The organism is Agrobacterium sp. NPDC090273, assembly GCF_044772305.1.
In the GTDB taxonomy this organism is placed as follows: Bacteria; Pseudomonadota; Alphaproteobacteria; order Rhizobiales; family Rhizobiaceae; genus Agrobacterium.
Map to the genome: position 1 here is coordinate 167363 of NZ_JBIVYN010000004.1, position 56033 is coordinate 223395.

The following is a 56033-nucleotide window of genomic DNA, read 5'->3' on the forward strand; positions in this document are numbered from 1 at the left end:
GCCCCCTTGCCGCCCAGTATCGCAGTGTCACCTGCTCCGCCCTCGGCAGCACCGTTGCCGAAGGTGTAAACCCATTTTTTCATTGCACGCTCTCCACCCAGAAGCGTTGTCATTTTTCTATCATGTACAGCATTGGCAGCGCATTGGAAACGTTGCGATTCCGAGTTTACATCGCAGTGCAGCATAATTGCGGCAAAGCCGGTTCAAGAATTGCCGCAAAACGGATTTATCAGGACGATCAGGCTTGGAGAATCGGTCAATCGTGTTCTTTGAAAAATGATGGCGATTTATCGAGCCAAAGCTGTAACGCACTCGTGTAGTGCGCAGAAACGGAGTGTTCCCTAAGCAGATTCCATTACCAAAAAGAGATTTTCCATGCTGCTGACAAGACGCCATACGTTGAAACTCGCCGGAATTTCCTGCGCCGCATCGGCTCTGGCCAATGCCGCGCACGCTGAAGGGGGGGCTGTTCCTCCGCCTGCAACAAATGCCCTTCCCTTCGCCCTGACCACTCCAATGCATGTCGGCGAGGCGGCATTAAAGGTCCGCGATATCGATGCGATGCAGGCCTTTTACCAGTCTGTACTCGGCCTCAGGGAAATAGAGCAGACCGCCCGCGGACTGACGCTCGGTGTCAACGGCACGCCCTTGCTGCATCTGGTGCATAAACCGGCGGCTGATTTTGAAAGCCCGACCTCGGCTGGTCTCTTCCATATCGCGTATCTGATGCCGACCCGAAAAGATCTCGCCCGCTGGCTTGTGCATGCTGCCACCACGCAGGTTCCACTCACCGGCTTTGCCGACCATAATGTCAGTGAAGCGATCTATCTCAACGATCCCGAAGGAAACGGCATTGAGGTCTATAGCGACCGGCCGCGCGATCAATGGATCTGGACCGACGATGTGGTGAAGATGGGCACAGAACAGCTTGATATCGACGACCTCGTGTCTCTGACCAATATCAGGAAAGACGACTATGAGATTGCGCCGGAGGCCTTGCGGATCGGCCATATTCATCTGAAAGTCGGAGAGATCGCAGCGGCGCGGGCATTTTATGAAGAAGCCGTGGGCTTGCAATCGACACGTGCGGAGCGCAGTGACGCATCTTTCCTGTCATCGGGACGCTATCATCATCACCTCGCCGTCAACATCTGGAACAGCAGAGGCGCGAAAGAACGCAATAATGCGGAAACGGGCCTAGATTGGTTTTCCTTGAGCGTGCGTAACTCTGCCGATCTGGAGGCGCAGAAGGAGCGGCTTCGCAAAGCGGGTTATGTTCTGGTTGAGATGGAGAGTGGCGCTGTTGAAGCGATAGATCCCTGGGGAACGCGGCTGCGGCTGATACCGGCCTGATCTTCACGCAAAAGAAAGCCTTGCGAGACCACAGCGCTGGCCTCGCAAGGCATACCATCCGGTACAGGAACCCGGATGGGGGGTCGGCAAGCGGGCGGTTGGGAGACCCATGCCTTCATTGCAAGATATCAAAACGACAGCCCATGTCGCTCACCCGAATGGGTGATATGGTTACGTCAAACAACGTAGGTGCAGCTTCGATGCTCCGACGAGAGTGCGGGAAATCTTACACGGCTTCGCGCAATTGCTCGGCGGTCTGCAAATCCACGGATACGAGCTGTGAAACACCCTGCTCTGCCATGGTAACGCCGAACAGGCGGTTCATGCGCGCCATGGTGATCGGATTGTGGGTAATGATGACGAAACGTGTTTCCGTCGACGCCACCATCTCATCCATCAGATTGCAATATCGCTCGACATTGTGATCATCCAGCGGTGCGTCCACCTCGTCCAGCACGCAGATCGGTGCGGGGTTGGTCAGGAAGACGGCAAAGATCAATGCCATGGCTGTCAGTGCTTGCTCGCCACCTGACAAAAGCGTCATGGTTTGCGGCTTCTTGCCTGGCGGGCGGGCAAGAATTTCCAGTCCGGCTTCCAGCGGGTCATCGGACTCGATCAGTTGCAGTTCTGCCGTACCGCCGCCGAACAGGTGGGTGAAAAGCCGCTGAAACTGGGTGTTTACCACATCGAAGGCGGCAATCAGGCGTTCACGTCCCTCGCGGTTGAGGTTCTGAATGCCCGCACGCAGCTTGCGCACCGCATCAATGATGTCGTCGCGTTCCTTGATAAGCGTCGCAAGCTTCTGCGACAGCTCCGCCTGCTCCTCTTCAGCACGCAGGTTGACCGCCCCAAGTCTCTCGCGTTCGATCTTTAATCGGTCGAGATCGCGTTCAACCTCACGAACGTCCGGCAACGGAGCGTCCGGTGCAAGGCCGGTCAATCGCAGCGCCATATGCGGTTCGGAGTTCAAAGCCTCGCGAATACGGTGTTCGGTTTCCTGGCGTTTTTCCCGTGCTGAAACCAGCCGCTCTTCTGCGCGGCCACGCTTTTCGCGCGCTTCCGCCAATTCAGACAAAGCGGTGGCGGCAATTCTGTCGGCATCACGTTGCAGGTTTTCGGCTTCCACCAACCGATCCGCAGCAGCGCGGCGCCCCTCTTCGGCCTTCTGCAACTCGTTCAGAAGTGTTCGCCGCTTCTCATCGAACTCCTCCGGCGCGATATCGAGTTCGGCGATTTCTTCCCGGGCTTCTTCCTCGCGCTCGCGCAGCGTTGAAATGTGATCCGCCGCACTGGCAACCCGCGCCTGCCACGTGGAGCGTTCCTGCGCGATCGCCTGAAGACGACGCTGGCGGCTCTCCGCCTCGCGGTTCAAGCCTTCGTGCCTGGCACGCGCTTCGGCCACCAGGCTGCGGTCGGTCGCGACATCAAGCTGGCTTTCGCGCAACCGAAGATCAAGCGACGAAAGATCAGGCGCATCGTCCATCTCGATGCGGGCATTTTCCTCCTGAAAAGCAACCTCTTCGACCTGCGCAGCAATCTGGTTCAGCGCCTCGGAGACGACATCGCGACGGCGCAGGAGATCACCGGAGGCGCGCTCTGCCGCAGAAAGCGCGTCGCGCGCTTCGGAAAGCTGCCGGGCGGCAAGGCGATTTCGGTCGCGCGCTTCGGAAAGCCTGAGCTCAGAGATGCGGATTTCCTCGCTGGCGGCCGCCAATTGCTCCTCGGCCTCAGCCAAAACATCACGAGCTTCATCCAGCTCAGCTTCGATTTCGGCAAGGCGATTTTTCTGCGACAGGCGCAGCGCGGCAGCCCCCGGTGCGTCGGCACTGGTGACGTGGCCGTCCCAACGGAAAAGCGCGCCTTCGCGGGTGACAAGCCGCTGGCCCGCCTTGAGCGAGGGCATCAATGACTGCGCGTGCGCGATATCAGAGACGACACCGATCTGGGCAAGCGCCCGCGCAAGCGCCGATGGCGCGCTGGCATAATCGAGAAGCGGCTTCACACCCGGCGGCAATGCCGGATCTTCCATGCCAACGCCGTTCACCTGCCAATAGGCCGGTGCGGACCGATCGAGCGAGCTCTCCAGATCATCTCCCAAGGCTGCGCCAAGCGCTGCCTCGAAACCGCGCTCAACCGTCAGCTCTTCTGCGACCGGCGTAAAACCACCTGTGGCAGCGCCGCTAGCGAGAATTTTGGCGATGGTCCTCGCCTCGGTTTCCAGCCCATTCAACCTGTTTCGCGCCGCCTCCAGCGGACCACGAGCGAGCGCTTCGGTTGAACGTGCCTGCGCAACCAACGCTTCAGCTTCCTCTACAACGATCGCAGCATCCTCGACCGCCATTTCTGCTGCCTCGACAGCTTCGCGCCGTTCAGCCGGATCAGGCAGAATGGAGAGCTTTTCATCGATGGCATCGATTTCAGCCGACGCGTCCTGCGATTGTTTCTCAAGCCTGAGACGACGATCGGAGAGATCGCGGATAGCACGTTCAAGCTGCTGTCGAGATGCCGATGCGGCCGCACGTTCGGCGGTCAAGGCCGCAAAAACAGCTTCGCTTTCAATGAGCTTTGCCGCCGCTGTCTCAAAGGCTTCCTTTGTTTCTTCAGCGTAACGGCCGGAATCGGAAAGGATTTCCAGAAGCTCTGCTTCTTCCTCATCCAGACGGGACAGGATCAGCGCATTATCGGAAACCAGCCGCTCCTCACGAACAATATCCTCGCCAAGCTGGGCCAAACGCCGCGCCAGTTCATCGCGGCGGCGAAGCAGACGGTTCGCCTCGTCGTCGAGCTGGCTGCGGGCAATCTGCAAACGCTGAAGCGTGGCAGCGATCTTCGCCTCATTCTCGCGCAGTTCGGGCAATTTCAGGCTGGCAATACCCTGCTGCTTTGCTGCTTCCATCTGCGCCTGCGCCTTCTCGGCGACAATGACGGTTGCCTGATTGAGTGCGCTTTCGGACTCGCCCTCCAGCTGCTTCGCTTCGACCCAGCGGATATGCAGCAGCGTCGCCTCACGGGCACGAATATCTGCAGACAGCATCTTGAAGCGATTGGCCTGACGCGCCTGACGCTTCAGGCTTTCGATCTGGCTTTCTAGCTGAGCAGTGACATCTTCAAGCCGTTCGAGATTGGTCTCGGCAGCACGCAGGCGTAGTTCCGCTTCGTGGCGGCGCGAATGCAGACCGGAAATGCCGGCCGCCTCTTCCAGAAGCTGTCGCCGTGCCTGTGGCTTGGCATTGATGAGCTCGCCAATACGGCCCTGCCCCACCATGGAGGGCGAGCGCGCGCCGGTTGACGCATCCGCAAAGAGAAGCTGCACATCCTTGGCACGGGCCTCCTTGCCATTGATGCGATAAACTGAGCCGTTTTCGCGCTCGATGCGGCGCGTCACCTGAATTTCGTCGGCATCGTTGAAAGCAGCAGGCGCAGTGCGATCCGAATTGTCGAGAAAAAGGCCGACTTCAGCGGTATTTCTGGCCGGGCGATTGCCGGACCCCGAAAAAATGACGTCATCCATGCCGGATGCGCGCATGTTCTTGTAGGAATTTTCGCCCATGACCCAACGGAGGGCTTCGACGAGGTTGGATTTGCCGCAACCGTTTGGGCCGACGACACCCGTCAACCCCGGCTCGATAATGAATTCGGAAGGTTCGACAAAGGATTTGAAGCCGAGGAGGCGAAGCTTGTTGAACTTCATGCCAAAGCGCCTTCAAGAAGAAAAGGGCAATAAAAAACGGGCGCACGGAAATATCCGCCGCCCGTTTTCATCAAAAAAAGCGGATCAGATAGCCTTGTCGATGACAGCCGACATGGTTTCAACCGACATGTCTCCCGCGTATTTCTTGCCGTTGATGATGAACGTCGGCGTGGAATTGACGCCAAACTCCGTCGCACCGCGTTGCATCGTTGCGTTCACATCATCCAGAAGCTTCTGGTTCGTCAAGCAGGCCTCGAAGGACTCCTGTGAAAAACCGGCCATTTTCGACATTTGCAGCAGTGCGGCGCGTGCATCCTGAGCAACGGCCCAGGTCTGCTGCTGCTTGAAGAGCATGGAAACGAACGGGAAGTACTGACCCTGCGGTGCGCAACGCGCCAGCATGAAGGCGGCGGCAGCACGCGGATCGAACGGGAATTCGCGAATGACGAAGTAGACCTTGCCGGTATCGATATACTTCTTCTTGATTTCTTCGAAGGTCGTGTTGTGGAAATGCGCGCAGTGCGGGCAGGTCATCGACATGTATTCGACGATCTTGACCGGTGCGTTCGCATCACCCAGCGCTGCCTCTGGCAACGGACCCGGCTTCAGGACTTCTGCCATGTCCACATCGCCGGTGGATTCCGGCAGTTCCTGCGCCTGCACGATGCCGGGCAACGACACAGCGACGGATGCGAATGCAACACCGCCAAGCAGGCTGCGGCGGGAAACGGTCAATTCGGAAAAATGCATGAAAGCACCCTGTTTTATTAGACTCTATTGTCTGCGAATCCGATATAGCGGCCATCTGTTCATCACAAGCGGCCTTTGACATTCTTCTTGTCAAAGAATTGTGACCAGTCAAGGACAGACCTGCGACAGATCGGCTGCTGCTTCAAAATGCCCCTTTGCGGACAGGCTTGCGCTGGAGGACTGCCGTGCCCAGCCTGGTGACGGCCTTACGCAGCGCCTCGCTCTCGATGCCGTCCATCATATCTTCAAGACGTCTCGCCGCATCGCCACGCAGGGGCTGCGGTTTTCTCTTGCGAGACATCGTCTGGGAAACGGGTTTCTGCACGATCCTGATCTGGCGGATGGCGGGAAATCCGAAGAAGCCGTTGATGCGGGCGATCAACTCACCCTGCGCATGGGTGAGAAACAGTGCCCGGGCGCCCTCGCAGGCGATAGTCAGCACGCCAGACTGATAGCCACCGCGATCCGGTCCTTCATCGCGCCGTGGCCAGGTGATTTTTTCAGGCCGCGTGCAGTCGGCGAAGTCCTCGCCGGCGATCTCATCCCACGAACCAAGCAGCGCGGTATTGATTCCCGCACGCTTGGACAGGACGGGGTCCATGATTCCGTTGGCGATTTCGGCGATCTGAATGACGCCCTTCTGGGGATATCGCATGGTTTACCAGGGTTTTCGGACTGCAAGCAGCCTGCATCTTCTTGATCGGCTTCGGTGAATGAACCAAGTATAGGCCAAATCCAAGTGAAACGGCAAACCATGCTTCAAAAAACCGCCTCAACGTCCCATGCGATCGCCTTGCTTCGATGGTACGACCGGCACCATCGCGAGTTACCCTGGCGCACCTCGCCTGCCATGGCCGAAAAGGGCAAACGCGCCGACCCCTATCATGTATGGCTTTCGGAAGTGATGCTGCAGCAGACCACGGTGCAGGCGGTCAAACCCTATTTCGCCAAGTTTCTGGGCTTGTGGCCAACCGTTCGCGATCTGGCCTCGGCACCATCCGAGGATGTCATGGCCGCCTGGGCAGGCCTTGGTTATTACGCGCGTGCCCGCAATTTAAAAAAATGCGCAGAAACAGTCGCTAGCGCTCATGGCGGCATTTTTCCTGATACCGAAGACGGGCTGCGGCAGCTTCCCGGCATCGGTGATTACACGGCGGCGGCAGTCGCAGCCATCGCCTTTAATCGGCAGGCAGCTGTGATGGACGGCAATGTCGAGCGTGTCATCTCGCGGCTATTTGCCATCGATGCTCCCCTTCCCGGCTCGAAACCTGCCATGAAAACAAGGGTGGCGGAGATAACGCCGAGCGACCGACCCGGCGATTTCGCGCAGGCCATGATGGATCTCGGCGCGACGATCTGTACACCGAAACGGCCTGCCTGCGCACTCTGTCCTTTCAACAGCGACTGTCTGGCGCTGGCGAACGACGATCCGGAACGTTTTCCGGTCAAGGCTGCCAAAAAGCAAAAGCCTGTGCGGCTGGGTGCCGCCTTCATTGCCGTGAACAGCAGAGGAGAAATTCTGCTGAGACGCCGGGAGGAAAGCGGCCTGCTGGGTGGCATGACCGAAGTGCCGACAACAGCCTGGACCGCGAGGATCGACGGTGGCACGGACGAAAGCTACGCGCCTTTTGCCGCCAACTGGCAACCCGCGGGGGCGATTGTGCATGTCTTCACCCATTTCGAATTGAGACTTTCGGTTTTCCGCGCGCAGGTGGCGGAAGGTCTGCAAACCGGCCGCAATGACGGATGGTGGGAGCCCGTGACAAATCTTGATGCACAGGCGCTGCCAACCGTAATGAAAAAAGCCATCTCGCAGGCTATCCCGATGGCCTTCGAGAAAAACAGGAAAGTTTTATGACCAAGATCGAGCATATCGTATTCGACATCGGCAAGGTGCTGATCCACTACGATCCCCATATTCCCTATAGCCGACTCATTCCGGATGCTGACGAGCGCAAGTGGTTCTTCGAGAACGTCTGCACGCACGACTGGAATCTGGAGCAGGATCGTGGGCGTCGCTGGGAGGATGCCGAAGCTCTTCTGGTTGAAAAATTTCCTGATCGCGAAGAGCACATTCGCGCATTTCGCAAGTACTGGCATGAGATGGTCTCGCATTCCTACGACGAATCCGTCGCCGTCATGCTTGGCCTGATCGATCAGGGGCGCGATGTGACGATGCTGACCAATTTTGCATCCGACACCTTCCGCGAAGCCCAGAAGATGTTCCCGTTTCTGACGAAGACGCGCGGCGTGACCGTCTCAGGCGACGTCGGGCTGATCAAGCCGGATGTGGCAATCTACGAACTGCACGCGAAAAATTTCAACCTTGATCCGGCCTCAAGCCTGTTCATCGACGATACGGCAATCAATGTTGACGGGGCAAAAGAAGCCGGCTGGCAGGCGGTTCGCTTTACTGATGCGGCGACGCTGAAAAAAGATCTTGCGCACTACGGCGTGACACTCTGAAAACTTCTGACGCAGGCGGAAATGGCGGTCTCCTGCCTGCGTCAGCCTGGCCGAAACCGGCCGGGATTTTCAAATCATTTTCCGGGGAAGCGCTGCGGCTTGTTTCTCCGCTAAATCATCCCGCTGACATGAAACTATGGGGTCACACTTGCGTGAACCTTACAGCGAACTTGATGATCGTCAAAAAATTGCAACATTAAAGCGAATTTAAAACACCAACGCCCAGAACCGTGAAGTGCTGGGCGTTGGTCGTTCCCCATCCGGGACTGAAGGTACTAAAACCGGATGGAGACGTGTCACTGACAAGGGCGGGCGGTGGATCGTTCGCCTTCAGCCTTGCGGCCTCAAGATTATTCTGCCTTTGCCAGTTGGCTGCGGATGACTGCTCTCAGATCATCGATCGGCTTCAGCTCGTCGCCATCCTCGTAGTGCCAGAATGTCCAGCCATTGCATGCATCGAAGCCCTGCACTTTCGCGCCAAGGCGGTGAATGGAACCGGCAGCGCCGCCGGATGCGATCGTACCATCCGCACGAATAATAGCGCTATAGCGGCGTTTGGCGTCGGTTAGAACCTGACCAGGGCGGACAAGCCCGCTTTCCACCAGCGTGTTGAAAGCGACGCGCGGCTCTGCCTTCTTGCCCGTCATAACCGTCAATTCGGCCTTGCCGAGCGGCTCGACAGCCGCGATACGCGCGGATGCCGCATCGATGTAATCCTGCTCGCGCTCAATGCCGACAAAGTGGCGACCGAGGCGCTTTGCAACGGCACCAGTCGTGCCAGAGCCAAAGAAAGGATCGAGAACGACATCGCCAGGCTTGGTGGACGCCATGATGATACGGGCCAGCAGAGCTTCCGGCTTCTGAGTCGGATGAACCTTCTTGCCGTCTTCGCCCTTCAGACGCTCATGACCGCTGCAAATCGGGAACAACCAGTCGGAGCGCATCTGCACGTCGTCGTTCGAGGCTTTCAACGCCTCGTAGTTGAACGTATAACCCTTGGCTTTTGGATCGCGGCTCGCCCAGATCATCGTTTCATGGGCGTTCTGGAACCGGCGCCCCTTGAAGTTGGGCATAGGGTTGGTCTTGCGCCAGACGATATCGTTGAGGAGCCAGAAATCGAGATTCTGGAGCATCGCCCCGACGCGGAAAATGTTGTGGTAGGAGCCGATCACCCAGATCGTGCCGTTCGGCTTCAGGACACGGCGGCAGGCCAGAAGCCATGCCCGTGTAAACGCATCATATGCCTCGAAGGACGCGAACTGATCCCACTCATCATCCACCGCATCGACCAGAGACTGGTCCGGGCGGTGAAGCGCACCACCAAGCTGGAGATTGTAGGGCGGATCGGCAAAAATCGCATCTACCGACTGGCTGGGAAGGGCATCCAAGGCAGCGACGCAATCACCCTTGATGATGCTGTCTTTCCAGGCGTCGCTCTCGCCCGCACGATCAAAACCGGCACGCCGAAAATCGGCCAGCGGAAAAACTGCTGCCATTGGTACTCGCTCCATACGCTTACTCTCTACTGATGCTTATGGTTACCGAAGATGGTTATCAAAGACTGAACAAGTCACGGAAATTTCGAAATAAACACGCAAGCGACCGTCTGTGCGTCCATGTTCTCGATCCGGGATGGAACCGGTGGGCGCGTATAAACGTTGCGCACAACAGGTCATTCGTACCGACGCCTCGGCGTCGCAAAAAGACCGGAAACGCGGGGGTAAATTTGCAGATGCGTATCATGGAAAAAACGGTCCCGTTCGCGGCAGGCGCCGTATCCTCCGCCGTCGTCCTGATGGCTCTCGCTACACCCTCATGGTCACAGGTACCGAAAGCTGCTTTCAACGTTGTCACGGATGCGGTGCTTTACGATGGTGGTCCATCACTTGGCGACAGCGCGACAGTGCGATGGGACTTCTACAAAGCGGATGCATCCGGGCAACGCTCCGACGTCAATGCCGGTGGCTCCTATGACGCCACCTTCGAGGCCAAACTGCCTGTCGGCAAGTATGTGGCCGTTGCTGCTCTTGGTAACATCGTTCGCGAAATCCCATTCGAAGTTAGGGATGGGGCGACGGCGAGACCCAAAGCCAATTTCGACGCCGCCGAATTGACTGTGATACCAAGACGCAGTCCCGGCGGAGACGTAGAAGCGCAGGCGCGAACAGAAGTCACGCAAGGACCGTTTAAGGAAAGCATTTACGGAGAAAACCACGCCTTCGTGCCGGCAGGAACTGTCAAGCTTATCGGCAGCATTGGCCCGGCGCGTGCAGAGGAAACCCTTGCCGTGAAAGCTGGTGAAACCTTTCGTCACGACCTGATCATTCCAAGCGGCGTTGTCATTGCAAAGGCCGTTTATGCGCAGGATGGAAAAGCAGTTGAGACGGGCGATATCCGCTTCGAGGCGCTTTCGGCAAAAGAGACACTGGACGGCACACGCCAGTCCATCAACGGCGTTTATGGCGTTGGCAAGGTTATGGAGATGCCTGCGGGCGACTTCATGATGAGCGCGCGCCTCGGTAAAGTGACCCTGCAGCAACCCTTTACGGTAACGGCTGGAAAACGGACCGAAATAACCGTCAATCTCGACGCCGGCATCTTGGTCGTCAAAGCGGCCGGGGCCGAGAGAATCGACATCATGGCAATCACCAGGGATCTGCAGGGCAAACCGGAGGAGATTTCCGGCCGCTATGGCACAGAGCATCAGGAGACATTGCACCCCGGCGACTACTCCGTAAAAGTGACCTACGAGAAGAAAGCGAACCGCGACCCGAAAGAGATCAAAGCCACGGTCAAGGCCGCCGAGCGAACCGAAATCAACGTCACGGAGTGATCTCGACCGCGGTGATCGGCTCCCCGATCCTGACACCACAAAATCCCGATGTGGCCACCCGATCACATAACTTTTGCCACTGGCACCCCTGACAGGCCCGCCTCAGTTCGCCAGCGGCGAAGGCAAGGCGCAGTTTCAACAGGAATTCTGGTGAAAGCTGAAAGCGTTTGCCGGGAGTGAACGTCTCGTTCATCAAGGCAGACACCAAATGCCGAGCGGTCTCGTCTCTGCGGCGTACGCTGTCATTGAAGCAATGCGCGTCTTTCTCGCAGAGAAGACCCTGGCAAATTTCGTCAGGGCCTTCAACGAGTTCGATCTCCTCGTCGTCATTCATACGCCTGGCAACACGGTCATAATTGACCGTGAAGCCTGGTGTGTACCCGTTCCCCACATAGGTGAGTATGCAGAGAAGATGATGGGCGCGAAGGCGTATCGTCACGCGGCGTTTTTCCGGCGCAGCGACGCAGCTTTCAAGACAGATGCTGCGAGTGCCGACTTCAACACCGCACCCAGGATGAAGGGTGCCACGCCCGCAATCCAAGCCTTTTCAGCGCCGATAACACCTGCCAGCCAAACCCAGCCGAGCGCAAGGCAAAGGGTGTTCGCAAGCAGGTGAAGAAGGAAACCCGCAACCGGGCGTTCGCCCGTTACACTGCGTTCGGTGACAAAACCGACAAGTGCCGCCATCACCGGAAAGGCGACGAGGTAGCCGGCGGTCGGGCCGATAAACGGCGCGATGCCGGATTTGAGACCCGCAAGCACCGGCAAACCGATCATGGCTTCACCAAGCCAGGCCAAGACCGTCAACGTGCCAAGACGCCAGCCGTAAAGCGCACCGATCATCGTCACCGCAAATGTCTGCATGGTGATCGGCACAGGCACCATCGGCACCGAAATCTGCGACGCAAGTGCGAGGACCAAAGTTCCGGCAACAATGAATATCGCCTGCTGCACATAGGATCGCGCGGGAATGTCAAAAAATGCAATCGTGGAATTGCGTATCTCGGTCGCCATCTATCTCTCCTTTTAAAAATTATAGATAATTTCTACGAGCGACCTATTGGTACGCGAGAATCTTACAAAAACGCAACAGAAGAAGGAGCAAGAAGCATCAATCGAGAACGACGATTGTGGACGGCATCGAATATAACGACGCATAATCAATAATTTATACCGATATAAAATTATCTATAATTTATCCAACGATCGCGAATGCGTCATGGACGGAACCGGATGATGTCCGGATTGCAGTGCGCCCAATCCACTGTACGTGGCCATCAAGGATGCGAACAGCCTCCTCCGCACGTCCACCGCGCAAGGCGTCTATGATGGCACGGTGATCCGTATCGGTGCGCCGCTCCCACCCTGCCCGCCACGCGGAAAACAGGAACCGTGCACTGGCTGCGTGAAGCCCGTCGATCGCCTCCATCAGGCGCGGCATATTGCACGGTTCGGTGATCAGTCGATGGAAGCGACGGTTTGCGTCTTCCCAATGCTGGACATTGAGAGCCCGATCTCCCTCAAGCGTTGCCGCTTCCGCAGCATCGAGAATGTTTGGCGTCATGTTCGGAATGGCGTGACGCAGCGCCAGCACCTCGAGCGCGGCCCGCATTTCCGCCACCTCGCGCACGTCGGAAAGACCGAAATCGGCGACACGCACGCCGCGCCGTGGAATGCTGGCGGCAAGCCCCTGCGCCTCAAGCCTGCGAAAAGCTTCACGTACCGGTACGTGCGAGGCACCGAATTCAGCGGCGATATGGTCTTGACGCAGCCGCTCGCCCGGCGCCAATTCACCACGCACGATGCGATCCGCCAGAGCACGGCTTATTCGGGCGGCAATCGTATCTTCAGGTCTGGTTTTGGCGGTTTTGGGCATGACCTCACATAGCGCATGTCGCGCAAAACTGTGTAGCAGTTTTTACGGCGACGACATTCACGGCGAGCCATGTCGTGTGCGAAAATACCCCTTGCAAACGGGCTGGTTGAGATTGATGCCCACATGGTCTAAAAGCCCGGCATCGCTTTTCCTCCATAACAGATCCGATACAGGGAGTGCCCATGAGCGGCTTCGACCTCATTATTTTCGACTGCGACGGCGTTCTCGTCGATTCCGAAATCATTGCAGCGCAGGTGGAATCCCGCCTGCTGACAGAGGCGGGTTACCCAATCTCGGTCGAGGAGATGGGCGAGCGCTTCGCCGGCATGACCTGGAAGAACATTCTTCTTCAGGTCGAAAGCGAAGCCAGCATTCCATTTTCGGCCTCGTTGCTTGAAAAGTCGGAAAAACTGCTCGACGCACGACTGGAACGGGATGTTAAAATTATCGAAGGCGTGAAATTTGCACTGTCGCGCCTGACGACACCTCGCTGCATCTGCTCCAATTCATCCAGCCACCGTCTCGATATGATGCTGACGAAGGTCGGTCTGAAGCCATATTTCGCGCCGCATATCTATTCGGCAAAGGATCTTGGGGCTGATCGCGTCAAACCGAAGCCGGACATTTTCCTGCACGGCGCGGCGCAGTTCGGTGTTTCTCCCGATCGCGTGGTCGTGGTCGAGGATTCCGTTCATGGCATCCATGGTGCACGGGCTGCAGGCATGCGCGTTGTCGGCTTTACCGGCGCGTCTCACACCTACCCAAGCCATGCCGACCGCTTGACGGACGCCGGTGCTGAGACTGTGATTTCCCGAATGCAGGATTTGCCTGCCGTCATTGCCGCCATGGCTGAATGGCAGGGCGCGTTCTAAGCCCTATCACAATCAAAGAAAAAGCCGGGGCCGCACCTGCTGCCCCGGCTTTTTTCATTCTTGGCCGAGTTTAACGGCGCGATGTCTTGGCTCGTGCGCCCTTGGCAGCCTGATCGGCAAAGCCGATGAAGACGTTTGCCGTCTTCGGCGCACCGCCTGGAGCGTTCGGAATGGCAACGTGATCGTTGCTGAAAATGAACTGCGTCCCTGCGGAACCCGCCGGCACGTCAACAGCAAAATTCGCCGTCTCACCAAAGATCTCACCGTCGCCATCCTTCACCGTCACGCGGATCGGCACCGTAACGCGGCCGGGCTTCGCCATCGGACCAGGCACCAGACGTCCCTGGGCCAGCACGTTCACGGTCAACGTCGACTCGTTCATGCTGCAAGAACGCGTCGTATCAGACAGAGAGACCTGATAGGCGAGCTTGGTCGGGTCATCCTTGGCGCCACCGGCATATACGCGATGGACGGCGTTGGTATCGAGAATGGTAACCGTCGGGCAATTGGCCTGAACGACTGGAGCGACCGGATTGGCCGCATTCGCAGGAGGATTGACCGCCAGGGACTCCGACGGATTGGATGAGTTGCAGCCCGCAACGACAACCAGAAGCGACATCGCGGCGGACAAACGCAAGAAATTCCCTGACACTCTGCTAATTCCTCATCCCTTGCCCCGGAACCGAACCGGAGACGCTGTTTATTGGCCTTTCACGCCGGGTGGCGATGGTCTATAGCAGCGACGCCAGAAAAAATCGATTGGCTGATGTTCGGTTTTGCTTGAATTTTGCAGAAAGCCCTTCATTACCTCGCCAATCGCCGCTTTCGAGGCGGAAAGCCGGTAGACGTGCAGGTCAAGGACAAGGGAACATCTCGTGAAATATGTATCGACCAGGGGTACCGCCCCATCGCTTGGGTTTTGCGACGCGCTTCTGGCGGGTCTGGCGCGCGATGGCGGGCTTTATGTGCCGCGCGAATGGCCTTCCATGTCCAAAAAGGAAATCCGCAATCTTCGCGGCAAGACCTATCAGGAAGTCGCCTTCGAGGTTCTCTACCGCTTTACCGGCGGCGAAATTCCGGCCGACACTTTCCGCTCCATGATCGACGACGCCTACGCGACATTCCGTCATCCGGCTGTTGTTCCATTGGTTCAGACCGGCCCCAACAGCTTTGTTTTGGAACTGTTTCACGGCACCACGCTGGCGTTCAAGGACGTGGCGATGCAGCTCCTCGCCCGTCTGATGGACTACACGCTGACCCAGCGCGGCGAACGCGCCACGATCGTTGGCGCCACCTCCGGTGATACCGGCGGCGCAGCCATCGACGCCTTTGCAGGCCGTGAACGCACCGACATCTTCATTCTCTTCCCGAACGGCAAGGTTTCACCGGTGCAGCAGCGCCAGATGACGACCTCGACCGCTTCGAACGTTCACGCGCTGGCGATCAACGGCAATTTCGACGACTGCCAGAACCTCGTCAAAGAGATGTTCAATGATGGCAAGTTCCGCGATGGCGTGAAGCTCTCGGGCGTCAACTCCATCAACTGGGCGCGCATCATGGCGCAGGTTGTGTACTACTTCACCGCCTCGCTTGCACTCGGTGGTCCGGACCGCAAGATTTCCTTCACTGTGCCGACCGGCAACTTCGGTGACATCTTCGCCGGTTACGTCGCCAAGAAAATGGGTCTGCCGATCGACAAGCTGGTGGTCGCAACCAACGACAACGACATCCTCGCACGCACGCTGAAAACCGGCCGCTACGAAATGCGCGGCGTCAAAGCCACCACTTCGCCGTCGATGGACATTCAGATTTCGTCCAACTTCGAGCGTCTGCTGTTCGAAGCATATGACCGCGACGCCAGCGCTGTGAAAGCATCGATGGACGGCCTGAAACAGTCAGGCGCTTTCGAAATTCCGGCTAAGGCCATGAAATTCATCAAGCGCGACTTCCGTGCCGGACGCGCCACGGAAAAGCAGGTTGCAGCAACCATTCGCGACACCCTGGAAAAGACCGGCTATCTGATCGACCCGCATACGGCGACCGGTGTTTTTGTGGCTGAGAAGTATGAAAAGCCGACAAGCCCGATGGTCGTTCTGTCGACGGCCCACCCGGCTAAATTCCCGGCCGCTGTAAAATCCGCTTGCGCAATCGATCCGGCGCTTCCAGTATGGCTCTCCGATCTGATGAACCGGGAGGAGCGTTTCGACGTTCTGGACGCAGAGCTTAAAGCCGTGGAAACATTTATCGGCAAACATGCGCGCGCCAGCAAATAGAGACGCGGAAAGACGCTGATATGAAAGTAAATTTGACCCGGCTTTCGTCCGGGTTAACAGTTGTGACGGAAAGAATGCCACATCTCGAAAGCGTCGCTCTCGGGGTGTGGATCAAGTCAGGCTCCCGCAACGAAACGAATGCCGAACACGGCATTGCCCACCTTCTCGAACATATGGCCTTCAAGGGCACGTCGCGGCGCACAGCCCGACAGATCGCCGAAGAGATCGAGAATGTCGGCGGAGAGGTCAATGCGGCGACATCGACGGAAACCACGTCCTATTACGCCCGTGTCCTCAAAGACCACGTCCCCCTCGCCGTCGATATTCTTGCTGACATCCTGACGGAGTCGCTGTTCGACGAAGACGAACTGGAGCGTGAAAAGAACGTCATTCTCCAGGAGATCGGTGCTGCAACCGATACGCCTGACGACGTGATCTTCGACAATTTTTCCGGTGTCGCCTATCGCGACCAGACCATTGGTCGTCCGATCCTCGGCACACCCGAGACGGTGCAGTCCTTCACCACCGGCCAGATCCGTAATTACCTCTCCCGCAACTACACGACAGACAGGATTTTCGTCGTTGCGGCCGGCGCTGTCGATCATGACAGTTTCGTCAAGCAGGTGGAAGCGCGCTTCGCTTCGCTGCCGCTGGTTCCCAGCGCACCGCCTGTCTTCGAAAAAGCGATTTATACCGGCGGCGAAATCCGCGAAACGCGCGACCTGATGGACGCACAGGTTCTGCTCGGTTTTGAAGGCAAGGCGTATCACGCCCGTGACTTCTATTGCTCGCAGATCCTCGCCAATATCCTCGGCGGCGGCATGTCATCCAGACTTTTCCAGGAAGTTCGTGAACATCGCGGCCTTTGCTATTCCGTCTATGCTTTCCATTGGGGTTTTTCCGATACCGGCGTTTTCGGCGTTCACGCGGCAACCGGCAGCGCCGATCTAGCGGAACTGGTGCCTGTCATCGTCCACGAACTGGCAAAATCCTCAGAAACGATCAATCAGCAGGAAATCGACCGCGCCCGCGCCCAGATCAGGGCACAATTGCTGATGGGCCAGGAAAGCCCTGCGGCTCGCGCCGGTCAGATCGCCCGCCAGATGATGCTTTATGGTCGCCCCATTCCGAACGAGGAAATGATGCAGCGCCTTGGCGACATCACCGTCGAGCGCCTGACCGATCTTGCAGGACGGCTGTTTTTCGATAGAGTTCCTACATTGTCCGCAATCGGCCCGCTTGAAAATCTGGCACCGCTCTCGGACATCACTGCGGCGCTTTCTGCGCAGCAGCCTGCAAAGATCATCGCAAACGGCTGAGAGCGGAGGCGTTCCGCACAGGGACTTGAATGCTGCGTTTTCTTTCCCGACACCATGACACGCCAGAATTGCGCAGCGACAACCACCTTTTGAGATTGCCGCGTTATGGCGATTTCAAACAATGGCACACATTGCGATCGGAGAGCCGGCAGTTTCTTCAACCGTGGGAACCGGCCTGGCGCTCCGATGAGCTGACGGAAAGCTCGTTTCGCATGCGCGTCGTGCGCAACGGCCAGGAGTTTTCCTCCGGCACTGCCGTATCATTTCTGCTTTTCGAAAAAGAGGCGACGCTGCTCGGCGGGCTTACCGTTGGCTATATTCGCCGCGGCGCGGCGCAAAGCTGCATGATCGGCTACTGGATTGGAGAGCGATACGCCGCTCAAGGCCATATGTCTGCCGCATTAAAATTGGTAATTCCCTACATCTTTAACGGACTTCAGTTGCACCGCATCGAGGCAGCCTGTATTCCGGAAAACTTCAAAAGCATCCGGCTTCTTGAAAATGCCGGTTTCCAGCGGGAAGGTCTCTTGCGGGAATATCTGAAAATCAACGGCGAATGGCGGGATCATGTGATGTTTTCCCTTCTTGCCGACAAGCAAAGCTCCGGCGGAACGAAGTACGATATATGACCAACGATCACTTTGCGCTCCGCACTGCTCGACGTATGGCGGCGTTGTCGCTGGCCGCACCGATCTTCTTGCTGCTGTTGTTCTTTGCCTCTGCATCGCAAGCCTTCGAACCCGTCAAGATTTCCCGTGACGACACCGCGCTTGACCTGACCGCGACCACCGACATCTACGCCAACCAAGGTGAAGCCTTCCAGGTATCGACCGCGCCGGGACCAGATGGCATCCGCCGGCGTATCGAGGTGCGCGCCAGCTCGCCAGACCACCAGGGCGACTGGGCTGTCTTTGCGCTTGCCAACGTCTCGGAAGAGCAGCTCGAGCGCGTCATCGTCGCGCCGCATTTCCGTCTGGTCAATTCCAAGCTGTTCTGGCCTGATCTTGGTTCGCAACGCATCATCGCCATCACGCCTTCGGAAGGCTTTGCGCTTGACCGGCAACCGAGCCCCGATGCTGACGTGTTCCGCATTACGCTGAACCCCGGCTCCGTCATTACCTTCGTTGCCGAGCTTTCGACACCGCAATTGCCGCAGATCTATCTTTGGGAGCCGGAAGCCTACAAGGATACCATCAACGCCTTCACCCTCTATCGTGGCATCGTGCTCGGCATTGCCGGCCTACTGGCCGTGCTGTTGACGATCCTGTTCGTCGTGAAGGGTACCTCGGTTCTACCGGCGTCGGCCGCTCTTGCCTGGGCCGTGCTTGCCTATATCTGCGTTGACTTCGGCTTTCTTGAAAAGCTCATAACCGTCACATCCAGCGATCAACGAATATGGAGGGCGGGCGCCGAAGTGGCGCTCGCCTCCAGCTTCGTGGTCTTCCTGTTTACCTATCTCAACCTCAACCGATGGCACGCGCATCTTGGTTATGCGACCTTTGCCTGGGTGGTGGGTTTGGCTGTACTCTTCGGTGTGGCGATCTACGACCCCTCGGTTGCGTCTGGTATCGCGCGCGTTTCCTTCGCACTGACCGCGACGGCGGGTATCGCGCTGATCATCTATCTCGGCTTTAACCGCTACGACCGGGCTATCCTGCTCGTGCCGTCATGGGCCCTCATTCTTGTCTGGCTGTTCGGAAGCTGGCTGACAGTGACGGGGCAACTGGACAACGACATCGTGCAGCCGGCGCTTGGCGGCGGGCTGGTTCTGATCGTGCTTCTGATCGGCTTCACCGTGATCCAGCATGCCTTTGCCGGCAGTGCGTACCAGCAGGGCCTGTTCTCCGATCTGGAGCGCCAGTCTCTGGCATTGACAGGGTCTGGCGATACGGTGTGGGACTGGGACGTGACCCGTGACCGCATCGTCACCACCCCGGATATTTCCAACCGGCTTGGCCTGGAACCTGGCACGATGCATGGCGCAGCCCGCAACTGGCTGCCGCGCCTGCATCCAGACGACCGCGACCGCTTCAAGGCGACGCTGGATGTGCTGCTGGATCATCGCAAGGGACGTCTCAACCACGAGTTCCGCATCCGCGCCGAAGACGGCCATTTCCACTGGCTGCAGATCCGCGCCCGTCCGGTTCTTGGCTCGAACGGTGAAATCATTCGCTGCGTTGGCACCATCACCGATATCACCGAACAGAAAAACTCGGTCGAGCGGCTGCTGCAGGATGCGATGAATGACAACCTGACCGGCCTTCCGAACCGGCAGGTGTTCCTTGACCGCCTGCAGTCAATCCTCAACCTGTCCTCCGATGGCGAAAGCGTGCGCCCGACCGTGATGGCGATCGATATTGATCGCTACAAGCTGGTCAACGACACGCTGGGCATTGCTGCTGGCGACAACATTCTGATTGCGCTGACACGACGTCTGCGTCGCCTTCTGAAGCCGCAGGATACGCTTGCCCGTCTTGGCGGTGATGAATTCGGTCTGATCCTCACGTCGGAGCGCGATCCGCAACGTGTTGCAGATTTCGCCGATGCGGTGAACAAGGCGATCATGGTGCCAATCAATTTCGCCAATCGCGAAATCATCCTGACAGCCTCGATCGGCCTTGTCTCTTGGATCGACCAGCAGGAAAGTGCTGCCGGTCTGCTCAGCGACGCCGAACTGGCGATGTACCGGGCCAAGCGCGCCGGCGGCAACCGCGTTGAACCGTTCCGCCCGGCCTTCCGCACCTCCGGTACGGATCGTCTGCAGATGGAGAGTGATCTGCGCCGCGCCATCGAGCGCAAGGAACTCTCGCTTGCCTATCAGCCAATCATCAAACTCGATGACGGAGGGCTCGCCGGATTCGAAGCGCTGATGCGATGGGAACACCCGAAGCGCGGCAATATTCCGCCGAGCGAGTTCATCCCCGTCGCGGAAGCATCCGGATTGATCGAACCGCTTGGCATGTTCGCCCTTGAGCGTGCTGCGACCGACCTGATGGACTGGCAGCATGCCATCGACAAGATGCCGATCTTCATTTCGGTCAATATTTCCAGCGCGCAATTGCTGAACAACGAGTTGTACAACGATGTGCGCAGCATGCTGACGCGCACGCGCTGCAATCCGCAGCAGTTGAAGCTGGAACTGACGGAATCGGTGGTGATGGAAAACCCCGAACAGGCTCGCTTGGTTCTGTCCAAACTCAAGGAAACCGGCCTCAGCCTTGCGATGGACGATTTCGGCACGGGTTATTCGTCGCTGGCCTATCTGACCCGTTTCCCCTTCGACACGATAAAGCTCGACAAGGCGCTGGTTGCCAATACAAGCGACAAGCGCAATGTTTTGTTGCGTTCCGTCATTGCCATGGCGCGTGCACTGGACATGCAGGTGGTGGCGGAAGGTATCGAAACACCTGAGGATGCGGCGGAACTTGCCCGCATGAACTGCCATTACGGACAGAGCTTCCTGTTTGGCACCCCGGGCACCGCCGAAACGGCACTGAAGCTGCTTCGTGAGCAGTTCCAGCAGACCAAAAGAGCTTCGTAAAAAATGCAGGCATCCTCGGGTCATGCCGAGGATGCCGCAGATATAGCGCGCCTTACTGAACCATTGCCGTCTGCTGCACGTCTTGCTGCGTTTCGCTTACGCCAACGATTTTTCCGTGCAGCAATGCACGAATAAACTCCAGTTTCGAAACCACCGGCGGTGTCAGCACGAAGGGATATAGGTCCGCCTCCCCCATGCTGCGCTGGATGGAATTGATGGCAACGCTGAGAGGAATCCACGCCTTGACGATTTGCTCGGCACTACGGGCATTGTAGGGATCAAACGTGACTTCCGCAGCCATTTCCTCGTGCCCATCGGGATCAACAGCAACACCAAAGGCCCGCGCCGTTTCCAGCGTGTCGACGATGTGCAGATAATGGGCGAAACACTCCGCGAAATCCTCCCAGGGATGTACGGAGGCATAAGAGCTGATGAAACTATCCTGCCAGTCGGGTCTGGGACCCTGCTCATAGTTCCGTTGCAGCGCCGCTCCGTAATCCTCGCGTTCGTCACCGAACGCAGCACGGAATGGCTCGAACAGGTTTTTGTCGCGGACCAGCTTGTTCCAGATGAAATGCCCCACCTCATGACGGAAATGCCCCAACATGGTTCGATAGGGCTCGTTCATGTTGGCGCGCACCTGTTCGCGCGTCACATCATCGGCTTCCGCCGCCCTGATGGCAATCAGCCCTTCGTCATGCCCCGTCATAGCCGGGATGACCGACCCATCAGGCGCAACCTCATCGACAAGGAAATCAAAGACGAGCCCACCAGCAGGATCGACATCCCTGTTGGGGTGAGGAAGCTTGAGACGCAACAGCGAATAAAAGAGGTGACGCTGGGCCTGGCTGATCCGCCGCCACTGCCCGATCCCTTGCTCCGTCGCGATATCCGGCACTAGGCGGTTATGGCTGCATGCCGGACAAAAGGCACTTTCGCTTTGCGCCGGGACAGACCAGTTACAGATATCGTTGACTTCATTGGCGCAAAAACGCACCTGCTTCTCAGGTTCAGCCACAAGCTGCCAGTTTGGTTCACCAACCGGCGCCAGGGCTTCCATGGAAAGTCGCTCCGGCACGAAGGCCAGCCGATGACCGCAGGACACACAAAAGCGATTGTCAAAATGGACGGGTTGTCCGCAGGAGGCGCAGGAGAAGAGCTTCATGAGTGACCTGTGTGCTGAGCAGAAGGGAAAAACGCCAAAACAGGCGCTTCTACGAGAAGAGCGCATGTATCGAAAGACACATGCGCTCGAAGTTTCAGGCCGCGGAAGGTTCGCGGTCAGATCCCTTGTTACATCCGGTCGACCGCGCCCTTTACGGCGTCTTTCGCCTTGCCGACGCTGGTCTGCACCTTGCCCTTTGCTTCCTGGGCGGCACCCTTGGCGCGCAACTCATTGTTGCCGGTCGCTTCGCCGACGTTTTTCTTCACCTTGCCTGCGACTTCGTTTGCTTTGCCGGCGATCTTATCGGATGTGCTACCCATGGTATTTCTCCCTTGTTGAACCGAACTAGTCGTCCGGTTTTCGGGGGAGTAACGTTAGGGATCGGAATTTGGTTCCGACAACAAAACGCACTTCAATGAGGGTTCAGGCGTGCCCGGCCTCAGCCGACAGCATGCGCGGATCAACGCCCATCAGTGCCAGAGCGCGTTCGTACTTGTTATCCAAAAGCCTGTCGAAGATCAGATCATCGGATGCGGGGCAATTGAGCCAGCCATTGTTGGCGATTTCGTTTTCAAGCTGGCCTGGCCCCCACCCCGCGTAGCCGAGCAGCATTGTCGCCCGCTTCGGACCATGGCCGTTGGAAATGGCTCTGACGATATCAAGCGTCGCCGTCAGTGAAATCTCATCGCTTACGGGAATACTCGACTCGCTCCCATAGTCGTCTGAGTGAAGCACGAAACCACGGCCAGTTTCGACCGGGCCACCGGACTGTATTGGGAAATCGCGGGTGCGGTTGGGCAGCATGATGGCATCATTGCTATCCACCAGTTTGAGATGCAGAAGAATGTCCGTGAACGTTATCTGCTGTGGCCGATTGATGATAAATCCCATGGCACCTGCGTCCGAATGGGCGCAGATGTAAACGACCGAACGGGCGAAGTTTCCATCGTCCAATCCTGGCATGGCGATCAGAAACTGACCGTCGAGAAAGCCACGTTCGCGTTTTTCCATCAGGGTTGAAAAACTCACAGGCGCCTCCAGAAGGCCGTCATCCGCGCGTCAGCGGAATGCGGCGCTCGCATTTCGACAGTCAATAGGATGAGGCATAGTGCGTTATCAATCAACCGAAAATGATGAACGGCACAAATTCGTAACTGGCCCACCCGACAATGTTGCGTTAGACGGGAAGTATGAGCATCAGGACATTCTTGCAGTTTTCACGTTCTTGTATTGCAATCGCCATCATCGCGGGCAGTGCGCACGCAGCGCAGGCGGAAATCACCGACTGGGCCGGCAGCGAGGGCGGGCGGATGCGGGTCGTTGCCCTTTCGGGCGACGAAAACGGTAGTATCCGTGGTGTCCTGCAAATCGAGCCCAACCCTGGCTGGATTACCTATTGGCGCGAACCGGGCGAAGCCGGGATACCACCACAGATCAACCTCGATCCGGCCAGTGGCGTGACGTTGTCTTCGATGTCTTATCCCGTTCCCAAACTGATCGAGAATGGCGATCTCAACGACATCGGATACGATCAGGCTGTCGGGCTCCCCTTCGAGCTCAAGACCCTCGGCAATGCCACCAATGAGAAAGTCCGGATGACTGCCTTCATCGGGGTCTGCCAGAATATCTGCATTCCCTTCGAGGCGACGTTCGAGATCGGCCGTGGTAAACCTGAAGACACCAATGACGAGGAGCGCAAGTTGCTGAATGAAGCACGCGCGACCTTGCCGGAGGCCGCCTCCGACGATTTCAAGGTCACCGATTTTCACATTACCCCGGACAAAACCATGCTCGGCGTACAACTGCTGATGCCGGAAAACGCACCGAAAGAAACGGAAATATTTGTCGCCGGACCATCTGGTTTTGCCTATTTCGAGCCACAAAACCTGGTGCGCGACAAACGCAAGTTATCGTTCTACATGAACATCAAGGGACTTCCCAAAACCTATCAGGTGCCGGGCCAAAGCTGGCCTATTCTGGTCAAGAGCGGCAATCGGGCGATGGAGACGAACCTTAATTTTCCAAAGCCTTGACGGGTTTGGCGTCGCATGCGGAAGAGTGCAAAACGGCACTCGATTTTCAATATTGATGCTCTATAGTCCGGTGGACTGCATTGCCACAGGAGCAAAGACATGACCATCAAGATCGGCGACAAGCTGCCTTCCGCGACATTCAAGGAAAAGACCGCTGACGGCCCGGTGGAAACCAGCACCGATGACCTCTTCAACGGCAAGACGGTGGTGCTGTTTGCCGTGCCGGGCGCTTTCACGCCAACATGCACGCTGAACCATCTGCCTGGTTACCTGGAAAACCGAGACACCATTCTTGGCAAGGGCGTTGACGACATTGCCGTGATCGCTGTCAACGACTGGCACGTCATGGGCGCCTGGGCACAGGCTTCCGGCGGACAGGGCAAAATCCACTTCCTCGCCGATTGGGACGCCTCCTTTACGAAGGCGCTCGGCCTTGATGCCGATCTCTCCGGCGGCGGCCTTGGCGTCCGCTCCAAGCGTTATTCCATGCTGGTCGAGAACGGCGTGGTAAAATCGCTCAACATCGAAGAAAACCCCGGTCAGGCGACCGTCTCGTCGGCTGCGACGATGATCGAACAGCTTTGATCCTGACGATCACGGAAAAAAGAAAAGGGCGGTAAAACCGCCCTTTTTCATGTGTTCATATCGAAAACCAGAAGTCCCGCCAGGCCGCCATCCGTCAGCGAAACAAGACGTTCGCCAACTTCGATGTGCTTGGGATGAGCGAGATAGTCGTCGCGCGCCTCAGGGCTTTCCAAAGTCACGATAAAACCGTCGACAAAGCCACCGTTCAAGCCTTCCGGCGAGACATTCTGGCCGTATTTGACATCCACGATACCAGGAATATCGTCTTTCAGGGCTGCAATGGCCTCGAAGACTGCCTGTTTTTCAGAAGACGCCGTTGCTGCCTTAAAACGCAAAAATACACAATGCAGGATCATGAGATGCCTCTTCGTCTGCGTTTCCGTTCCCGCCGATGACAGACGCAGTTGGCATCGAGGCGGATGATTGCCGACAAGATAAGTCGGGTTTCAGTTTTCTCAACCCCATATTCTCGTCCTGCATCGAGCGCGATGCGGAATAGAACAGGCTTTCATTACCGCCGTTTGAAAGGCTCCATGCCTTTGCGTGCCAATTCGTCGGCACGTTCGTTTTCAGGATGCCCAGCGTGTCCCTTGACCCAGTGCAGCGTCACCTTGTGGCGCTCGCGGGCCGTCTCAAGTGCTTGCCAAAGCTCCACATTCTTGACCGGTTTGTTGTCAGCGGTTTTCCAGCCCTTTTTCTTCCAGCCGAAAATCCACTTGGTGATGCCATCCTTTACGTAGGAGCTATCCGTATAAAGGTCGACCTCGCAAGGTTCCTTCAAGGCGTTAAGCGCTGAGATCGCCGCCATCAATTCCATGCGGTTGTTGGTGGTTTCGGCTTCACCGCCTGACAACTCCTTCTCGATTTCGCCGAAGCGTAGGACAGCGCCCCAGCCGCCAGGCCCAGGATTGCCGGAGCAGGCACCGTCGGTAAAAATATCGATATGTTTCATGCGTCTGCCAGTCCGTACTCGGCGACGTGGCCAATCGTCCGGTGGAAGCGCAGCTTGCGCAGATATTCCATCGGATCTTTCTTGACGACCAGTGCGCCAGCCGGCGTCGTCAGCCAGTCGTAGAGACGGGTGAGGAAAAAGCGCAGCGCAGAGCCGCGTGCCAGAAGCGGTAGTGCCTCGAGTTCGTCCTTGCTCAACGGGCGCACCGATTGATAGCCCTCCAGCAACGCCTTGCCCTTGGTAACGTTATAAGCACTGTCCTTCTCGAAGCACCAGGCGTTGAGGCAGATCGATACGTCATAGGCGAGCAGGTCGTTGCAGGCGAAGTAGAAATCAATCAGGCCGGAAAGGGCGTCGCCCAGGAAAAACACGTTGTCCTGGAACAGATCTGCATGAATGACGCCGGCGGGCAGATCAGCGGGCCAGTTTGCGGCGAGATATTCGAGCTCTGGCGCGATCTCGGCCTTCAGGCCCTTTTCCACTTCGTCAGCGCGCTCTTCGGATTTGTCCCAAAGAACCTTCCAGCCCTCAACGGACAGTGCATTGGGGCGCTTGATCTCGAAGCCTTCTCCGGCAAGATGCATGGCGGCCAGCGCCTTGCCGACTTCCCGGCAATGTTTCGCTTCCGGTTTTCTCAGCCACATACCTTCCAGGAAGGAGATCAGCGCGGCGGGACGACCGGACAGTTCGCCCAGCAGCGCAGCATCCTTTCGCGGTAGAGGCAATGGGCAGGACAAGCCCTTTGCCGACAGGTGCTGCATCAGACCCAGAAAAAATGGCAGGTCCGACTTCTCGACACGCTTCTCATAGAGCGTCAGGATCAACGGGTCTTTGGTCGTATGCAGCAGAAAATTGGAGTTTTCGACACCTTCGGCAATTCCCTTATAGGAGGTGAGTTCGCCGACATCGTATTGCGTGAGGAAATTCCTCAGATCATCTTCGGTGATGTCCGTGTAAACTGCCAATTTAAAATCTCTTGCTAGGGACAGGATTGAAATTTGGGATCAGGAGATGCTGCCTGCGGCCGTCTTTGGTGGCAGCGCGTTGCTGGCATTGCCATTCACGAAAGCCATATCCTCGGTTGTCAGTTCGATGGCGCGAAGCTCGCGGTTCACAAGGAAATGCTCTGTTTCCTCAACCGTAACGGCAAGGTCAAGCGTCGTGTCGAACCGTGCTTTGAAGGCTTCGATGATCTCATCGACGATCACCTCCGGCGCTGATGCGCCCGCCGACAGACCAACGGTTTTGACATCGCCAATTTCGTCCCAATCGATTTCAGATGCGCGCTGCACCAGCACGGAGCGCTTTGCACCGGCCCGCAGGGCAACCTCGACCAGGCGCTTCGAATTCGAGGAGTTGGGTGCGCCGACGACGATGAAAAGATCGCAGCCGGGAGCTGCCTGTTTCACCGCATCCTGTCGATTGGTGGTGGCGTAACAGATGCTGTCGGCAGCCGGAGCCTGAATGGCAGGGAACCGTTCCTGAAGTCTGGCGATCACGCCCGCCGTATCGTCGACGGAGAGCGTCGTCTGGGTCACGAAGCCGAGATTTTCACGATCTGCTGGCTCGTAGTGATCGACATCGTCCACCGTCTCGACCAACGAGACTGTTCCTTCTGGAAGCTGGCCCATCGTGCCTATGACTTCCGGGTGGCCGGCATGGCCGATCAGTACGACGTGGCGGCCGAGGCGCTGATGCCGCATGGCCTGCTTGTGAACCTTGGAAACCAGCGGGCATGTGGCATCGAGATAAAAGAGATTGCGCGCCTCGGCGTCAGCGGGCACGGACTTCGGCACACCATGTGCGGAAAAGACGACGGGCTGTTCGCGGTGCTCGGAGGGTATCTCATGCAGTTCCTCGACGAAGACCGCACCCTTGGCTTCCAGCCCTTCAACGACGTAGCGATTGTGCACGATTTCGTGACGCACATAGACAGGGGCACCGTAGGCCTTCAACGCCAGCACGACAATCTGGATAGCGCGGTCAACACCTGCGCAGAAACCGCGCGGCCCGCACAGCCGGATCGTCAAAGGGGGTTTGGTAACGGCAATGTTCATTCCTGCTCCTGTACCTCTCCCTGGCCTTCGGTTTTGGCCTTCCTTGCGGATGGCACGCGCCGATTACTCGTCCTGCCCCTTCCCGTTTCGGAAATAGGCAAAACCGGCGACAATGACAAGGGCTGCTGCCAAGCCATACCACGTTATCGCATATTGAAGGTGATTGTTCGGCAAATCTGTGAGCGTTACGCCACCTTTCGGCCAACCGCCCGGATTTGGGGCATCATTCGCGTCAATAAAGATCGGAACAAGCTGCGTGGCAGGAATACCCACGCTCTCTGCCATCGCCGTCATGTCTTTCCAGTAGAAGATATTCTTGGCGATGTCGTTGTCGGGTAGCATCAGCGATGGCTTGCCGGCAAGCCGGGCGCGCGCCAGTCCTTCGACCGCAACCTCGCCGCCAACCTGCCCTTCCACGCGCTTGGCCGCTTCCTTCATTTCGAAAGGTACAAAACCGCGATTGATGAGGACCACCCGCCCGTCTGCCAGTGTCAGCGGCGTATAGATATAGTAACCGGTACTTCCGTTATATGTTGCGAAGAAATGCCGCTCGCGATTGTGGTCGAAAACACCTTTCACGCTGAGCCGGCGATACTCGATGTCTTCACCAGCCCTTGCCATTGCCTCGATATCGGAAAGCGATGCGGGACTTGCCACACGTCTTTCAGCAATATCGGCGATCAGTCCCTCTTTCCAATAGAGCCGTTTGACCTGCCATGTGCCAAGGCCGAGCAAAATGGCGAGAGCAAGCAGCACGAGTGGCGCCGCGAAGCCGACGCGTCTTTCTGCAGCCTTCATACGAGATCCGTCATTCACGATCGATTTTGCCTTCGCTTGCATTGTTGCGATATTGCAGGGAAATCATGATGCCCTTCAGCTTGCGCAGGAGGATGAGGGAAATAATGATCGTGAATGGAAGCCAGAGCATGGCATGCACCCAGACAGGCGGGGCAAAACGGGCATCCACCCACAGAGCGAGCCCAACGACCAGAAAGCCAACGATCAACATGACGAAGACGGCCGGGCCATCGCCCGCGTCAGCGAAGGAATAATCCAGGCCGCACGCGCTGCATTCCGGCTTCAGTTTGAGAAACCCGTCGAACAGCCGCCCGTTTCCACAGCGTGGACAGCAGCCGGCCAAACCCGTCTTCACGGGATCGACGGGCGCAAAAGCGTTACCCTCCGGTCCGGACATGACGATCTCCCTCTCGCACTGGACCTTTCTCCTCCCGAACAAACAGAAAGAGCGGCCCGCAAGCCGCTCTTACGTTTGTTTCGGAAACGATCAACCGTGCGCCAGAGGTGCGCCCCAACCGCCCCAGATATAGATCGCGAAGAACAGGAACAGCCATACAACGTCAACGAAGTGCCAGTACCAGGCAGCGGCCTCGAAACCAAAATGCTGTTTCGGCGTGAAGCCACCGGCGATCGCCCTGAACAGGCACACCAGCAGGAAGACCGTTCCGACGAATACGTGGAAACCGTGGAAGCCGGTCGCCATGAAGAACGTGGCGCCATAAATGGAGTTCTTGAAGTCGAACGGGGCGTGCATGTACTCATAGACCTGCACGGTCGAGAACAAAACGCCGAGCGCGACGGTCAAAGCAAGACCGGAAATCAAACCCTTGCGGTCATTGTGCAGCAGGGCGTGGTGCGCCCAGGTTACGCAGGTGCCGGAGAGAAGCAGGATAACCGTGTTGTAGAGCGGCAGGTGCCAGGGGTCGATCACCTCGATGCCCTTGGGCGGCCACTGCCCACCGGTGTATTCAAGGCGCGATGCCTGAATGGCTTCATGCGGGAAAAGGCTGGCATCGAAATAAGCCCAGAACCAGGCCACGAAGAACATCACTTCAGAAGCGATGAACATGATCATGCCGTAACGCAGATGTAGCGACACGACGCGCGTATGCGCACCTTCGTTGCCTTCCTTGATCGTGTCCGCCCACCAAGCGTACATGGTGTAAAGCACGATAACGAGGCCGATATAGAACAGCCAGGGATTGGCAAGCTCAAGCCCGAACAGCTTGAATGTGCCGCCCGAGAGATACCGCATGTAACAGACGCCGCCAAAGGTCATCACGAAAGCGCCGATGGACGCAAGAAGCGGCCAGGGGCTGGGGTCTATGATATGGTAGTCGTGGTTTTTCTGATGCGTATCTGCCATGTGCGACAATCCCCGAATGTCTCTTCCCTGACCAGGTCTTCGATCGAAGACCGGGCCTCCTCTCACAATTTGCTTGCGCCAGCTTCTGTCTTGGCCGGCAACGACGCAACCGGTTTTTCCGTTTTCGCCGGATAAAACGTATAAGAAAGCGTCAAAGTATGAATGTTGCGTGTTTCACGCGCATTGACGATCTCAGGATCGACAAAGAACACCACCGGCATCTCCAGGGTTTCACCCGGCTGCAGCGTCGTTTCCGTAAAGCAGAAACACTCTACCTTGTTGAAATAGGCGCCAGCTTCCATCGGCGTGACGTTGAACACGGCCGTGCCGGTCGTTGGAACCGGTGAGCGATTCGTCGCCTGGAACATCACCTGCACGGTTTCGCCGATCTTCGGCTTCACCATTTTGTCGACTGGACGGAAATCCCAGTTGAGGCCGTTGGATGTATTGGCGTCGAAGGTCACATTGATCGTCTTGTCGAGAATAACGTCGGAATATTGCTCCACCCGTTGCGTGGTGCCGTTATATCCCGTCACCCGGCAAAACAGCGTGTAAAGCGGCACTGCCGCATAGGCCATGCCGATCATGGCGAAAAAGAAAACAAGACAGAGCACCAGGATCGAGCGATTGCTCACCCGTTGAGTGCCGGTCGTTCCCGTATCCGCGCCCATATTCGCCATGTCCTCCTCCCCTCCTCCGGTCTCACATGGTCAGTGAGAACCAATCTTGATGATGGTGATAATGTAGAACAGCACCACAAGACCAGCCAGCAGAACGCCAAGCGAGATGTTGCGACCGCGTCTCGATTTCTTCTGCGTTTCGCTCAGTTCGACCGTTTCCATCAAAACACTCCCGACATCGCAGACTTCAGAGCTACGGCGTAATGATCCGCCAGCAAACCCGAAAAGATCGCAAAAAGATAAAGGATCGAATAGGCGAACATCTTCTTTGCAGGCAGCATCTTTTCATCGCCTTCCGGCATGCGTCGCACGTCGAACGAACAGTAGACGAAAATGGCGCTCAAGATCGCTGCGAAAATTCCGTAACCAGCACTGGCGAGCCCGGTGAACCACGGGGCAACGGCTGCAGCCGCCGTCAAAACGGCGTAGGCAATCATCTGGTTCTTGGTAGACCGCTCACCCGCGACATTCGGCATCATCGGAACACCGACAGAGCCATAGTCACGCATCTTGAAAAGCGCGAGCGCCCAGAAGTGCGCCGGGGTCCAAAGAAAGATGATGAGAAACAGAATGATGCTATCGAGCGAGACGCCACCGGTGACACAGGCCCAGCCGAGCATGGGCGGAAATGCGCCTGCGGCGCCGCCGATCACGATGTTCTGCGGCGTCGAGCGCTTCAGCCACATCGTATAGACGACAGCATAAAAGAAGATGGTAAAAGCCAGAAGTGCGGCCGAAAACCAATTGACCGCCAGGCCAAGGATGACGACCGAAAAGGCTGAAAGCGTCAGACCGAAGGCGAGCGCCTCACGCGGAGCAATGCGTCCTGACGGAATTGGACGTTTGGCAGTGCGGCTCATGACGGCATCGATGTCGGCATCATACCACATGTTCAACGCGCCGGACGCCCCAGCGCCCACGGCAATACAGAGAACAGCGACAATGCCGAGAATGGGATTGATTTCTCCCGGTGCCAGCACGAGGCCTGCGAACGCGGTGAAGACGACGAGCGACATGACGCGCGGCTTCAACAACTCGAAATAATCGCGCGCGCCGGCTTCCGAGAGCCCGGAGCTTTCAACGCCCAGCGTTTCGCGATTGTCGATTACGGTCATTTCCTATCCTGCTTTTCTTCAGGTGCCGCTCCACCGCGACACCTCTGCTTGTCCTCCACCGGCATGCTGCATAGCGCATGCAATACGGCTGCATCTGACATTTATCATGTGCAGCCGCAAGGTTCGCTTGGACAAAATGCCTCAGCGGATGCGCGGAAGCTGTTCCCACTGGTGATAAGGCGGTGGCGAAGAAAGCTGCCATTCCAGCGTATTCGCACCCTCGCCCCAGGGGTTGTTGCCCGCAAGCCGCTTCTTGGCGAAGGCTTCCCAGATACCGAAAAGGAAGATCAGCACACCAACGGCGGAGATGTAGGAGCCGTAGGACGATACCATATTCCAGCCGGCATAGGCATCCGGATAGTCGATGTAACGACGTGGCATGCCTGCAAGACCCAGGAAGTGCTGTGGGAAGAACACGAGGTTCACACCGACGAACATTACCCAGAAATGCAGATTACCGATGGTTTCGTTGTACATGTAACCGCTGATCTTCGGGAACCAGTAGTACCAGCCTGCGAAGATTGCAAAGACAGCGCCCAGTGACAGAACGTAGTGGAAGTGGGCAACAACGTAATACGTGTCATGCAGCGAACGGTCGAGACCGGCATTGGCGAGCTGCACACCTGTCACACCGCCGACGGTGAACAGGAAAATGAAGCCGATTGCCCAGATCATCGGGGTACGGAAGCTCAGCGAACCGCCCCACATCGTTGCAATCCACGAGAAGATCTTGATACCGGTCGGCACCGCGATGACCATGGTTGCGAACACGAAATAGCGCTGCGCTTCGAGCGACAGACCGACCGTATACATGTGGTGCGCCCACACGATGAAGCCGACCGCGCCAATGGCCACCATGGCGTATGCCATGCCGAGATAACCGAAGACCGGCTTTCTGGAGAAGGTGGAAATGATGTGGCTGATGATGCCGAAGCCCGGCAGGATCAGAATGTACACTTCCGGATGGCCGAAGAACCAGAACAGGTGCTGATAGAGGATCGGGTCACCGCCGCCTTCCGGAGAGAAGAAGGCCGTACCGAAGTTACGGTCGGTCAGAAGCATGGTGATGCCACCAGCCAGAACCGGCAGCGACAAGAGCAGCAGGAAGGCCGTAACCAGAACCGACCAGGCAAACAGCGGCATCTTGTGCAGCGTCATGCCAGGTGCACGCATGTTCAAAATGGTGGTGATGAAATTGATCGCGCCGAGGATAGACGACGCGCCCGAAACGTGGAGCGCGAAGATCGCGAGATCCACCGCCGGCCCCGGCATGCCGCTGGTCGCTAAGGGCGGATACATCGTCCAGCCACCGCCAACACCAAATGCACCCGCTGGCCCTTCAACAAAAAGCGAAAGGATCAGCAGCGTGAAAGCGGGAACGAGCAGCCAGAAGGAAATGTTGTTCAGACGCGGAAACGCCATGTCTGGCGCACCGATCATGATCGGGATCATCCAGTTGGCAAAGCCGCCGATCAGCGCCGGCATGACCATGAAGAAGATCATGATGAGCGCGTGAGCGGTCGTGAACACGTTGAACATGTGCTTGCCGCCATCGATGGCCGCATCGCCTTCGAAGCCGTAAACCATGGATGCCAGACCGTGGAAGATCTGGATGCCCGGCTCCTGCAACTCCATTCGCATGACGACGGAGAGCGCACCGCCGACGATGCCCGCCATGATGGCGAAGATCAGGTACAGCGTGCCGATATCCTTGTGGTTGGTCGACAGAAACCAACGCGCAAAGAAGCCAGGTGTGTGTGAATGATGTGCATCATGAGCGTGATCGTCATGTGCGGAAAGACCATGCGAGTGATGATCGTCGTGTTGGGAATGTCCAGCCATGTCCTCACTCCAAGTCGTCAGTTGGTTTCGTTGGCTGCGACATCAACAGTGCGCGGAGCACCGTCGACGGAAGCCATCAGAGCCCGGTTGGCGCCGTTCAGATCGGAAGCGGCGGCAGCAAGCCAGGTGTTATACTGTTCTTCGGAAACCACCCGAATGGCGATCGGCATGAAGGCATGATCCTTGCCACAAAGCTCGGAACACTGCCCATAATAAAGGCCTTCCTTTTCCGGCCGGAACCAGGTCTCGTTCAGACGACCCGGAACCGCATCGATCTTGACGCCGAAAGCCGGCATCGCGAAAGCATGAATCACGTCGGTGGGCGCAGCCGTCACAAGAAGGCGAACGGTCTTGCCGACCGGGACGACCATTTCGTTGTCAACGGCGAGAAGACGCGGATAGCGGGCCTTGTCCTCCTTGCCCGCTGCAGCACGGTCGGCATCCTTCAGCAGATAGCTGTCGAAAGCGACCGGCTCGGCACCCTCGGCGGCCGGATACTCATAATTCCAGAGCCACTGTGTGGCTGTGGCTTTCAACGTCAGATCCGGGTTTTCCGGCTGTGTGAGCTGCGCGTTCAGAAGATTGAACGACGGGAAAGCGATGAAAAGAAGAATGAGAACCGGTGCCAGTGTCCAGACGACCTCGATGGCCGTGTTGTGGCTTGTCGTGGAAGGCTCAGGATTTGCCGAAGCGCGGAATTTCAAGGCCACGACGATGAGCAAGGCAAGAACGAAAATCGTAACGGGAACAATGAACCAGAGCGTATATTGTTCGAACCACCGAATTTCGTGCATGATCGGCGTGGCGGCCTCCTGCATGCCCATCTGCCAATGCACCGGCTGATCGGCGTGGGCGCCGACAGCCGTGAGCAGACAGGTCATGCCCGCCATTGCTGCGTAAATCCTATTAATCACGGTACCCTCTCCCTCACGCGCTTGTTGCTTGATCTCCATCAATCACAAACGCAGAATCCATGCTTATGGTACTAACTTCAAACCACAGTTTGCCCTTTGTCGCAATATGCCCGGCGACACGGAGGCAAGGCAATTTTGCCATTCGTCAGTTCTGCGCGAACAATCGAACCAAATGCGCCTGAATGGTAGCCAGAAGACATCACGGACCTTTGATTCCGGGCACATCCGTATGTTAAAAACGAAGATCAATAAGAGTTTAGCAGTCCTATTTCCGCCCAACTCCACTGGAATTGAAGGGGGAAGGCTTTTTTTTCCCGATTACGGCGTCAAAATAGCCGCACTGATTCGAATTCCAGAGGTTTCCATGCGTCTCTCCCCGCTCGCGCGCACTTTTCTCGCCGCTGCCGGTTTTGCCTTCATCACGTCCGCCGTGCCGAGCGTTGCCCAGCAACAGCCCGGAACGCCGAAATCGACGCATGGTGCCTGGTCGGTAATCTGCGACAAGCCCGCCGGCGCGTCGGACGACCAATGCGCCCTGATGCAGAACGTCATTGCGGACGACCGGCCTGAAGTCGGACTTTCAGTGGTCGTGCTGAAAACGGCAGATCGCAAGTCGCGCATTCTGCGTATCCTTGCTCCCCTCGGCGTGCTGCTGAAGGATGGCATGGAGCTCTACATCGACAACAACAACATCGGCCGCGCCTATTTCACACGCTGCTTCTCGGAAGGATGCTACGTCGAAGTCGATATCGACGACGAGTTGCTGAAAGTGCTGCGCGCCGGAAAGAATGCGGTGTTTGCCCTGCGTGAATCGGTGGACCAGGACCGTGTCGGCATTCCGATCGAGCTTACCGGTTTTGCTGAGGGCTACGACGCCCTGCCCTGATTGGCTGACAAGCGCGGCCTTGCTTCTGGTCGCATCAGTGCCTAAATCGGTCTTGAAACGATAAAGACCGGAGCCCTTCGAATGACCAATGATCTTGTGAGCCTTTTCGATTGTGACGAAGGGACGCTGCGCAAGGCGGTCGGCGAAGCGCTTGCCGGAGCCGACGACGGCGAATTGTTCATCGAGCATGCCCAGGCAGAATCGCTGACATTCGACAACGGTCGCCTCAAGGGCGGCTCTTTCAACACGGATCAGGGCTTTGGCCTGCGCGCCGTTGCTGGCGAAACGGTTGGTTACGCTCATGCGGGCGAGCTTTCGCAGGCGGCACTGAAGCGCGCATCCGACGCCGTCGGCGCCGTCACCAAGGGCTATTCCGGCTCTTATGCTGCTGCGCCCCAGCGCACTAACAAGAAGCTCTATGGCGACGAAAACCCGATCGGCTCCCCAAGCTTTGAAGAAAAGGTTCGGCTGCTCACCGAGATCGACGCCTATCTGCGCGACAAGGACCCCAAAGTCCGTCAGGTAACGGCGACTGTTTCGGCAAGCTGGCAGGTTGTTGACATCCTGCGCGCCGACGGACACCGCGTCAGCGACATTCGACCGATGACCCGCATCAATATTTCCGTCGTTGCCGGCGAAGGCGACAGACAGGAAAGCGGCTCTTACGGCATTGGCGGTCGCATCGGCTTCGGCGATTTCATCACCACGGAAAACTGGCAGCGTGGTGCGGATGAAGCGTTGCGGCAGGCGCTCGTCAATCTGACGGCGATTGATGCCCCCGCTGGCACGATGGACGTCGTGCTGGGTTCCGGCTGGCCTGGCGTCATGCTGCATGAAGCCGTCGGACATGGCCTGGAAGGAGACTTCAATCGCAAAAAGACCTCCGCCTTTGCCGGGCTCATGGGCGAGATGGTCGCCGCACCCGGCGTAACGGTGGTCGATGACGGCACGATTGACGCCCGTCGTGGTTCGCTGACCATCGACGACGAAGGGACGCCGTCCGGTTACAATGTCCTGATCGAAAACGGCAAACTGGTCGGTTACATGCAGGACAGGCAGAACGCCCGTCTGATGGGTATGCGCCCCACCGGCAATGGCCGTCGTCAAGGCTATTCGCATATTCCAATGCCGCGCATGACGAATACCTACATGCTTTCAGGCGACAAGACGCCGGAAGAAATCATCGCCTCCGTCAAGCGGGGCATTTATGCCGTGTCGTTTGGCGGCGGTCAGGTGGATATCACCTCCGGAAAATTCGTTTTCGGCTGCACCGAAGCCTACATGATCGAAAACGGAAAGATTGGCGCACCGGTCAAGGGCGCAATGCTGATCGGCAACGGCCCTGATGCCATGAAGCGAGTGACGATGATTGGTAACGATTCGAAGCTGGATACGGGGATCGGCAATTGCGGCAAGGCTGGACAATGGGTTCCGGTCGGCGTTGGCCAACCGCATCTGCGCATGGATCAGATTACAGTGGGCGGCACCAAGGCCTGACAAGGCGTGTCTGCCCCGGCGATCAATCGCGCCCGGGCAGATTTTTATGACAGGACCGTGAGAAATCGATAAGGTTTTGTCCTATTGGGAGGAATACGACCCTGCGTTTTTATCAGTTCAAAAGGATGAAATGACCGGTCTCAGTAATGCTCTCGTTCCCGAACTCGCCGTCAGCGACTGGCAAAAAAGCCGCGCCTTCTACTGCGATCTCATCGGTTTTCATGTGATTTTTGAACGCCCGGAAGAAGGCTTCGCCTATCTGGGCCTGGGTGATGCGCAACTGATGATCGATCAGATCGGCGCGACCCGTACTTTCGTCTCTGGCAACGCGCCGCTCGAAACGCCGCTCGGACGCGGCATGAATCTTCAGCTCGCCGTTCCCTCCTTGCAGCCGATTCTGTCGCGCCTTGAACGGGCCGGCATTGAACTGGTGCTGGCGCTCGAAGAGAAATGGTACAGGCGTGGCCCGATCGAATCCGGCAACCGCCAGTTCATCGTCTCCGATCCGGATGGTTACCTCATTCGACCGTTCGAAAGCCTTGGCGAACGCCCGTTCCGGTTTGGTTGAGGACAGAATGCTTCCCTTTATGCCCCAAGCCGTCATCTTCGATATGGACGGGCTACTGATCGAAAGTGAAGTTCTCTACCGCGATGCATTCCTGGCGGCCTCCGATGAAGGCGGCCATGGCATGCAGGTTGAAACCTACCAGAAGGTTTGCGGTAGCCCCTGGGCGGTGATTACCAAAACCATCATCGCGGACTACGGTGCGAATTTTCCAATCGACACATTTCGCGACGCGTGGCTGCGCAATCTTCGCACAATGATGGCAGAGGGCGTGGCACTTAAACCTGGCGTCATCGAAATCCTCGATCTGCTGGATCGCCTCGATATCCGGCGCGCTATAGCAACATCGTCACAACATGAAGCCGTGCAACGGCATCTGTCGCCATTCGATCTTCCCCGACGTTTCGACCGGATCGTGGCGCGTGGTGATTATGCCGAACCGAAACCAGCTCCACATCCCTATCTGACGGCCGCTCAGTGGCTGAACATCGACCCGACCCAATGCCTTGCCCTGGAAGATTCCTATCATGGCATCCGATCGGCCTCGGCGGCGGGCATGGCGGCGATCATGGTGCCAGATGTCGCACCACCGACGCCCGAAATGCAGGAACGTTGCGTGGCGATCTGTGACGACCTATTTGCCGTCGCCAAACTTCTGGAAATCGCTCATTCCGGCGTTTTCAGTGGTGCCTGAGCATCCATCCCGGCAAGCGTAAAACGCCATTTGCGTTTGACCGATGCTTCGATATCAAGGCCGTTTTGGTAGGCCAGAAGCAGGACATGACCAAGAAGATCAGCGGTTTCATCGGCAAGTTCCTGGCGCATTTCTTCCTGTGTTTTGCCTTTGCTGCGTCCGCGGCCACTGAGCCGGTTCCACGCTTGCGTAACCTCGCCCACTTCTTCCTGAAGCTTGAGCATGAACCAGTCGGAATCACGCACAATGCCATTCGCATCGGCATATTGCTGCGACGCGCTTTCGAATTGACGCATCATTACCGCAAGCATTTGTTCATCCTTTGTTCCAATTCACCCAACTCTAATCATGATTCCCCGATGTTGTCGAACGGAATCACCGGGACCGATCAGCCTGCGACTTCCCTTGGGAAAGGCGGTAATTTCTCACGACAAATGGCAGACAAGCGGCTACGACTGAGGCAATTGAATTCTCCGACTGCTGCCCGCCATGCCCTACCCCGATCTTTTTTACCAACTTACCGACGGGCGAAGCCCTGCCGTTCTGGCGATGTTTGCCGGCGCAGCACTTCTGGCCGGTCTTGCGCGTGGCTTTTCGGGATTTGGCGCAGCGCTCATTTTCATCCCGCTCGCAAGCGCCATTGTCGGCCCTCGGATTGCATCAGCCGTTCTTCTCGTCGTCGACGGTGTTTTGACGCTCGGCATGATACCGGCGGCGTGGCGGATGGCCGATCGGCGCGAGGTTTTCACGATGTCGGCGGGAGCCGTCATCGGTGTCCCGGCGGGAACCGCGCTCCTTTCCTACGGCAATCCGCTGACACTGCGCTGGTTGATTTCCTGCGTCGTCGTGTTGTTGCTGCTCTTTTTGATTTCCGGTTGGCGTTATAGCGGGCGGCCTAAAACACCCCTGACCATTCTCACCGGCTTTGTCGCGGGGCTGTTTTCCGGCGCAGCGCAACTGGGCGGTCCGCCCGTTGTTGCCTATTGGCTGGGTGGCGCGTTGAAAGGCCCATTCGTACGGGCCAATGTGATTCTCTATTTCGCCATTTCGACCGTGCTGTCCGTCACGAGCTACTTCCTTGGAGGCCTTTTTACGGCGAGTGTCGTCATCTTCTCGCTGCTCGCCGTCCCATTTTACGCCGCTGGTCTTTATTGCGGCGCGCGGCTGCACGGAGTCGCAGATGACGTAACGTTCCGGCGGATCTGCTACAGCCTGATTGCCATCTCCGCCGTCATCGGCCTGCCGATCTTCGATTCCCTGCTAAAATAAGCGCGCTGCCAATCGGCGTTACGGGAACATCCGAACCTTAGACCAGGGAGCATCCGGCGTCTCACGACGGAATTCCATACGGTCGTGCAGACGGAACGGCCGATCATGCCAGAACTCGATGCTGAGCGGGCGAATTCGGAACCCGGACCAGTGTGGCGGACGCGGGATCTCACCGACAGCATATTTCAGCGTGTATTCAGCGACGGCCTTTTCCAAGGCGAAACGTCCTTCCAGTGGCCGCGACTGCTTCGATGCCCATGCGCCAATCCTGCTGCCGCGGGGACGCGATGCATAATAGGCATCGGCTTCCGCGTCGCTGACGACCTCCACCTCACCACGCAGGCGCACCTGACGGCGCAGGCTCTTCCAATGGAAACACATGGCCGCTTTTTTCTGTCCGAGAATCTCTCGGCCCTTCTGGCTTTCGAAGTTCGTGTAGAAAACGAAGCCGCGGTCATCGACGCCCTTCAACAGCACCATGCGGACATTGGGCAGCCCGTTTTCATCCACCGTTGCCAGCGCGACAGCGTTCGGATCGTTGATTTCGGAAGCCGTTGCGTCCTTCAGCCACTCGGCAAAAAGTGTGAACGGTTCATTTTCTTCAGTGAAGTCACTGGATGTTAACCCTGTTTCCGACATATTGACTAAAATGCTCCCGAGTTGTGTTTGGGCACCAGAGATGTAGTCTGGCGAAAGATGGTGATCGTCATAGCAAAGTCGAACAGTCGAACAAAGAGCCTCCTGTCATCGGCGGCGGAAATTTCCGCAGTCGTTTCAATGCTTGTGGTGCTGAGCGGATGCGTCAGCCTCGATCTGTTCGGCGGCGACAAGGTTGACCGCTCGCTTTCAACCGCTTCCGTTCCCAACCAGCCAAACAATGCACCGCAGACCGATGACGCGACCATCAGAAACGCCGTCACATCGGCCGATCTGACCAAGATTGCCGATCAGCCCCTGCCCTGGGCCAATGCAACCACCGGCAGCGCTGGCGTCGTGACCGCCATCCATGAAAACAGTGCCAGCGGCTTCGTCTGCCGCGATTTCAGAACGACGCGCCACTCTTTCGAAGGTGTGGCAAGTTATGCCGGCCAGGCCTGCCTTTCCGAAACCGGCGAATGGTTGCTGACCCGTTTCGAGCAGAAATAAACTGTTTACCTTGGCGCGTGGAATAAAGCCGACCACACCCTGACGCCCCTCCTCCGTAAAGGAGTGATTAGCAACTTATTGCAACAGTCGACGTTGATAAACCGAGGGAATGAACGCGAATGAACGCGGGCATCCCTTTTCGGAGGGGTTAGTTTCAGGATTGCGCCATGAGACGGCGGCAGGCACCTGAGCCAACGTGACTGGTGTTTCGCATGCGCGATCCGTATTCGATCCTTGGCGTACAACGAGACGCCGGCAACGATGAAATCAAGGCCGCATGGCGGACCAAGGCGAAATCCGTTCATCCCGATGCCAATCGTGACGACCCGGACGCGACCGCGCGTTTTGCGGAAATCGGACAGGCATACGATCTCCTCAAGGACCCCAAAAAACGTGGTCTTTACGATCAGGCCCGTCAGGCTGCAGAAAACAAGCGGCGCGACCAGACCATCATGCAGCAACGGCAGGCGGCACGCGAAGCTGCTGAACGTGCAAAAGCCGCTGAAAAGCTTATGGAAGAACTGGCGCGTGCCGAAGCGCGCAACCGTGCCACAGCCGGCCAGAAGGCCGATGGAACGGTAGAAGCCGCCGAAGATGTCGTTGAACGCATTTTCGGTGCACAGGCGCAAAACGACCCCAAGGTGCAACAGGCGGCAGCCGAAGCTGCCAAGGCCACTGCCGCAAAATCAGAGGCAACGCCACCCAGCGAGGCCGCCTCTCCCTCTCTCAACGAGGACAAGACGGAAGCACCGGTTTCTCTCGCCTCCAACCTGTTCGGAGCACTGGTACGCCGCTTCCTTCCAAACCAGCCAGCGCTCGAAAAAGCGCCTGACATCACCGCTGAAGCGACAGTAAGCGTCGCCGATCTTCTAGACCGCAAGTGGATTACCCTTTTGCTGCCCGAAGACCGCGAGGTCCGTTTCCAGCTTGAACCCGGCATGACCGATGGTCATGTCGTGCGGCTGAAAGGACAGGGATTGAAGCTTCCCAACATGGCGCGGGGCGACCTCTCGATTACCTTGCTGGCGGCCAGAGACGATGCCTTTTCCATTCGTGGCTATGATATCCATACGACCTTACCGGTCTCTCTGAGCGATGCCGTCCTCGGATGTGAGACGACCGTACAAACTCCGCGCGGCGAAGAAACGGTGGCAATTCCCGCCTGGTCCGGGTCCGACAAAATGCTGCGGCTCGAAGGCAAGGGTCTTCCCGACGGCAACGGCGGATTTGGCGATTTTGTCGTTGAACTGCGTATCCTGCTGCTCGAAAAGCCTGACGACAAGGTCACTGACCTGATGCGCCACATGCGCGAAGGCCTTTATTTGTGACTGTTTCACGAATAGCTTGGACAAAGCACCCTTTGTTACGCTCCCTAACAGTTGATGACCTTGGGCAATCTTGAACAGGATTGCAGCCTATGCCATAGGCAGGATCAATCGAAAGTATCAGGGAGCATAAGATGGCTCAGGCATCCGGCCTTATGGCTGGCAAACGCGGCCTCATCATGGGCGTCGCAAATAACCGTTCAATCGCTTGGGGTATCGCCAAGGCATGCGCAGATGCAGGTGCAGAAATCGCACTGACCTGGCAGGGCGATGCGCTGAAGAAGCGTGTCGAGCCGCTTGCCCAGGAGCTTGGCGCCTTTATGGCTGGCCACTGTGATGTCACGGACCTCGAAACGATCGATGCGGTTTTTGCGGGTCTGGAACAGTATTGGGGCAAGATCGATTTCGTCGTGCATGCAATCGCATTCTCCGACAAGGACGAGTTGACCGGCCGCTACCTCGATACCAGCCGCGACAACTTCAACCGTACCATGGATATCTCCGTCTTCTCGCTGGCCGCAGTTGCAAAGCGTGCCGAGCCGGTGATGAACGATGGTGGATCGATCATCACGCTGACCTATTATGGCGCTGAGAAGGTCATGCCGAACTACAACGTCATGGGCGTTGCCAAGGCTGCACTTGAGGCGAGCGTACGTTACCTCGCCGTCGACCTCGGCAACCGCGGCATTCGCGTGAACGCCGTTTCTGCCGGCCCGATCAAGACGCTTGCCGCTTCCGGTATCGGCGATTTCCGCTACATTCTGAAGTGGAACGAGTACAATGCGCCGCTGAAGCGCACGGTCTCGATCGAGGAAGTCGGCAAATCGGCACTCTATCTGCTGTCCGACCTGTCGACCGGTGTTACCGGGGAAATTCATCACGTGGATTCCGGTTACCATACCATTGGTATGAAGGCTGTCGACGCCCCTGACATTTCCGTGGTCAAGGACTGACCTTAAGGCATTTCTGAAACAGGGGTACCGCTTTGCTCGTCTATGTGATCCGGCACGGACAGACAGACTGGAATGCGGTACGCCGGCTTCAGGGACAGAAAGATGTCCCGCTCAATGATTTCGGCCGCTCGCAGGCGGTCGGAAACGGCAAGACGCTTTCGCGCATTCTCGGCGCCACCGCCGGCGATTTCGATTATGTCGCAAGCCCACTCGGGCGTACACGCGAAACGATGGAACTGATGCGCGGCGCCATGGGTCTTGATCCCCTCGCCTATCGCACCGACGAACGACTGGTCGAATTGTCATTCGGCGACTGGGAAGGCCACACCCTGCCTGAACTCAAACAGAGTTTTCCGGAGCGGGTAAGGGAGCGCAAGGCCAACAAATGGGACTTCATCCCGCCAGGTCAGGATGCGGAAAGCTACGAAATTCTCTCATGGCGGATCGGCGCATGGCTGTCATCGATCGACAGACAGACCGTCTGCGTCTGCCATGGCGGCGTCATTCGCTCGATCTTCCGTCTGATTTCCGGCATGGACAAGCACGAAGCGTCAACGACGCAAATCCCGCAGGACCGCATCATGAAGGTCGAAATAGACAAGAACTTCGCGGAATGGATTTCCTGACCTAACGGGACAACACCCCATGTCATTCCGGCGACGGACCAGAATGACTGCAGATCCTCTTATTGCAGCACGTCCATGTCATCGACGACGCGCTTTCCATCCACTTCCGTGTAGAATACCACGACTTTCACACCCGCCTTCAAACCTTCGAAGTTGAACTCCTCAGGCACACGGTAGGTTTTTCCATCGTTAAGCGTGATGGTCAGCGCGTTGACGTCGATCTTGCTGATCGTGCCTTCCACGTCGACACTCTGGGTGTACCCGTTGATCGGGGCCAGCAGGTTGGCGGTGGCCAGAAGGGCGGCAATCATCAAACGCATCGACCTAGCTTTCGTGGATTTGCGTGAAAACTTTTGATGCATGAAGAAGTGCCTTTCGAATGTGGCGGAAGTTGCCCGCAACCATGACATTTTCGGCCCAATTGATGAACGGATTTCGTGGAACGATCAAGCCGTTAGGAAATTTTACACCGCATTTTCCAGCGACGTGGGAAAACCTGCAGTATTCATCAAAAAGGACGTTCCTTTCATATTTGTTTCATGACCGCGCTCCGTGTGAAGGACATCGAATCGCCCTCTCAAGGTCATTGGCGGCAAGGTCGTGAGGCCGCTTTTTTCCGAACTCCGAACAACCATGAACACTGCGTCACCGGATCATCGGCGCTGATCGAAAGAAAGGCTTTTGCCTTATTCCGATTTTCCACTATGACAGGTCCGCTTGTTTCCAACGGCCCCCTGTCCGCAGGTGTGCCCTGTTTTTTCTGGTCTGTAGCAGTATGTCGCATAATAGCTTCGGTCATCTTTTTTGCGTTACCACCTGGGGAGAAAGCCACGGTCCTGCATTGGGCTGCGTGGTAGATGGCTGCCCGCCCGGCATCCGCTTTACGCTTGCCGAAGTGCAGCACTGGATGGACAAGAGAAAACCCGGCCAAAGCCGGTTCGTCACCCAGCGCCGCGAAGACGATATCGTAAAGGTTCTGTCCGGCGTGATGCTGGATGAGGACGGCGAAACGCTGATCACCACCGGCACGCCGATCTCGATGCTGATCGAAAACACTGACCAGCGCTCGAAGGACTATGGCGAGATTGCCCGTCGCTTCCGCCCCGGCCACGCTGATTTCACCTATGACCTCAAATACGGCATTCGCGACTATCGTGGCGGTGGCCGCTCTTCGGCCCGAGAGACGGCTGCGCGTGTTGCCGCAGGCGCCATTGCTCGCAAGGTTGTACCAAGCCTGAATGTCCGGGGTGCGCTGGTTCAGATCGGTAAACACAAGATCAACCGCGACAACTGGGACTGGGACCAGGTCGACCAAAACCCATTCTTCTGCCCGGATGCCGCGATGGTTCCCGTCTGGGAAGAGTATCTTGACGGCATTCGCAAGGCAGGTTCTTCAATCGGCGCCGTCATTGAAGTGGTCGCAGAGGGCGTTCCTGCTGGCATTGGTGCGCCGATTTACGCAAAGCTCGATCAGGACATTGCCTCAAATCTGATGTCGATCAACGCCGTCAAGGGTGTCGAGATTGGCGAAGGTTTTGCCTCTGCAGAGCTTTCCGGCGAAGAAAACGCCGATGAAATGCGCATGGGCAATGACGGCAAACCTTTGTTCTTGTCCAACCATGCCGGCGGCATTCTCGGCGGCATTGCGACGGGCGAGCCGGTGATTGCGCGGTTTGCGATCAAGCCCACGTCGTCGATCCTGACCGAGCGCCAGTCCATCGATGCCGATGGCAAGAACGTCGATGTCCGCACCAAGGGTCGCCATGACCCTTGCGTCGGCATTCGTGCCGTTCCGATCGGCGAGGCAATGATCGCCTGCACTGTTGCCGACCATTATTTGAGAGATCGCGGTCAGACCGGCCGGCTGAAATGAGGAACACCCGAAATGGCATATGACCAGAAGCGCGTCGTTGAGGCTATCCGCGCATTTGAAGCCGGTGAACTCGTCGTCGTCACGGATGATGACGATCGCGAGAACGAAGGCGATCTGATTATCGCGGCGGTTCACTGCACGCCGGAAAAAATGGCCTTCATCGTCCGCCACACCTCCGGCATCGTCTGCGCGCCGATGCCGCGCGAAGAAGCCAAGCGGCTGAACCTTAACGCCATGGTGGCAGAAAACGACAGCGCCCACACAACGGCGTTCACCGTCACAGTCGATTTCAAGCACGGCACGACAACCGGCATTTCTGCGGAAGACCGCACGCTGACGGTTCGCAACCTCGCCAACCCGAATGTCGGCCCGGCTGACTTTACCCGCCCCGGACATATTTTCCCGCTCATCTCCCGCGAAGGCGGCGTGCTGATGCGGTCTGGCCATACGGAAGCCGCCGTCGACCTCTGCAGGCTCGCAGGACTGCCGCCGATTGGCGTGATCTGCGAACTCGTCAATGACGATGGAACGGTTACGCGTGGTCCACAGGTTTCCGCCTTTGCGGAAACCCACGGTCTGAAGCAGGTATCGGTTGCCGATCTGATCGCCTATCGCCAGCGCAAGGAAACGCTGGTGGAAATGGAATCGTCTTTCACCGTCGAGACTCCGTTCGGTCCCGCCAAGGCGCAAACCTATTCTCTGCCCTGGGACCCGATGCAGCATATGGCCGTCATTTTCGGTGACATCCGTGACGGCATCGACATTCCCGTTCGCCTGCATCCGGAAAACGTTGCCGACGACATTTTCGGCAGTCGCCAACCGGTACGCCACTACATGCAGAAGATCGCCGAAGAAGGTCGCGGCGTGATCATCTACCTGCGCGAAGGTTCGGTTGGTGTCGGTCAGGTGCCTGGCCGCCGCAAGGCGCGTGATCCCGAAGAGGCGCATGCGCAGGCGCGTTCACGCGAAAACGAATGGCTGGAAATCGGCCTTGGCGCGCAAATCCTCAAGGATCTCGGCATCAGCTCAATCAAACTGATGACGACCCGCGAGCGTCACTATGTGGGTCTGGAAGGCTTTGGCATCAAAATTTCCGCAACGGAAATCTGCTGATCCTGAGCAACACAATGCCCATCCTCTCGGCGTTTCAGGCCCGAGAGGATGGAAACAAAACCATGAACAACAGCAATATCTAGTCCCGCCAACCGTCGAGGTAATTCACGCGCTCGACCCCTGTGAAACGGGCAAGACGGGCAAGCTCAGCATCCAGCTTTTCCAGGCGCCCGGCGGAGCCGCGTACACCAGCTTCAAGCCACAGCTTGCGCACGTCCAGCGTTCCCCCCTTGCGGTCCGCTTTCATGTCGATACGACCGATCAGGCGGTCGCCTTCGAGAAGCGGAAAAACGTAATAGCCGTATTGCCGCTTCGGCTCCGGTACGAAAACCTCAATGCGGTAATAAAACCCGAACAGACGTTCGGTTCGATTTCGGTCGCGCAGCAACGGGTCAAAAGGACTGAGAACACGAACCCGGGAGGACGGCTCCGGCTGACCTGAAACATCGGCGCTGAAATCCGCAAAGGCGTAAGACTGGCGGACACTGCTGCCATCATTCGCACCGACCAAGACTTCGCTCAATTCATCGCGATGGCTGGTAACCCAATCCTTCGCTTCCTGCGGGGTAACGATATCGAAAAATGCGGCAATTTCGCCATGCGTCGCAAAGCCGAGCCTGCCCAACGCCTCCCGGCAGGCCCAATCAACAAAGGCTTCATGCTCTATTTCCGCCTCGTGATGTTCCAGAGGAATGACGCGCTCGGCCAGGTCGTACACTTTCTGAAAGTTCACCCGCCCCGAAATCGCAAGTTTGCCGGTATGCCAAAGATATTCGAGCGCCGTCTTAGAGGGATGCCAGTTCCACCAGCCTCCGGACTGATGCCCGTCTTCCTTCAGCTCTCGTGCCATGACCGGGCCGCCCGCCGAAATACGCTCAAGCGTATCGCCAAACGCGGCATCGAACCCTTCGCCGTGCCACTTGCGCCAACGTTCCTGAATGATCGGCTCACGGCGGCGGAAGCGATGTTTCCAATAGGGATAAAAAGCCGTCGGCAGAATGGACGCATCATGCGTCCAGTGTTCGAAAAGCGCCCGGTCCTTTTCCAGTAACGCGGTCAGATGCTCGCGCTTGTAGGTCTGATTTCGGGAGAAGATGATCTGGTGGTGAGCACGCTCGACAGTACCGATACTATCGACCTGCACGAAGCCGATATCCGTGATGAGCTGAAGCAGCCCATCCTTAGAAAGCGCTCTTCCAGGCGGTGAGCAAAGCCCCTGCCGCGCCAGGAAAATCCGTCTTGCTGCTTCATTCGATATCTGAATCGCCATGGCACTGACGGTAGGACGGCTTTACGGTGATTGCAATGTTCTTTTTTTGTTCCTTGTTTCACTTCTTTTGATGAGAGGTTATAGAACCCGAACCGATCTCGATTATGATTTGAGCGGAACATCATGCGAAAATTTTTCCGTTTTCGCATTCCGTTCGTAAGGACATCAGCACCTTGGACATTCGTTTCGAAGCAGCCGGCGTGACCATCGAAAGCCGACACATCTTGCTCCCCCTGTCGCTGACACTCACGGAACGGCGTATCGGCGTCGTTGGTCTCAACGGTTCGGGCAAGACGACATTCGCCCGCCTCATCAATGGCCTCAACAAACCGACAAGCGGTACGGTCACAGTCAACCGGCTCGATACGGTGAGAGACGCAGAGGCCGTACTCAGGACTGTCGGGTTCATTTTTCAAAACCCACATAACCAGATCATTCTGCCGATCGTGCGAGAGGATATCGCCTTCGGCCTGAAGCGGCTTGGCCTTGGCAAAGCGGAAATAGAGGGACGAGTAAAAACAGTCCTTACCAATCTTGGAATTGCCCATCTCGAAGACAGACGTGCGCATGAACTGTCCGGCGGCGAGTTGCAGCTTTCGGCCCTTGCTGCGCTTCTCGTCACAGAGCCGAAAGTGCTGATCCTCGATGAGCCGACAAATCAGCTCGACCTGAAAAACCGCACCATTGTCGAAAAGACAATGGCGTCCCTGTCGCAGGATCTGATCGTTATCACCCACGATCTGCCGTTACTGGCAAATTTCGACCGGGTGCTGGTGTTCCATCAGGGATCGCTGGTGGCCGATGCGGCACCCGAAGAAGCGATCGACCGCTATCTGGAGGTGGCCGCATCATGAAATCGTTGCACGTTGAGGGATCTGGCTGGCTTCATCGACTTTCTCCGCGCATCAAGCTCGTCGCGCTTGCCGCTTTCAGCGTCGCGTTGTTCCTGACGCGTGACCTCGTGCTGCTCTCAGCGGCCGTTATCGTCGCCGCTGTCTTTCTTCAACAGACACGCTTACCCCTCAAGGATATCGCCTTTCGGCTTCGTCCGGTGATGCTGACAATTCTTCTGGTTGCCGCTTTCAGCTACGCCTTTGTTTCTGCAAATGATGCTACGATTGCGCTGCTGCGATTGACCTCGCTTGCCTTTCTCGCCACGGCGGTCACCATCACTGTCAGCATTTCGCAGTTTATGGACGAGATAACTCTGGCGGCAAAACCGCTCGAAAAACTTGGACTTGCCCGAGCCGCCGACATTGGCCTTGCCGTCGGGCTCGTGGTGCGTTTCGTACCGGAAATCGTCAACCGTTATCATGCGGTGAAGGATGCGCACCGGGCGCGCGGTGTGCCTGCCAAACCCGGAACGATTATCGTTCCTGTCATCATTATGACGTTGAAGGATGCGGACGCGATTGCCGACGCCATTGACGCGCGCGGTTTCAGAGGCCAAAGCTGACAGCCTGACAATCATCAGGAACCGCTGCCATGAAAACCCGTGACCTCGTGCTGATCTCGCTGTTTGCTGCCATCATTATTGCGCTTGGGCTGTTGCCGCCCATTACGCTCGGCTTCATTCCAGTCCCGATAACGGCACAGTCTCTCGGTGTGATGCTGGCGGGCGTGGTACTCGGTGCAAAACGCGGCACGCTGGCCGTACTTCTGACCATTCTCATTGCCGCCATCGGTCTTCCGGTTCTTTCCGGCGGGCGCGGCGGCCTGTCGATCTTCACCACCCCAACGACCGGCTTCCTCATCGGCTGGATCGCCGCGGTGTTCGTCACCGGCTATCTTTCGGAAAAGCTGGTAAACCGCAATCAGTCGGCTCTGGCACAGGGCGCAGGCTTTTTTGTTGCCAGCCTGATCGGCGGCGTTATCGTCCTCTATGCTTTCGGCATCACATATCTGGCTCTGGTCACCGGCATGGGCTTTACCAAGGCGTTTCTCGGTTCGATGGCCTTCATTCCCGGTGACGCGTTGAAGGCGCTGCTGGCAGCTCTGGCAGGCCGTGCCGTCATGGCCGGTTACCCGCTCCTGCCACAACGCGCCTGACAAACCGTTTTCCGGGAGGAAAAGAATGGCGACGCGCCTCTACGAACATCCGATTTTTCTCGAACACATCGTGCCTGAAGGCCATCCCGAGCGGCCTGATCGCCTGCGCTCCCTGAATATTGCCCTCGAGCATCCCAATTTCGAAAGGCTGGAGCGCAAGCAGGCACCGCAGGCGAATGAAGATGTCGTGCTGTTGGCGCATCCCGAAGAGCATCTGCTTTCCGTGATGCGCAGCATTCCGGAAGAAGATGGAGAGCTCAACCGTATCGAAGCCGACACCTATGCTTCGCCGAAAAGCCTGCAGGCGGCGCTGACCGGAATTGGCGCGGCGATGGCCGGTGTGGATGATGTTTTTTCCGGCAAGGCCGACAATGTTTTCGTCGCTGCCCGCCCGCCTGGCCATCATGCCGAAACCGCCAAGGCGATGGGCTTCTGCCTTTTCAACAACGCCGCCATTGCCGCCCGCCATGCACAAAAGGTTCATGGCGCCGAACGTGTCGCCATTGTTGACTGGGACGTCCACCACGGCAACGGCACGCAGGACATTTTCTGGAACGACACATCGGTGCTGTTCTGCTCCACGCACCAGATGCCGCTTTATCCATGGAGTGGCGACAAGAACGAAACCGGTGTCAAGAACAACGTCGTCAACGCGCCCCTTTCGCCGAATACCGGCAGTGACCATTTTCGCGAGGCATTCAAGTCGCGAGTCCTGCCAGCAATTGCCGACTTTTCGCCTGACCTGATCATCATTTCCGCCGGTTTCGACGCGCATCACCGCGACCCGCTGGCGCACATCAATCTCGTCGGCGAGGATTTCGACTGGGCGACGGGTCGTCTTCTGGAAATGGCCAACAAATACGCGTCAAACCGGGTCGTCAGCCTGCTCGAAGGTGGTTATGATCTGGAAGGGCTGGCGGAATCGGCAGCCATGCATATCTTGAGAATGATGAAGGGTTGAATATGACGGAAAATGCCAACACAGCCGACGTCAGCGGTTATTCTTTCGAAAAAGCTGTCGCCGAGCTGGAAAGCATTGTCGCAAGGCTGGAGCGCGGCGACGTGGCTCTGGACGAATCCATCGCCATCTACGAGCGTGGCGAAGCCCTGAAAAAACACTGCGAAACGCTTTTGAACGCAGCCGAGAAGCGTATCGAAAAAATCCGCCTTGACCGCAACGGCAGACCGCAGGGCGTCGAACCTCTCGACGGCGAATAATACATAGCTTGAGTTCGGCAATCATATCAGAATTGCCGAACTCGCAACCAATGGTCTACCGATCCGAGCGTTGCGGCCGCTTTGATGGTTGAGCGCTCAGGCGGTTGAGGCAAAAAGACTGACGCACTGTTTACTATCGCGATCTGCCAAGGGCGCGGCTTTGTGCTACTCTGCCGAGATCGACTTTGGAGAGTGTTGATGTCCTTCTTTCCCGGAAATGATCCTGCCGCGGGCGATGCCTTCGCCTGTGATGCCATCGAAAATCTCATCATTCCGCGTTCCAGCGACATTGGTGGCTTCGCTGTGCGTCGCGCCCTGCCAACACGGCAGCGACGGCTTGTTGGCCCGTTCATCTTTTTTGACCGCATGGGCCCGGCAATCCTGAAAGCCGGCGAAGCGCTCGACGTCAAACCACATCCGCATATCGGCCTTTCCACCGTCACCTATCTCTTCGACGGTGAAATCAAGCATCGTGACAGCCTCGGTACGGAGCTTGTCATCCGGCCAGGAGACATCAATCTGATGACCGCCGGGCGCGGCATCGTGCATTCGGAACGGACACCGGAAAATCTGCGCGGCCATCCGCTTTCGATGTCCGGCCTGCAGACCTGGCTGGCATTGCCTGATCAGATGGAAGAGATCGCACCGACCTTTGCCCATACCGGCAAGGAGGCGATGCCTCTGATCGATACGAAAGGTGTTTCCGGACGCGTCGTGATTGGCAATTTCGAGGGACTGTCCTCTCCCGTCTCGGCATTTACGGATACGCTCTATGTGGACCTCAATCTCGAACCGGGCGTCAAATTCCCATTTTCCGCCGACCATGAAGAACGCGCGATCTACATTCTTTCCGGTTCGCTCGAGGTCGCGGGTGATGTCTTCGCAGCCGATCAGCTCCTGGTCTTCCGCCCCGGCGACGACATCACGCTGCAGGGCGGAGCAACCGGCTGTCACATAATGATCTTCGGTGGCGAGGCACTGAATTCACGCCGATACATCTGGTGGAATTTCGTTTCGTCATCAAAAGAACGCATAGAGCAAGCCAAACAGGAGTGGAGAACCGGACGCTTCGATATCGTTCCGGGCGACGAAGAAGAGTTTGTCCCTTTGCCCGAGGGTTGAAATTCGATAGAAGTGAACGACATGCAGAGTTGAACGCCACTCGGGAAACTGAGGACGGCGCGCTTTGCCGATGACGAGAAAAGGCCGAACGATTGACCGGAATGCCAGAGACACCATTGCTTGACCGGGTGAAACTCCCATCCGACCTCAAGGACGTCGACGATCGCGACCTGCCGCAACTGGCCAGGGAATTGCGCGACGAGATGATCGATGCCGTGTCCAAGACAGGCGGGCATTTGGGCGCGGGTCTCGGCGTGGTGGAATTGACCATTGCCATCCACAAGGTCTTCAACACGCCCGAAGACCGGCTGATCTTTGATGTCGGACATCAATGTTACCCGCACAAGATCCTGACCGGACGACGCGACCGCATTCGCACGCTGCGTCAGGAAGGCGGCCTGTCAGGGTTTACCCGTCGCGCTGAAAGCGAATACGACGATTTCGGCGCTGGCCATTCCTCCACGTCGATCTCTGCCGGTCTTGGCATGGCTGTTGCCGCCGGACTGGACAAGAGCGACCGCAAGGTTATCGCGGTGATCGGCGATGGCTCCATGTCGGCCGGCATGGCATTCGAAGCGCTGAACAATGCTGGTGCGCTCGATGCGCGGCTGATCGTCATTCTGAACGACAACGATATGTCGATCGCACCACCCACGGGAGCGATGAGTTCCTATCTCGCCCGCCTCGCCTCTGGCCGGACCTACATGGGTTTCCGCGATTTCGGCAAGAAACTGACAGCTTATCTCGGCAAGACGGTGGATCGCGCCATTACCCGCGCGGTGACGCACGCACGCGGTTACGTGACCGGCGGCACATTGTTCGAGGAATTGGGCTTCTACCATATCGGCCCGATCGACGGTCACTCTTTCGAGCACCTGCTTCCGGTTCTGCGCAACGTGCGCGACAACCAGAAAGGTCCTGTCCTCATTCATGTTGTGACGCAGAAAGGCAAGGGTTACGCTCCCGCCGAAGCGGCGGCCGATAAATATCACGGCGTCAACAAGTTCGATGTCATCACCGGCGCGCAGGCGAAAGCCAAGCCGAACGCACCGAGCTACACCAGCGTTTTTGCCGAAGCTCTCGTGCAGGAAGCCACACTTGACGAGAAGATCGTCGGCGTGACCGCCGCCATGCCGAACGGCACCGGGCTGGACAAGCTTGCTGAACTTTTCCCGGCGCGCACCTTCGACGTCGGCATTGCCGAACAACATGCTGTCACCTTTGCTGCGGGCCTCGCCGCAGACGGCTACAAACCGTTCTGCGCGCTGTATTCGACCTTCCTGCAACGCGGCTACGATCAGGTCGTGCATGACGTGGCGATCCAGAATCTGCCAGTTCGTTTCCCGATCGACCGTGCCGGTTTCGTTGGCGCGGACGGTCCGACCCACGCAGGCTCGTTCGATACGACGTTCCTTGCCACCCTGCCCGGCATGGTGGTTATGGCGGCATCCGACGAGGCCGAACTGAAGCACATGGTCCGCACCGCAGCAGCCTATGACGAGGGTCCAATCTCCTTCCGTTATCCACGCGGCGAAGGTGTCGGCATCGAGATGCCGACACGTGGCCAGATCCTTGAAATCGGCAAAGGCCGGATCATCAAGGAGGGTACCAAGGTCGCCCTGCTCTCCTTCGGTACGCGTCTTGCCGAATGCCTTGCCGCAGCGGAAGATCTCGATGCCGCCGGCCTTTCAACGACGGTGGCCGATGCGCGCTTTGCCAAGCCGCTCGATCTTGATCTGATCCGCCAGCTTGCGGCGCATCACGAGGTACTTGTCACAATCGAGGAAGGTTCGGTCGGCGGTTTCGGTGCCCATGTTCTGCATTTCATGGCGTCCGCTGGATTGCTCGATCACGGCCCAAAGGTGCGAACACTGACCCTTCCCGATCTGTGGGTAGAGCAGGCCAAGCCGGAAACCATGTATGCCGACGCCGGCCTCGACCGCGCAGGGATCGTCTCGACGGTCTTCAACGCACTTGGCCAACGCCGGATCGATGTCGGGTTTGCGGGATAAGCAAGCTTTCGCCACTTGGCCGAAAATGAAAAAACCTCCGAGAAGAGCGCTTCGCGGAGGTTTTTTTGATCTGGCGATCTGTCTCGGAGTGTCTCAGAACTCCGTCCAGTCCTGTTCCTTGGCCGAAACAGCCGTTTCCTGCTTGGCGCCGAAAGCACGCGCAAGGCTCTGGCCAAGTGCCCGGGCCGGAGACGCCACCGGTCGCGCTGCAGCCGATGCTGCCTTGATCGGAGCGGCTTTCTTCATCGGCGCTGCTGCCGGCTGGAAGGCTGGCTGCGCGGAAGAGCGCGGTGCCGATGCGGTGCGGGTTGCGGTCGCGCCGCCCATTCCGCCCATGCGGAACTGACCAAGCAGACCATTCAGGGCTTCGGCTTCACGGGCAAGTGCATGGCTTGCCGCCGTCTGCTGCTCAACCATCGCAGCATTCTGCTGGGTGCCCTGATCCATGGTGTTCACGGCCGTGTTGATTTCCTGCAGACCGGTCGATTGTTCACGTGCAGCCGTAACAATGGAGCTGACGTGAGCATTGATCTCTTCGACCTCGGCAACAATCCGCTCCAGCGCCTTGCCGGTTTCATCGACGAGATTGACGCCGTTTTCGACCTGCTGGCTGGATGCACCAATCAGGCTCTTGATTTCCTTGGCGGCATTGGCGGAACGTTGCGCCAGTTCGCGCACTTCCTGAGCAACAACTGCAAAGCCCTTGCCTGCTTCACCCGCACGGGCAGCTTCAACACCGGCATTGAGCGCCAGGAGGTTGGTCTGGAAGGCGATATCATCGATCACGCCGATGATGTTGCCAATCTCACCGGAGGACTTTTCGATTTCCTTCATGGCGGCCACTGCCTTGCGAACAACAACACCGGACTTTTCAGCACCGGCGCGGGCTCGCTGGACCAGGTTGCCGGCTTCTTCCGCGCCTTTGGCGGAATCGCGAACCGTGGTCGTTACCTCTTCCAGCGCGGCTGCCGTTTCTTCGATGGAGGCCGCCTGCTGTTCGGTGCGGCGCGACAGATCATCGGCAGCCGACAGCATCTCGGAAGCACCCGCATTGATGGCTGCTGCATTTTCGCCAACCGTGCGCAAAGCCTGCTGGAGTTTCGCGACGGCATTGTTGAAGTCGTGGCGGATCGGTTCAATTGCCGGTACGAACGGCGCTTCGATCCGGTAAGCGAGATCGCCATCCGCGAGAGCGGCCAGTCCCTTGCCAAGCTCATCACGTGCGAATGTGTTGGCAGCCTCGTCACGCGCCTTTTCTTCTTCGTTTCTGCGGCGTTCGTTCTCGGTGACGGAGCGCATGCGCTCGGCTTCGCCGGAAAGGCGGGATTTTTCAAGACCGGCTTCCTTGAAGACAAGTACGGCCTTTGCCATCTTGCCCACTTCGTCCTGGCGGTCAACGGCCGGAACTTCCGTAGCAAGATCGCCTTCCGCCAGCCTGCTCATCGCTGCCGTCATGCCGACGATCGGCGTGACGATTGCCCGCGACAGCGCCCAGATCAGGCCAACGGCCAATAGACCGGCCACAGCACCGCCGCCGAGCAGCGCGAATTTCAGATTGTCAGCCGCCTGGGCCTGTTCCTGAGAATAGGTGTTGGACAAGCCCTCAAGCTGATCATTGATCTTGGCCGCCGCTGCGCGGAAACCGTCTAGCTGGCCCTTGGCCTGGTTGCGGCCGATTTCAATGATTTCGGAAATCGGTGCTTCCGTGGTCTTGCGCGCCGCGATCTGCGGCTCCGCCAGCTCCTTGAAGAACACGGTTGCCGTCGCCTGCATCTCGTCGATGGCTTTGAGAATTTCCGGCTTGTCGGCAGCAAGTGTGCGTGCCTCTGCAAGCTTCTTCAGCATCAACTCACGCTGGGCGAAAACGTCGTTGTAGGTGCTGTCGCTGCGGAACAGCAGAAAGCCGCGCTGGTTGACGGCCTGTTCCAGCATCG

58 protein-coding genes (2 of these 58 running past the window's edge) are annotated in these 56033 nt (G+C 57.5%); 29 read left to right on the forward strand and 29 right to left on the reverse strand.

The annotated features are described in order from the left end of the window. On the reverse strand, window positions 1-83 hold the beginning of the coding sequence (gene ppdK, locus ACIQT8_RS12855; protein WP_400965758.1) for a pyruvate, phosphate dikinase. The gene continues 2644 nt to the left of window position 1, outside the view; 83 of the gene's 2727 nt are visible here — the first part of the coding sequence; it begins with the start codon at window positions 81-83; the stop codon falls past the left edge of the window. A gap of 292 nt (window positions 84-375) precedes the next feature. On the opposite strand from ppdK, the gene ACIQT8_RS12860 reads away from it, so the two are divergent. Continuing rightward, window positions 376-1353 carry a VOC family protein gene (locus ACIQT8_RS12860; protein WP_400965761.1) on the forward strand — a complete coding sequence of 326 codons (978 nt, stop codon included), beginning with the start codon at window positions 376-378 and terminating at the stop codon, window positions 1351-1353. Between the two features lie 226 nt (window positions 1354-1579). Here the strand turns inward: ACIQT8_RS12860 and ACIQT8_RS12865 are convergent, their stop codons facing one another. The 3 genes from ACIQT8_RS12865 to ACIQT8_RS12875 form a co-directional block, all read right to left on the reverse strand. Then, the gene (locus ACIQT8_RS12865) at window positions 1580-5044 is read right to left on the reverse strand and encodes a chromosome segregation SMC family protein (protein ID WP_400965764.1); all 3465 of its coding nucleotides are present in this window, start codon (window positions 5042-5044) and stop codon (window positions 1580-1582) included. An 84-nt stretch (window positions 5045-5128) separates the two neighbouring features. Then, complete coding sequence (locus tag ACIQT8_RS12870; protein ID WP_138794773.1) at window positions 5129-5794, reverse strand: DsbA family protein; 666 nt, start codon at window positions 5792-5794, stop codon at window positions 5129-5131. A gap of 142 nt (window positions 5795-5936) precedes the next feature. Continuing rightward, window positions 5937-6449: a DUF721 domain-containing protein gene (locus tag ACIQT8_RS12875; protein ID WP_138794772.1), complete on the reverse strand. Its 513-nt coding sequence runs from the start codon at window positions 6447-6449 to the stop codon at window positions 5937-5939. A 99-nt stretch (window positions 6450-6548) separates the two neighbouring features. On the opposite strand from ACIQT8_RS12875, the gene mutY reads away from it, so the two are divergent. Continuing rightward, on the forward strand, window positions 6549-7652 hold the full coding sequence (gene mutY / locus ACIQT8_RS12880) for an A/G-specific adenine glycosylase (protein WP_400965769.1): 1104 nt from the start codon (window positions 6549-6551) through the stop codon (window positions 7650-7652). Next, window positions 7649-8260, forward strand: a complete 612-nt coding sequence (locus ACIQT8_RS12885; protein ID WP_400965772.1) for an HAD family hydrolase — start codon at window positions 7649-7651, stop codon at window positions 8258-8260. Before mutY ends, ACIQT8_RS12885 begins: the two co-directional genes overlap by 4 nt. 350 nt (window positions 8261-8610) lie before the next feature. Here ACIQT8_RS12885 and ACIQT8_RS12890 read toward each other — a convergent pair whose 3' ends face one another. Then, entirely contained in the window at window positions 8611-9756 is a 1146-nt protein-coding gene (locus ACIQT8_RS12890) for a site-specific DNA-methyltransferase (protein ID WP_138794769.1), read from the reverse strand. Between the two features lie 245 nt (window positions 9757-10001). Between ACIQT8_RS12890 and ACIQT8_RS12895 the strand changes: the two genes are divergently transcribed. After that, window positions 10002-11093, forward strand: a complete 1092-nt coding sequence (locus ACIQT8_RS12895; RefSeq protein ID WP_400965775.1) for a hypothetical protein — start codon at window positions 10002-10004, stop codon at window positions 11091-11093. Here the strand turns inward: ACIQT8_RS12895 and ACIQT8_RS12900 are convergent. The 3 genes from ACIQT8_RS12900 to ACIQT8_RS12910 all read right to left on the reverse strand — a co-directional run bounded on the left by ACIQT8_RS12900 (window position 11083) and on the right by ACIQT8_RS12910 (window position 12969). Then, window positions 11083-11532 carry a DUF1284 domain-containing protein gene (locus tag ACIQT8_RS12900; protein WP_400965778.1) on the reverse strand — a complete coding sequence of 150 codons (450 nt, stop codon included), beginning with the start codon at window positions 11530-11532 and terminating at the stop codon, window positions 11083-11085. The two genes, ACIQT8_RS12895 and ACIQT8_RS12900, sit on opposite strands and share 11 nt — an antisense overlap. Beyond that, a complete protein-coding gene (locus tag ACIQT8_RS12905) occupies window positions 11529-12107 on the reverse strand; it encodes a biotin transporter BioY (RefSeq protein WP_400965781.1) in 579 nt (192 codons plus the stop codon). Before ACIQT8_RS12905 ends, ACIQT8_RS12900 begins: the two co-directional genes overlap by 4 nt. A gap of 181 nt (window positions 12108-12288) precedes the next feature. Next, window positions 12289-12969 carry a GntR family transcriptional regulator gene (locus tag ACIQT8_RS12910; RefSeq protein ID WP_400965784.1) on the reverse strand — a complete coding sequence of 227 codons (681 nt, stop codon included), beginning with the start codon at window positions 12967-12969 and terminating at the stop codon, window positions 12289-12291. Between the two features lie 182 nt (window positions 12970-13151). On the opposite strand from ACIQT8_RS12910, the gene ACIQT8_RS12915 reads away from it, so the two are divergent. After that, complete coding sequence (locus ACIQT8_RS12915; RefSeq protein WP_138794765.1) at window positions 13152-13841, forward strand: HAD family hydrolase; 690 nt, start codon at window positions 13152-13154, stop codon at window positions 13839-13841. Window positions 13842-13911: 70 nt separating this feature from the next. Here ACIQT8_RS12915 and ACIQT8_RS12920 read toward each other — a convergent pair whose 3' ends face one another. Continuing rightward, window positions 13912-14460 (reverse strand): PilZ domain-containing protein, encoded by a 549-nt coding sequence (locus ACIQT8_RS12920; RefSeq protein ID WP_400966362.1) that lies wholly within the window; start codon window positions 14458-14460, stop codon window positions 13912-13914. 256 nt (window positions 14461-14716) lie between these two features. Here ACIQT8_RS12920 and thrC point away from each other — a divergent pair, with 256 nt between their 5' ends. Genes thrC through ACIQT8_RS12940 form a run of 4 tightly spaced genes read left to right on the forward strand, consistent with a single transcriptional unit; the run spans window position 14717 to window position 20974 of the window. Beyond that, on the forward strand, window positions 14717-16114 hold the full coding sequence (gene thrC, locus ACIQT8_RS12925) for a threonine synthase (RefSeq protein WP_138794763.1): 1398 nt from the start codon (window positions 14717-14719) through the stop codon (window positions 16112-16114). A gap of 20 nt (window positions 16115-16134) precedes the next feature. Then, window positions 16135-17433: a pitrilysin family protein gene (locus tag ACIQT8_RS12930; RefSeq protein ID WP_138794762.1), complete on the forward strand. Its 1299-nt coding sequence runs from the start codon at window positions 16135-16137 to the stop codon at window positions 17431-17433. Between the two features lie 29 nt (window positions 17434-17462). Further along, window positions 17463-18062: a GNAT family N-acetyltransferase gene (locus ACIQT8_RS12935; RefSeq protein WP_138794761.1), complete on the forward strand. Its 600-nt coding sequence runs from the start codon at window positions 17463-17465 to the stop codon at window positions 18060-18062. Window positions 18063-18097: 35 nt separating this feature from the next. Next, window positions 18098-20974, forward strand: a complete 2877-nt coding sequence (locus tag ACIQT8_RS12940) for an EAL domain-containing protein (RefSeq protein WP_246705150.1) — start codon at window positions 18098-18100, stop codon at window positions 20972-20974. A 52-nt stretch (window positions 20975-21026) separates the two neighbouring features. On the opposite strand, the gene ACIQT8_RS12945 is transcribed toward ACIQT8_RS12940, so the two are convergent. The 3 genes from ACIQT8_RS12945 to ACIQT8_RS12955 form a co-directional block, all read right to left on the reverse strand. Then, the gene (locus ACIQT8_RS12945; RefSeq protein ID WP_138794759.1) at window positions 21027-22139 is read right to left on the reverse strand and encodes a putative zinc-binding metallopeptidase; all 1113 of its coding nucleotides are present in this window, start codon (window positions 22137-22139) and stop codon (window positions 21027-21029) included. A 128-nt stretch (window positions 22140-22267) separates the two neighbouring features. After that, the gene (locus ACIQT8_RS12950; RefSeq protein WP_003521119.1) at window positions 22268-22459 is read right to left on the reverse strand and encodes a CsbD family protein; all 192 of its coding nucleotides are present in this window, start codon (window positions 22457-22459) and stop codon (window positions 22268-22270) included. A gap of 103 nt (window positions 22460-22562) precedes the next feature. Continuing rightward, window positions 22563-23168, reverse strand: a complete 606-nt coding sequence (locus tag ACIQT8_RS12955) for a YqgE/AlgH family protein (protein ID WP_138794758.1) — start codon at window positions 23166-23168, stop codon at window positions 22563-22565. A 161-nt stretch (window positions 23169-23329) separates the two neighbouring features. On the opposite strand from ACIQT8_RS12955, the gene ACIQT8_RS12960 reads away from it, so the two are divergent. Continuing rightward, window positions 23330-24172, forward strand: coding sequence for a protein-disulfide reductase DsbD domain-containing protein (locus ACIQT8_RS12960; protein ID WP_400965791.1), 843 nt, complete (start codon window positions 23330-23332; stop codon window positions 24170-24172). A 99-nt stretch (window positions 24173-24271) separates the two neighbouring features. After that, window positions 24272-24757, forward strand: coding sequence for a peroxiredoxin (locus ACIQT8_RS12965; protein ID WP_138794756.1), 486 nt, complete (start codon window positions 24272-24274; stop codon window positions 24755-24757). Window positions 24758-24804: 47 nt separating this feature from the next. Here the strand turns inward: ACIQT8_RS12965 and ACIQT8_RS12970 are convergent, their stop codons facing one another. The 12 genes from ACIQT8_RS12970 to coxB form a co-directional block, all read right to left on the reverse strand. Next, window positions 24805-25113: a Dabb family protein gene (locus ACIQT8_RS12970; RefSeq protein ID WP_138794755.1), complete on the reverse strand. Its 309-nt coding sequence runs from the start codon at window positions 25111-25113 to the stop codon at window positions 24805-24807. A 155-nt stretch (window positions 25114-25268) separates the two neighbouring features. Beyond that, window positions 25269-25709 carry a ribonuclease HI gene (rnhA, locus tag ACIQT8_RS12975; protein WP_138794754.1) on the reverse strand — a complete coding sequence of 147 codons (441 nt, stop codon included), beginning with the start codon at window positions 25707-25709 and terminating at the stop codon, window positions 25269-25271. After that, a complete protein-coding gene (locus ACIQT8_RS12980) occupies window positions 25706-26674 on the reverse strand; it encodes a homoserine kinase (protein WP_400965796.1) in 969 nt (322 codons plus the stop codon). The genes rnhA and ACIQT8_RS12980 overlap by 4 nt, the downstream gene beginning before the upstream one ends. Window positions 26675-26713: 39 nt before the next feature. After that, window positions 26714-27766, reverse strand: a complete 1053-nt coding sequence (gene ispH / locus ACIQT8_RS12985) for a 4-hydroxy-3-methylbut-2-enyl diphosphate reductase (protein WP_262524799.1) — start codon at window positions 27764-27766, stop codon at window positions 26714-26716. A gap of 63 nt (window positions 27767-27829) precedes the next feature. Then, window positions 27830-28564 (reverse strand): SURF1 family protein, encoded by a 735-nt coding sequence (locus tag ACIQT8_RS12990; RefSeq protein WP_262524797.1) that lies wholly within the window; start codon window positions 28562-28564, stop codon window positions 27830-27832. A 10-nt stretch (window positions 28565-28574) separates the two neighbouring features. Beyond that, window positions 28575-28961 carry a DUF983 domain-containing protein gene (locus tag ACIQT8_RS12995; protein ID WP_400965800.1) on the reverse strand — a complete coding sequence of 129 codons (387 nt, stop codon included), beginning with the start codon at window positions 28959-28961 and terminating at the stop codon, window positions 28575-28577. Between the two features lie 90 nt (window positions 28962-29051). Beyond that, the gene (locus ACIQT8_RS13000; protein WP_138794749.1) at window positions 29052-29930 is read right to left on the reverse strand and encodes a cytochrome c oxidase subunit 3; all 879 of its coding nucleotides are present in this window, start codon (window positions 29928-29930) and stop codon (window positions 29052-29054) included. Window positions 29931-29992: 62 nt separating this feature from the next. Then, entirely contained in the window at window positions 29993-30610 is a 618-nt protein-coding gene (locus ACIQT8_RS13005; RefSeq protein WP_400965804.1) for a cytochrome c oxidase assembly protein, read from the reverse strand. A 30-nt stretch (window positions 30611-30640) separates the two neighbouring features. Further along, a complete protein-coding gene (locus tag ACIQT8_RS13010) occupies window positions 30641-30772 on the reverse strand; it encodes a hypothetical protein (protein WP_400965807.1) in 132 nt (43 codons plus the stop codon). Beyond that, a complete protein-coding gene (locus ACIQT8_RS13015; protein ID WP_138794746.1) occupies window positions 30772-31725 on the reverse strand; it encodes a heme o synthase in 954 nt (317 codons plus the stop codon). Before ACIQT8_RS13015 ends, ACIQT8_RS13010 begins: the two co-directional genes overlap by 1 nt. A gap of 141 nt (window positions 31726-31866) precedes the next feature. Further along, a complete protein-coding gene (gene ctaD / locus ACIQT8_RS13020; RefSeq protein WP_138794745.1) occupies window positions 31867-33567 on the reverse strand; it encodes a cytochrome c oxidase subunit I in 1701 nt (566 codons plus the stop codon). A gap of 17 nt (window positions 33568-33584) precedes the next feature. Next, complete coding sequence (coxB, locus tag ACIQT8_RS13025) at window positions 33585-34448, reverse strand: cytochrome c oxidase subunit II (protein WP_400966364.1); 864 nt, start codon at window positions 34446-34448, stop codon at window positions 33585-33587. Between the two features lie 397 nt (window positions 34449-34845). Here coxB and ACIQT8_RS13030 point away from each other — a divergent pair, with 397 nt between their 5' ends. From ACIQT8_RS13030 to ACIQT8_RS13045, 4 genes are all read left to right on the forward strand, one after another. Next, on the forward strand, window positions 34846-35367 hold the full coding sequence (locus tag ACIQT8_RS13030; RefSeq protein ID WP_400965810.1) for an invasion associated locus B family protein: 522 nt from the start codon (window positions 34846-34848) through the stop codon (window positions 35365-35367). 81 nt (window positions 35368-35448) lie between these two features. Next, on the forward strand, window positions 35449-36864 hold the full coding sequence (gene tldD / locus ACIQT8_RS13035; protein ID WP_138794742.1) for a metalloprotease TldD: 1416 nt from the start codon (window positions 35449-35451) through the stop codon (window positions 36862-36864). 130 nt (window positions 36865-36994) lie between these two features. Then, window positions 36995-37432, forward strand: a complete 438-nt coding sequence (locus ACIQT8_RS13040) for a VOC family protein (RefSeq protein WP_138794741.1) — start codon at window positions 36995-36997, stop codon at window positions 37430-37432. A gap of 7 nt (window positions 37433-37439) precedes the next feature. Further along, the gene (locus ACIQT8_RS13045) at window positions 37440-38123 is read left to right on the forward strand and encodes an HAD family phosphatase (protein WP_262524783.1); all 684 of its coding nucleotides are present in this window, start codon (window positions 37440-37442) and stop codon (window positions 38121-38123) included. Here ACIQT8_RS13045 and ACIQT8_RS13050 read toward each other — a convergent pair. Then, the gene (locus ACIQT8_RS13050) at window positions 38096-38434 is read right to left on the reverse strand and encodes a MazG nucleotide pyrophosphohydrolase domain-containing protein (RefSeq protein ID WP_400965815.1); all 339 of its coding nucleotides are present in this window, start codon (window positions 38432-38434) and stop codon (window positions 38096-38098) included. The genes ACIQT8_RS13045 and ACIQT8_RS13050 overlap by 28 nt on opposite strands. Window positions 38435-38612: 178 nt before the next feature. Here ACIQT8_RS13050 and ACIQT8_RS13055 point away from each other — a divergent pair, with 178 nt between their 5' ends. Then, window positions 38613-39392: a sulfite exporter TauE/SafE family protein gene (locus tag ACIQT8_RS13055; protein WP_246705138.1), complete on the forward strand. Its 780-nt coding sequence runs from the start codon at window positions 38613-38615 to the stop codon at window positions 39390-39392. Window positions 39393-39410: 18 nt separating this feature from the next. Here ACIQT8_RS13055 and pdxH read toward each other — a convergent pair whose 3' ends face one another. Continuing rightward, complete coding sequence (pdxH, locus tag ACIQT8_RS13060) at window positions 39411-40031, reverse strand: pyridoxamine 5'-phosphate oxidase (RefSeq protein ID WP_262524777.1); 621 nt, start codon at window positions 40029-40031, stop codon at window positions 39411-39413. Between the two features lie 57 nt (window positions 40032-40088). On the opposite strand from pdxH, the gene ACIQT8_RS13065 reads away from it, so the two are divergent. From ACIQT8_RS13065 to ACIQT8_RS13080, 4 genes are all read left to right on the forward strand, one after another. Then, window positions 40089-40538, forward strand: a complete 450-nt coding sequence (locus tag ACIQT8_RS13065) for an RT0821/Lpp0805 family surface protein (RefSeq protein ID WP_262524775.1) — start codon at window positions 40089-40091, stop codon at window positions 40536-40538. 212 nt (window positions 40539-40750) lie between these two features. Then, window positions 40751-41866: a DnaJ C-terminal domain-containing protein gene (locus ACIQT8_RS13070; RefSeq protein WP_400965819.1), complete on the forward strand. Its 1116-nt coding sequence runs from the start codon at window positions 40751-40753 to the stop codon at window positions 41864-41866. Window positions 41867-41997: 131 nt separating this feature from the next. Then, entirely contained in the window at window positions 41998-42816 is an 819-nt protein-coding gene (gene fabI / locus ACIQT8_RS13075; protein ID WP_400965822.1) for an enoyl-ACP reductase FabI, read from the forward strand. Window positions 42817-42848: 32 nt separating this feature from the next. Beyond that, complete coding sequence (locus ACIQT8_RS13080; protein WP_400965825.1) at window positions 42849-43442, forward strand: histidine phosphatase family protein; 594 nt, start codon at window positions 42849-42851, stop codon at window positions 43440-43442. Window positions 43443-43501: 59 nt separating this feature from the next. On the opposite strand, the gene ACIQT8_RS13085 is transcribed toward ACIQT8_RS13080, so the two are convergent. Next, window positions 43502-43762, reverse strand: a complete 261-nt coding sequence (locus ACIQT8_RS13085) for a DUF1344 domain-containing protein (protein ID WP_178340720.1) — start codon at window positions 43760-43762, stop codon at window positions 43502-43504. Between the two features lie 455 nt (window positions 43763-44217). Here ACIQT8_RS13085 and aroC point away from each other — a divergent pair, with 455 nt between their 5' ends. Both aroC and ribB read left to right on the forward strand, forming a co-directional pair. Beyond that, a complete protein-coding gene (aroC, locus tag ACIQT8_RS13090) occupies window positions 44218-45315 on the forward strand; it encodes a chorismate synthase (protein WP_400965829.1) in 1098 nt (365 codons plus the stop codon). A gap of 12 nt (window positions 45316-45327) precedes the next feature. Beyond that, window positions 45328-46428 carry a 3,4-dihydroxy-2-butanone-4-phosphate synthase gene (gene ribB / locus ACIQT8_RS13095; protein WP_138794731.1) on the forward strand — a complete coding sequence of 367 codons (1101 nt, stop codon included), beginning with the start codon at window positions 45328-45330 and terminating at the stop codon, window positions 46426-46428. A 79-nt stretch (window positions 46429-46507) separates the two neighbouring features. Here ribB and ACIQT8_RS13100 read toward each other — a convergent pair whose 3' ends face one another. Continuing rightward, on the reverse strand, window positions 46508-47698 hold the full coding sequence (locus ACIQT8_RS13100; RefSeq protein ID WP_400965833.1) for a winged helix-turn-helix domain-containing protein: 1191 nt from the start codon (window positions 47696-47698) through the stop codon (window positions 46508-46510). A gap of 173 nt (window positions 47699-47871) precedes the next feature. Between ACIQT8_RS13100 and ACIQT8_RS13105 the strand changes: the two genes are divergently transcribed. The 7 genes from ACIQT8_RS13105 (at window position 47872) to dxs (ending at window position 54099) form a co-directional block, all read left to right on the forward strand. Continuing rightward, on the forward strand, window positions 47872-48552 hold the full coding sequence (locus ACIQT8_RS13105) for an energy-coupling factor ABC transporter ATP-binding protein (RefSeq protein WP_400965835.1): 681 nt from the start codon (window positions 47872-47874) through the stop codon (window positions 48550-48552). After that, window positions 48549-49154 carry an energy-coupling factor transporter transmembrane component T family protein gene (locus ACIQT8_RS13110; RefSeq protein WP_400965837.1) on the forward strand — a complete coding sequence of 202 codons (606 nt, stop codon included), beginning with the start codon at window positions 48549-48551 and terminating at the stop codon, window positions 49152-49154. The genes ACIQT8_RS13105 and ACIQT8_RS13110 overlap by 4 nt, the downstream gene beginning before the upstream one ends. A gap of 29 nt (window positions 49155-49183) precedes the next feature. Beyond that, on the forward strand, window positions 49184-49747 hold the full coding sequence (locus tag ACIQT8_RS13115) for a biotin transporter BioY (protein ID WP_400965840.1): 564 nt from the start codon (window positions 49184-49186) through the stop codon (window positions 49745-49747). Between the two features lie 25 nt (window positions 49748-49772). Beyond that, on the forward strand, window positions 49773-50708 hold the full coding sequence (locus ACIQT8_RS13120) for a histone deacetylase family protein (RefSeq protein WP_400965843.1): 936 nt from the start codon (window positions 49773-49775) through the stop codon (window positions 50706-50708). A 2-nt stretch (window positions 50709-50710) separates the two neighbouring features. Further along, window positions 50711-50965: an exodeoxyribonuclease VII small subunit gene (locus tag ACIQT8_RS13125; RefSeq protein ID WP_400965846.1), complete on the forward strand. Its 255-nt coding sequence runs from the start codon at window positions 50711-50713 to the stop codon at window positions 50963-50965. 198 nt (window positions 50966-51163) lie between these two features. Then, window positions 51164-52087 (forward strand): pirin family protein, encoded by a 924-nt coding sequence (locus tag ACIQT8_RS13130; protein ID WP_400965849.1) that lies wholly within the window; start codon window positions 51164-51166, stop codon window positions 52085-52087. A 92-nt stretch (window positions 52088-52179) separates the two neighbouring features. After that, complete coding sequence (dxs, locus tag ACIQT8_RS13135) at window positions 52180-54099, forward strand: 1-deoxy-D-xylulose-5-phosphate synthase (RefSeq protein WP_400965851.1); 1920 nt, start codon at window positions 52180-52182, stop codon at window positions 54097-54099. 93 nt (window positions 54100-54192) lie between these two features. On the opposite strand, the gene ACIQT8_RS13140 is transcribed toward dxs, so the two are convergent. Then, window positions 54193-56033, reverse strand: the 3' portion of a protein-coding gene (locus ACIQT8_RS13140; protein ID WP_262524750.1) for a methyl-accepting chemotaxis protein. 178 nt of this gene lie beyond the right edge of the window; the window shows 1841 of its 2019 coding nt (coding positions 179-2019); its start codon lies off the right edge, out of view — the gene reads right to left on this strand; it ends in the stop codon at window positions 54193-54195.

Bases quoted from the DNA above. Each gene is read 5' to 3' on its own strand.
- ACIQT8_RS12860 (WP_400965761.1), top strand. From the start codon at position 376: ATGCTGCTGACAAGACGCCATACGTTGAAACTCGCCGGAATTTCCTGC.
- ACIQT8_RS12865 (WP_400965764.1), bottom strand. From the start codon at position 5,044: ATGAAGTTCAACAAGCTTCGCCTCCTCGGCTTCAAATCCTTTGTCGAA.
- ACIQT8_RS12870 (WP_138794773.1), bottom strand. From the start codon at position 5,794: ATGCATTTTTCCGAATTGACCGTTTCCCGCCGCAGCCTGCTTGGCGGT.
- ACIQT8_RS12875 (WP_138794772.1), bottom strand. From the start codon at position 6,449: ATGCGATATCCCCAGAAGGGCGTCATTCAGATCGCCGAAATCGCCAAC.
- mutY (WP_400965769.1), top strand. From the start codon at position 6,549: ATGCTTCAAAAAACCGCCTCAACGTCCCATGCGATCGCCTTGCTTCGA.
- ACIQT8_RS12885 (WP_400965772.1), top strand. From the start codon at position 7,649: ATGACCAAGATCGAGCATATCGTATTCGACATCGGCAAGGTGCTGATC.
- ACIQT8_RS12890 (WP_138794769.1), bottom strand. From the start codon at position 9,756: ATGGCAGCAGTTTTTCCGCTGGCCGATTTTCGGCGTGCCGGTTTTGAT.
- ACIQT8_RS12895 (WP_400965775.1), top strand. From the start codon at position 10,002: ATGGAAAAAACGGTCCCGTTCGCGGCAGGCGCCGTATCCTCCGCCGTC.
- ACIQT8_RS12905 (WP_400965781.1), bottom strand. From the start codon at position 12,107: ATGGCGACCGAGATACGCAATTCCACGATTGCATTTTTTGACATTCCC.
- ACIQT8_RS12910 (WP_400965784.1), bottom strand. From the start codon at position 12,969: ATGCCCAAAACCGCCAAAACCAGACCTGAAGATACGATTGCCGCCCGA.
- ACIQT8_RS12915 (WP_138794765.1), top strand. From the start codon at position 13,152: ATGAGCGGCTTCGACCTCATTATTTTCGACTGCGACGGCGTTCTCGTC.
- ACIQT8_RS12920 (WP_400966362.1), bottom strand. From the start codon at position 14,460: ATGTCGCTTCTGGTTGTCGTTGCGGGCTGCAACTCATCCAATCCGTCG.
- ACIQT8_RS12930 (WP_138794762.1), top strand. From the start codon at position 16,135: ATGAAAGTAAATTTGACCCGGCTTTCGTCCGGGTTAACAGTTGTGACG.
- ACIQT8_RS12935 (WP_138794761.1), top strand. From the start codon at position 17,463: ATGCTGCGTTTTCTTTCCCGACACCATGACACGCCAGAATTGCGCAGC.
- ACIQT8_RS12940 (WP_246705150.1), top strand. From the start codon at position 18,098: ATGGCGGCGTTGTCGCTGGCCGCACCGATCTTCTTGCTGCTGTTGTTC.
- ACIQT8_RS12945 (WP_138794759.1), bottom strand. From the start codon at position 22,139: ATGAAGCTCTTCTCCTGCGCCTCCTGCGGACAACCCGTCCATTTTGAC.
- ACIQT8_RS12950 (WP_003521119.1), bottom strand. From the start codon at position 22,459: ATGGGTAGCACATCCGATAAGATCGCCGGCAAAGCAAACGAAGTCGCA.
- ACIQT8_RS12960 (WP_400965791.1), top strand. From the start codon at position 23,330: ATGAGCATCAGGACATTCTTGCAGTTTTCACGTTCTTGTATTGCAATC.
- ACIQT8_RS12965 (WP_138794756.1), top strand. From the start codon at position 24,272: ATGACCATCAAGATCGGCGACAAGCTGCCTTCCGCGACATTCAAGGAA.
- ACIQT8_RS12970 (WP_138794755.1), bottom strand. From the start codon at position 25,113: ATGATCCTGCATTGTGTATTTTTGCGTTTTAAGGCAGCAACGGCGTCT.
- rnhA (WP_138794754.1), bottom strand. From the start codon at position 25,709: ATGAAACATATCGATATTTTTACCGACGGTGCCTGCTCCGGCAATCCT.
- ispH (WP_262524799.1), bottom strand. From the start codon at position 27,766: ATGAACATTGCCGTTACCAAACCCCCTTTGACGATCCGGCTGTGCGGG.
- ACIQT8_RS12990 (WP_262524797.1), bottom strand. From the start codon at position 28,564: ATGAAGGCTGCAGAAAGACGCGTCGGCTTCGCGGCGCCACTCGTGCTG.
- ACIQT8_RS12995 (WP_400965800.1), bottom strand. From the start codon at position 28,961: ATGTCCGGACCGGAGGGTAACGCTTTTGCGCCCGTCGATCCCGTGAAG.
- ACIQT8_RS13000 (WP_138794749.1), bottom strand. From the start codon at position 29,930: ATGGCAGATACGCATCAGAAAAACCACGACTACCATATCATAGACCCC.
- ACIQT8_RS13005 (WP_400965804.1), bottom strand. From the start codon at position 30,610: ATGGCGAATATGGGCGCGGATACGGGAACGACCGGCACTCAACGGGTG.
- ACIQT8_RS13010 (WP_400965807.1), bottom strand. From the start codon at position 30,772: ATGGAAACGGTCGAACTGAGCGAAACGCAGAAGAAATCGAGACGCGGT.
- ACIQT8_RS13015 (WP_138794746.1), bottom strand. From the start codon at position 31,725: ATGACCGTAATCGACAATCGCGAAACGCTGGGCGTTGAAAGCTCCGGG.
- ctaD (WP_138794745.1), bottom strand. From the start codon at position 33,567: ATGGCTGGACATTCCCAACACGACGATCATCACTCGCATGGTCTTTCC.
- coxB (WP_400966364.1), bottom strand. From the start codon at position 34,448: ATGACCTGTCTGCTCACGGCTGTCGGCGCCCACGCCGATCAGCCGGTG.
- ACIQT8_RS13030 (WP_400965810.1), top strand. From the start codon at position 34,846: ATGCGTCTCTCCCCGCTCGCGCGCACTTTTCTCGCCGCTGCCGGTTTT.
- tldD (WP_138794742.1), top strand. From the start codon at position 35,449: ATGACCAATGATCTTGTGAGCCTTTTCGATTGTGACGAAGGGACGCTG.
- ACIQT8_RS13040 (WP_138794741.1), top strand. From the start codon at position 36,995: ATGACCGGTCTCAGTAATGCTCTCGTTCCCGAACTCGCCGTCAGCGAC.
- ACIQT8_RS13045 (WP_262524783.1), top strand. From the start codon at position 37,440: ATGCTTCCCTTTATGCCCCAAGCCGTCATCTTCGATATGGACGGGCTA.
- ACIQT8_RS13050 (WP_400965815.1), bottom strand. From the start codon at position 38,434: ATGCTTGCGGTAATGATGCGTCAATTCGAAAGCGCGTCGCAGCAATAT.
- ACIQT8_RS13055 (WP_246705138.1), top strand. From the start codon at position 38,613: ATGCCCTACCCCGATCTTTTTTACCAACTTACCGACGGGCGAAGCCCT.
- pdxH (WP_262524777.1), bottom strand. From the start codon at position 40,031: ATGTCGGAAACAGGGTTAACATCCAGTGACTTCACTGAAGAAAATGAA.
- ACIQT8_RS13065 (WP_262524775.1), top strand. From the start codon at position 40,089: ATGGTGATCGTCATAGCAAAGTCGAACAGTCGAACAAAGAGCCTCCTG.
- ACIQT8_RS13070 (WP_400965819.1), top strand. From the start codon at position 40,751: ATGCGCGATCCGTATTCGATCCTTGGCGTACAACGAGACGCCGGCAAC.
- fabI (WP_400965822.1), top strand. From the start codon at position 41,998: ATGGCTCAGGCATCCGGCCTTATGGCTGGCAAACGCGGCCTCATCATG.
- ACIQT8_RS13085 (WP_178340720.1), bottom strand. From the start codon at position 43,762: ATGCGTTTGATGATTGCCGCCCTTCTGGCCACCGCCAACCTGCTGGCC.
- aroC (WP_400965829.1), top strand. From the start codon at position 44,218: ATGTCGCATAATAGCTTCGGTCATCTTTTTTGCGTTACCACCTGGGGA.
- ribB (WP_138794731.1), top strand. From the start codon at position 45,328: ATGGCATATGACCAGAAGCGCGTCGTTGAGGCTATCCGCGCATTTGAA.
- ACIQT8_RS13100 (WP_400965833.1), bottom strand. From the start codon at position 47,698: ATGGCGATTCAGATATCGAATGAAGCAGCAAGACGGATTTTCCTGGCG.
- ACIQT8_RS13110 (WP_400965837.1), top strand. From the start codon at position 48,549: ATGAAATCGTTGCACGTTGAGGGATCTGGCTGGCTTCATCGACTTTCT.
- ACIQT8_RS13115 (WP_400965840.1), top strand. From the start codon at position 49,184: ATGAAAACCCGTGACCTCGTGCTGATCTCGCTGTTTGCTGCCATCATT.
- ACIQT8_RS13120 (WP_400965843.1), top strand. From the start codon at position 49,773: ATGGCGACGCGCCTCTACGAACATCCGATTTTTCTCGAACACATCGTG.
- ACIQT8_RS13125 (WP_400965846.1), top strand. From the start codon at position 50,711: ATGACGGAAAATGCCAACACAGCCGACGTCAGCGGTTATTCTTTCGAA.
- ACIQT8_RS13130 (WP_400965849.1), top strand. From the start codon at position 51,164: ATGTCCTTCTTTCCCGGAAATGATCCTGCCGCGGGCGATGCCTTCGCC.